Origin of the sequence: Streptomyces sp. ICN903 (genome assembly GCF_022015835.1) — a bacterium.
GTDB lineage: Bacteria > Actinomycetota > Actinomycetes > Streptomycetales > Streptomycetaceae > Streptomyces > Streptomyces fenghuangensis.
Map to the genome: position 1 here is coordinate 1 of NZ_JAKMAY010000008.1, position 41582 is coordinate 41582.

At 74.4% G+C, this 41582-nt stretch carries 35 protein-coding genes; 13 read left to right on the forward strand and 22 right to left on the reverse strand.

Annotated elements, in window-relative coordinates; genetic code table 11:
* Positions 1-40: 40 nt before the first annotated feature.
* The 5 genes from L7D48_RS01735 to L7D48_RS01755 all read right to left on the reverse strand — a co-directional run bounded on the left by L7D48_RS01735 (position 41) and on the right by L7D48_RS01755 (position 5786).
* Positions 41-316, reverse strand: coding sequence for an acyl carrier protein (locus tag L7D48_RS01735; protein WP_206350092.1), 276 nt, complete (start codon positions 314-316; stop codon positions 41-43).
* A gap of 97 nt (positions 317-413) precedes the next feature.
* Positions 414-1688: a ketosynthase chain-length factor gene (locus L7D48_RS01740; RefSeq protein ID WP_237876673.1), complete on the reverse strand. Its 1275-nt coding sequence runs from the start codon at positions 1686-1688 to the stop codon at positions 414-416.
* Complete coding sequence (locus L7D48_RS01745) at positions 1685-2953, reverse strand: beta-ketoacyl synthase (RefSeq protein ID WP_237876675.1); 1269 nt, start codon at positions 2951-2953, stop codon at positions 1685-1687. Before L7D48_RS01745 ends, L7D48_RS01740 begins: the two co-directional genes overlap by 4 nt.
* 295 nt (positions 2954-3248) lie before the next feature.
* Positions 3249-4898: an acyl-CoA carboxylase subunit beta gene (locus L7D48_RS01750; protein WP_237876677.1), complete on the reverse strand. Its 1650-nt coding sequence runs from the start codon at positions 4896-4898 to the stop codon at positions 3249-3251.
* Between the two features lie 93 nt (positions 4899-4991).
* Positions 4992-5786 carry an AfsR/SARP family transcriptional regulator gene (locus L7D48_RS01755; protein ID WP_237876679.1) on the reverse strand — a complete coding sequence of 265 codons (795 nt, stop codon included), beginning with the start codon at positions 5784-5786 and terminating at the stop codon, positions 4992-4994.
* A 239-nt stretch (positions 5787-6025) separates the two neighbouring features.
* On the opposite strand from L7D48_RS01755, the gene L7D48_RS01760 reads away from it, so the two are divergent.
* From L7D48_RS01760 to L7D48_RS01775, 4 genes are all read left to right on the forward strand, one after another.
* A complete protein-coding gene (locus L7D48_RS01760) occupies positions 6026-6394 on the forward strand; it encodes a hypothetical protein (protein ID WP_237876681.1) in 369 nt (122 codons plus the stop codon).
* Entirely contained in the window at positions 6391-8757 is a 2367-nt protein-coding gene (locus L7D48_RS01765) for a TOMM precursor leader peptide-binding protein (protein WP_237876683.1), read from the forward strand. The genes L7D48_RS01760 and L7D48_RS01765 overlap by 4 nt, the downstream gene beginning before the upstream one ends.
* 103 nt (positions 8758-8860) lie before the next feature.
* A complete protein-coding gene (locus L7D48_RS01770; RefSeq protein ID WP_237876685.1) occupies positions 8861-10123 on the forward strand; it encodes a sensor histidine kinase in 1263 nt (420 codons plus the stop codon).
* Between the two features lie 50 nt (positions 10124-10173).
* Positions 10174-10788, forward strand: a complete 615-nt coding sequence (locus tag L7D48_RS01775; protein WP_237876686.1) for a DNA-binding response regulator — start codon at positions 10174-10176, stop codon at positions 10786-10788.
* A 46-nt stretch (positions 10789-10834) separates the two neighbouring features.
* On the opposite strand, the gene L7D48_RS01780 is transcribed toward L7D48_RS01775, so the two are convergent.
* The 9 genes from L7D48_RS01780 to cimA all read right to left on the reverse strand — a co-directional run bounded on the left by L7D48_RS01780 (position 10835) and on the right by cimA (position 21792).
* Positions 10835-11770 (reverse strand): 4'-phosphopantetheinyl transferase superfamily protein, encoded by a 936-nt coding sequence (locus tag L7D48_RS01780; protein ID WP_237876688.1) that lies wholly within the window; start codon positions 11768-11770, stop codon positions 10835-10837.
* Between the two features lies 1 nt (position 11771).
* Positions 11772-13013: an acyltransferase domain-containing protein gene (locus L7D48_RS01785; RefSeq protein ID WP_237876690.1), complete on the reverse strand. Its 1242-nt coding sequence runs from the start codon at positions 13011-13013 to the stop codon at positions 11772-11774.
* A gap of 46 nt (positions 13014-13059) precedes the next feature.
* Positions 13060-14787 (reverse strand): acyl-CoA dehydrogenase family protein, encoded by a 1728-nt coding sequence (locus L7D48_RS01790; protein WP_237876692.1) that lies wholly within the window; start codon positions 14785-14787, stop codon positions 13060-13062.
* Positions 14787-16565, reverse strand: a complete 1779-nt coding sequence (locus tag L7D48_RS01795) for a fatty acyl-AMP ligase (RefSeq protein ID WP_237876694.1) — start codon at positions 16563-16565, stop codon at positions 14787-14789. The genes L7D48_RS01790 and L7D48_RS01795 overlap by 1 nt, the downstream gene beginning before the upstream one ends.
* Before the next feature lie 164 nt (positions 16566-16729).
* The gene (locus tag L7D48_RS01800) at positions 16730-16975 is read right to left on the reverse strand and encodes an acyl-CoA carboxylase subunit epsilon (protein WP_237876696.1); all 246 of its coding nucleotides are present in this window, start codon (positions 16973-16975) and stop codon (positions 16730-16732) included.
* Between the two features lie 99 nt (positions 16976-17074).
* The gene (locus tag L7D48_RS01805; protein WP_237876697.1) at positions 17075-17707 is read right to left on the reverse strand and encodes an antibiotic biosynthesis monooxygenase; all 633 of its coding nucleotides are present in this window, start codon (positions 17705-17707) and stop codon (positions 17075-17077) included.
* The gene (locus L7D48_RS01810) at positions 17694-18764 is read right to left on the reverse strand and encodes an aromatase/cyclase (RefSeq protein ID WP_237876699.1); all 1071 of its coding nucleotides are present in this window, start codon (positions 18762-18764) and stop codon (positions 17694-17696) included. Before L7D48_RS01810 ends, L7D48_RS01805 begins: the two co-directional genes overlap by 14 nt.
* 246 nt (positions 18765-19010) lie before the next feature.
* Entirely contained in the window at positions 19011-20048 is a 1038-nt protein-coding gene (locus tag L7D48_RS01815; protein ID WP_237876701.1) for a ketoacyl-ACP synthase III family protein, read from the reverse strand.
* A 106-nt stretch (positions 20049-20154) separates the two neighbouring features.
* Entirely contained in the window at positions 20155-21792 is a 1638-nt protein-coding gene (gene cimA / locus L7D48_RS01820; protein ID WP_237876731.1) for a citramalate synthase, read from the reverse strand.
* Between the two features lie 159 nt (positions 21793-21951).
* Here cimA and L7D48_RS01825 point away from each other — a divergent pair, with 159 nt between their 5' ends.
* Together L7D48_RS01825 and L7D48_RS01830 are read left to right on the forward strand one after the other, a co-directional pair.
* On the forward strand, positions 21952-23076 hold the full coding sequence (locus L7D48_RS01825) for a winged helix DNA-binding domain-containing protein (protein ID WP_237876703.1): 1125 nt from the start codon (positions 21952-21954) through the stop codon (positions 23074-23076).
* A 213-nt stretch (positions 23077-23289) separates the two neighbouring features.
* Positions 23290-24987, forward strand: a complete 1698-nt coding sequence (locus L7D48_RS01830) for an alpha/beta fold hydrolase (protein ID WP_237876705.1) — start codon at positions 23290-23292, stop codon at positions 24985-24987.
* Between the two features lie 107 nt (positions 24988-25094).
* On the opposite strand, the gene L7D48_RS01835 is transcribed toward L7D48_RS01830, so the two are convergent.
* The 3 genes from L7D48_RS01835 to L7D48_RS01845 all read right to left on the reverse strand — a co-directional run bounded on the left by L7D48_RS01835 (position 25095) and on the right by L7D48_RS01845 (position 28047).
* The gene (locus L7D48_RS01835) at positions 25095-25574 is read right to left on the reverse strand and encodes a hypothetical protein (protein ID WP_237876707.1); all 480 of its coding nucleotides are present in this window, start codon (positions 25572-25574) and stop codon (positions 25095-25097) included.
* Positions 25575-25683: 109 nt separating this feature from the next.
* Positions 25684-26805 (reverse strand): epoxide hydrolase family protein, encoded by a 1122-nt coding sequence (locus L7D48_RS01840; RefSeq protein ID WP_237876709.1) that lies wholly within the window; start codon positions 26803-26805, stop codon positions 25684-25686.
* A gap of 81 nt (positions 26806-26886) precedes the next feature.
* On the reverse strand, positions 26887-28047 hold the full coding sequence (locus L7D48_RS01845) for a CaiB/BaiF CoA-transferase family protein (RefSeq protein ID WP_237876711.1): 1161 nt from the start codon (positions 28045-28047) through the stop codon (positions 26887-26889).
* A gap of 217 nt (positions 28048-28264) precedes the next feature.
* Between L7D48_RS01845 and L7D48_RS01850 the strand changes: the two genes are divergently transcribed.
* The 3 genes from L7D48_RS01850 (at position 28265) to L7D48_RS01860 (ending at position 31163) form a co-directional block, all read left to right on the forward strand.
* Positions 28265-29494: a cytochrome P450 gene (locus tag L7D48_RS01850; protein WP_237876712.1), complete on the forward strand. Its 1230-nt coding sequence runs from the start codon at positions 28265-28267 to the stop codon at positions 29492-29494.
* Between the two features lie 65 nt (positions 29495-29559).
* Positions 29560-29883 (forward strand): 2Fe-2S iron-sulfur cluster-binding protein, encoded by a 324-nt coding sequence (locus L7D48_RS01855; RefSeq protein ID WP_237876714.1) that lies wholly within the window; start codon positions 29560-29562, stop codon positions 29881-29883.
* Positions 29883-31163 carry an NAD(P)/FAD-dependent oxidoreductase gene (locus tag L7D48_RS01860; RefSeq protein WP_237876716.1) on the forward strand — a complete coding sequence of 427 codons (1281 nt, stop codon included), beginning with the start codon at positions 29883-29885 and terminating at the stop codon, positions 31161-31163. Before L7D48_RS01855 ends, L7D48_RS01860 begins: the two co-directional genes overlap by 1 nt.
* A gap of 217 nt (positions 31164-31380) precedes the next feature.
* Here the strand turns inward: L7D48_RS01860 and L7D48_RS01865 are convergent, their stop codons facing one another.
* Positions 31381-32535 carry an acyl-CoA dehydrogenase family protein gene (locus L7D48_RS01865; protein ID WP_237876718.1) on the reverse strand — a complete coding sequence of 385 codons (1155 nt, stop codon included), beginning with the start codon at positions 32533-32535 and terminating at the stop codon, positions 31381-31383.
* Positions 32532-33014, reverse strand: coding sequence for an SRPBCC family protein (locus tag L7D48_RS01870; protein ID WP_237876720.1), 483 nt, complete (start codon positions 33012-33014; stop codon positions 32532-32534). The genes L7D48_RS01865 and L7D48_RS01870 overlap by 4 nt, the downstream gene beginning before the upstream one ends.
* Positions 33015-33246: 232 nt before the next feature.
* Here L7D48_RS01870 and L7D48_RS01875 point away from each other — a divergent pair, with 232 nt between their 5' ends.
* The 4 genes from L7D48_RS01875 to L7D48_RS29060 are packed head-to-tail and all read left to right on the forward strand — an operon-like array spanning position 33247 to position 35757.
* A complete protein-coding gene (locus tag L7D48_RS01875; protein ID WP_237876722.1) occupies positions 33247-34032 on the forward strand; it encodes an SDR family NAD(P)-dependent oxidoreductase in 786 nt (261 codons plus the stop codon).
* 35 nt (positions 34033-34067) lie between these two features.
* A complete protein-coding gene (locus tag L7D48_RS01880) occupies positions 34068-34583 on the forward strand; it encodes a flavin reductase family protein (protein WP_237876724.1) in 516 nt (171 codons plus the stop codon).
* 35 nt (positions 34584-34618) lie between these two features.
* Positions 34619-35599: an MBL fold metallo-hydrolase gene (locus L7D48_RS01885; RefSeq protein WP_237876726.1), complete on the forward strand. Its 981-nt coding sequence runs from the start codon at positions 34619-34621 to the stop codon at positions 35597-35599.
* A 35-nt stretch (positions 35600-35634) separates the two neighbouring features.
* Entirely contained in the window at positions 35635-35757 is a 123-nt protein-coding gene (locus L7D48_RS29060; RefSeq protein ID WP_256462320.1) for a hypothetical protein, read from the forward strand.
* A gap of 137 nt (positions 35758-35894) precedes the next feature.
* Here L7D48_RS29060 and L7D48_RS01890 read toward each other — a convergent pair whose 3' ends face one another.
* From L7D48_RS01890 to L7D48_RS01900, 3 genes are all read right to left on the reverse strand, one after another.
* Positions 35895-36353 carry a nuclear transport factor 2 family protein gene (locus L7D48_RS01890; protein WP_237876728.1) on the reverse strand — a complete coding sequence of 153 codons (459 nt, stop codon included), beginning with the start codon at positions 36351-36353 and terminating at the stop codon, positions 35895-35897.
* Between the two features lie 154 nt (positions 36354-36507).
* On the reverse strand, positions 36508-39294 hold the full coding sequence (locus L7D48_RS01895; protein ID WP_237876730.1) for a LuxR family transcriptional regulator: 2787 nt from the start codon (positions 39292-39294) through the stop codon (positions 36508-36510).
* 397 nt (positions 39295-39691) lie between these two features.
* Positions 39692-41473 (reverse strand): S8 family serine peptidase, encoded by a 1782-nt coding sequence (locus L7D48_RS01900; RefSeq protein WP_237876733.1) that lies wholly within the window; start codon positions 41471-41473, stop codon positions 39692-39694.
* Positions 41474-41582 lie beyond the last annotated feature (109 nt).

Sequence of the window (41582 nt, forward strand, 5' to 3'; positions counted from 1 at the left end):
CCCTGCCGGAGAGCGTTCGGCAGGGCGGCCCGGGGCCGGCTCAGGCGGGGGAGGCCTGGCCGGAGTTGACGAGGTCCAGCAGGGCGCCCGGCGTCTCGGCGTCGACGACCGCGTCGTCCGGTATCGCGATCCCGTACTCGCGCTGGATCTGGCCGATGACCTGGAGCAGGGCGAGGGAGTCGTAGCCGAGGTCGATGAACGGGGTGTCCCGGACATCGCCGTCCAGGTCCACGCCCTCCTCCTCGCCGGCGCTCTCGCGCAGCATCCGGGTCAGGTCCGCCAGGGTCACCTCGGTCTTCGTGGTGGTCGTGGACATGTTGGTTCCTCTCTGTGATGTGCGTGGATGCGCGGTGCTTGTGGGGGGGTCGGGGGCCGGTGGGCCCGGTTCGGTGGGCCGGTCCGGTGGGTCCGGCTCAGTGGGCGCGGCGCAGGACGAGCGCCGCGTTGAAGCCGCCGTGGCCGCGGGCCAGCACCAGCGCGGTGCGCAGGTCCGCCTCGCGGGCACCGGTGACCAGGTCGATCCGGTGGCCGGGGTCGGCCTCGGCGACACCCGCGGTCGGCGGGATGACGCCGTCGCGCAGTGCCAGCAGCGCGGTGGCCGCGTCCAGCGCGGCGCCTCCGGCCAGCAGCCGACCGGTCATGCTCTTGGGCGCGGTGACCGGTACGCCGCGGGCGCCGAAGAGTTCCTCCAGCACCTTCGCCTCGGCCCGGTCCAGTCCGGGGGTGCCCGCCGCGTCGGCGAAGACGACGTCGACGTCCGAGGGGGCCAGGCCGGCGTCGGCCAGGGCGTTCTCGGCGGCCCGGCGCAGCGCGGAGGGCCGTCCGCTGCCGGGTGCGGGGTCGAGGGTGGCGGCGTAGCCGGCGACGGTGCCGTAGACGTGCTCGGCGCCGCGCTCCCGGGCGGACTCGGCGTCCTCCACGATGAGGATCGCCCCGCCCTCGCCCGGCACGTACCCGCTCGCCTCCGCCGAGAAGGGCAGGTAGGCGCGGGAGGGGTCGGACTCGGTGCTCATCAGGCCGGAGGCGATCTGCGGTACCCAGCCCCAGGGGCACAGGGCCGCGTCGACACCGCCGGTGACGACCATGGGCACGCCCTTGCGGACGTGGCGGCGGGCGTGGCCGATGGAGTCGATGCCGCCGGCCTGCTCGGTCAGCAGCACCCCGCTGGGGCCGCGCATCTTGTGGCGGATGGAGATCTGGCCGGTGTTGACGGCGTAGAACCAGGCGAAGGACTGGTACGCGCTGACGTACTCCTTGCCCTGGCTCCACAGGTTCTGCAGCTCGCGCTGGCCGAACTCCACCGCGCCGCCGGAGGCGGCGGTGACCACGCCCATGCCGTACTCGGGCAGGTCGCCGGGGGCGATGCCGGCGTCCGCCACGGCCCAGTCGGCCGCGGTGAGCGCCAGGCGGGTCATGTGGTCGGTCTGCGGCATCAGCCGGCTGGGGATGTGCTCCTCGGCGACGTAGCCGGGGACCTCGCCTCCGACGGTGGAGGGGTACTGGGAGGGGTCGAAGCGGGTGACGCGCCCCAGGCCGCTCTCGCCGGCCAGGGTGGCCCTCCAGTAGTCCTCGGTGCCCAGGCCGTTGGGGGCGGCGATGCCCAGGCCGGTCACGACCGCGGTGGTCCGCACGGCCGGCGCGGTCGCCGCCGCGGGCCGTACCGCCGGCGCCGTCGGTGTCGCTGTCATCGGGCACTCCTCTCCGGCCGGGCGAGCAGCATGGCGCTCTGGAAGCCGCCGAAGCCGCTGCCGACGCTGAGCACCGTGTCGGTCTTCCTCTCCCGGGCGGTCAGCGGGATGTAGTCGAGGTCGAGTTCGGGGTCGGGCTCGTGCAGGTTGGCGGTGGGCGGCAGGACGCCGTGCTCCATCGCCAGGGCGCAGGCCGCGATCTCCAGGGAGCCGATGGCGCCCAGCGAGTGGCCGATCATCGACTTGATGGAGCTGATGGGGGTGGCGTACGCGTGGTCGCCCAGGCTGCGCTTGAAGGCGCCGGTCTCGTGACGGTCGTTCATCTTGGTGCCGGAGCCGTGGGCGTTGATGTAGTCGATCGCCGTCGGGTCGAGGCGGGCCTCGTCCAGGGCTGCGTCGATGGCCTCGGCCATCTCGCGGCCGTCGGGCTTGAGGCCGGTCATGTGGTACGCGTTGCAGCGGGCGGCGAAGCCCGCGATCTCCGCGTAGACGTGGGCCCCGCGCCTGCGGGCGCTCTCCAGCTCCTCCAGGACCAGGATCGCCGCGCCCTCGCCCAGGACCAGGCCGCTGCGGGTCCGGTCGAAGGGGCGGCAGGCGCTCTCGGGCGTGTCGTTGCGGGGCGTGGTGGCGTGGATGGCGTCGAAGCAGGCCGAGGTGATGGGCGAGATCGGCGCCTCCGTCGCGCCGGCGATCATCACGTCGCAGGTGCCCTCGCGGATCAGCTCGACCGCGTGGCCGAGCGAGTCCAGGCCGGAGGTGCAGCCGGTGGAGACCACCGCCGCCGGACCCTCGGCGCCTGCCTCCTGCCCCACCTCGGCGGCCATGGAGCTGGGCACGAAGTGGCGGTACAGCTCGGGCACCGCGTACTCGTGGTCGACGTTCCACTTGCGGCCGCCGTCGCTGACCACCACGTACTCGCGCTCCAGGCTGGTGGTGCAGCCCACCGCGCTGCCGAGCGAGGTGCCGATCCGGGACGGGTCCAGGGCGGAGACGTCCAGGCCGCTGTCGGTCAGCGCCTCGCGGGTGGAGACGACGGCGAACTGGGCGGCCCGGTCGAGCCTGCGGATCTCCTGCGGGCTCAGGCCCGCCGCCGCGGGGTCGAAGTCGCACTCGGCGGCGACCCGCGAGCGGAAGGGGGAGGCGTCGTAGAAGGAGATCGTGCGGGTCGCGGTGCGTCCCGCGGTGAGCAGCTCCCAGTACTCCTTGACGCCGACCCCGCCGGGGGCGACGACGCCCAGACCTGTGATCACGACTCTGCGTACCACCGCTTACCTCCCCTTCGACGGGACCGGATGCCGCTGTCGGCATCCGGCGGTTGGAACTGTGCGGGCCACTGCCGTTCCCTTCGTCCGTGACGCTCTCGTGGCGCTTGCTGAGGGTTTCGGCGGCCGGGGCGGTTCGGGGTTCGGTCCCTCGCCGCCCCGGTGCCGGGCCGGGCGGCCGCCCGCTCGTGACGCGCCGCCGCTTCCGGTGAACTCATGGTTGAAGCCGTCCCTAGACGGGGACTCGCGCCTGCCTGGACGGGCCGGCGGCCACCGCTTCCGAGGGGGCCTTCACGCACTACAGCGGGACGTTGCCGTGCTTGCGTTCGGGCAGGTCGGCCTGCTTGCGGCGGAGCATGGCCAGGGACCGGGCCAGGACCCGCCGGGTGTCGGCGGGGTCGATGACGTCGTCGACCAGGCCGCGTTCGGCCGCGTAGTAGGGGTGCATCAGCTCGGACCTGTACTCCTCGACCAGCCTCGCCCGGGTGGCCTCGGGGTCGTCGGAGGCGGCGATCTGCCGCCGGAAGACGACGCCCGCCGCGCCCTCGGCGCCCATCACCGCGATCTCGTTGGTCGGCCAGGCGTAGGTCAGGTCGGCCCCGATGGACTGGGAGTCCATGACGATGTACGCGCCGCCGTAGGCCTTGCGCAGCACGACGGAGACGCGCGGCACGGTGGCGTTGCAGTACGCGTACAGCAGCTTGGCGCCGTGCCGGATGATCCCGCCGTGCTCCTGGTCCACCCCGGGCAGGAAGCCGGGCACGTCGATCAGGGTCACCAGGGGGATGTTGAACGCGTCGCAGGTTGAGACGAACCGGGCGGCCTTCTCGGAGGCGTGGATGTCCAGCACGCCGGCGAGCTGCTGAGGCTGGTTGGCGACGACACCCACCACCTGCCCGTCGACGCGCGCCAGCGCGCACACCACGTTGCGCGCCCAGGCCTCGTGCACCTCGAAGTACTCGCCGTCGTCGACGATCTCCTCGATCACCGCGCGCACGTCGTAGGCGCGGTTGCCGTCGGCGGGGACGAGGTCGGCCAGGGCCTCGCAGCGCCGGTCGGCCGGGTCTCCGCCGCGTACGACGGGCGGCAGTTCCCGGTTGTTGGACGGCAGCAGGGACAGCAGGTAGCGCACGTCCTCCAGGCACTCGGCCTCGTCGTCGTGGGCGAAGCCGGCCACGCCGGAGGCCGCGGCGTGCGCGTCGGCGCCGCCCAGTCCGTTGTGGGTGATCTCCTCGCCGGTGACCGCCTTGACCACGTCGGGGCCGGTGATGAACATCTGCGAGGTGTCGCGGACCATGAACACGAAGTCGGTCAGCGCCGGGGAGTAGGCCGCCCCGCCCGCGCACGGGCCCAGCATCACCGAGATCTGCGGGATGACGCCGGAGGCGGCGGTGTTGCGGCGGAAGATGCCGCCGTAGCCGGCCAGGGCGGTCACGCCCTCCTGGATGCGCGCGCCGGCCCCGTCGTTGAGGGAGACCAGCGGCGCTCCCGCGGCCCGCGCCAGGTCCATGACCTTGTGGACCTTGGCGGCGTGGGCCTCGCCCAGGGCTCCGGCGAAGACGCGGAAGTCGTGGGCGTAGGCGAAGACGGTGCGGCCGTGGACGGTGCCCCAGCCGGTGACCACGCCGTCGCCGTGCGGTTTGCGGTCCTCCAGGCCGAAGCCGGTGGCGCGGTGCCGGCGCAGGGGCTCGATCTCGGTGAAGGTGCCCTCGTCGAAGAGGACCTCCAGCCGCTCGCGGACGGTGAGCTTGCCCTTGGCGTGCTGCCGGCGGGTGGCGTCCGGATCGGGGCCCCGGCCCACCTCCTCCTTGAGCCGGAGCAGTTCCGCGGTGGCCCGGCGCAGGTCGGGGCCGGGTTCCGGCGCATGGTCCGGCGCCTGGTCCAGGTCCTGGTCCGGGGCGGTCCGCGATGCCGGTGCACTCGTCGTGATGTCGTCGAGGATCGTCATCGGGCGAACGTAGGAACGCCGCCTAGAGGTCGGCTGGAGCAGCCGCCGGACCGTTCCCGCGTCCGTACCGCGCCGGTCTGCCGGCCGGGCCGGTCAGCGCACCGCGTGCGCCGTGGCGTCCAGTTGCGGGTCGCCGGAGAGCACCGCGTGGTGCAGGCGCTGGAGCTTCGGCGAGGGCTCCATGCCCAGCTCCTCGATGAGCGTGTTGCGCAGCCGCTGGTAGGCCTCCAGGGCCCGCCAGGAGTTGCCGGAGCGGTGCAGGGCCACCATCAGCTGGGCACAGAAGTTCTCGTGCATGGGGTGACGGGCCGCCAGCACCCTGAGCTCGGGGACGAGTTCGGTGTGCCGGCCCAGCCGCAGGTCGGCGTCGACACGGCGTTCCAGGGCCGCCATCCGGTCCTCGTCCATGCGCAGGACCTCCAGCTCCAGGACACCGCCGACCCGCACGTCCACCAGTGCGGGACCGTGCCACATCTTCAGTGCGCGGCCCAGCATCTCGGAGGCCGTACGGTCGTCGCCGGCGTCGTAGGCCGCCCGGCCGGACGCGGCGAGCTGCTCGAACTCCTGGACGTCCACCTGGCCGGGCTGCACCTGGAGCAGGTAGCCGCCGTGCTGGGTGATCAGCACGTCCTTGGCCTCCCGCCCGGGATCGCCCTCCAGCGCCACCGCGATCCTGCGGCGCAGCTGGAGTATGTAGGTCTGCAGGGTGGTGGCGGCGCTGCGCGGGACGTTCTCGCCCCAGATCTCCTCCATCAGGGTCGGCACGGTCACCACGTGATCGGCCTGGAGGGCGAGCAGTGCGAGGATCTGCCTCGGCTTGGCGGCGCTCGGAACCACAGACACTCCCCGCTCCACCGCCGTGAGCGGGCCCAGAACCTTGATCTCCATGGTGTGCTCTCCCCTTGTCGAGCCCAATCCGCCGGCGGTCCGCCTGACGGTTCATCTCGGAGCATTGAGTGAGGCTCGCACGGTGCGGGAGCGGCGCACAGTGAGGCGCTCATGAGCGCGGTCGTGAAAATCTCATGGGTCGGTGGTGAACGCCGCACTGGGCTCCCGGGTGGCGTGGCTCACACAATCATCACGATTGATTCGAACGCTCGGTCGTCCGACTCACAGGGGGTCTTCACATGCGAACCAACACGTCCGCCACCGCCTCGACGGGGAACACCGGCGCGGAGGAGCGGCGCTTCGCCGAGCTGGCCGTCCGCACCGGGCTGGAGCCCGGCCTGGAGGCCCGGTACACCGCCGACCCGGTCGCGGTGCTGTCCGGGTTCGGCCTGCCCGCCGCCGAGGCGCCCCACGGCGGCGTGCCGGACTCCGTGGCGATCCTCGCGGAGCTCGGCCTGTACGCGTCCGAGCCGGTCTACGCCGGCGACCCGCTGCTCATCGAGGACCTGGAGCAGCTCGACACCCGCGACGCCGAGCAGCTGGCCTGCTTCGGCTGCACCCGCGCGGACGACTTCAGCCTGGAGGTTCCGGGGCCGGTGGGGGCGTGAGACAACGCGAAGAGGCTGCCGACGGCGGCCCCTTCGTGGGCTTCCGTCGCCATCTGCGGGCCGAGGTGGTGCCCGGCGAGGCGGTCTACCTGCTCTCGCCGCGCGGGGTCAGGGCGCTGTACGGCCGGCCCGCCGAGGCGCTCGCCCCGCTGCTGGACGGCACCCGCACGGTGGCCGGGGTGCTGCGCGAGGCGGGCGCCCTGGTCCCTCCGGCGGAGGCCGGCCGGATCATCGGGGAACTGGCGCGGGCCAATCTCGTCGGCTACCGGTCCGCTCCCGGTGAGGGCACCGACGTATCGGCGGCCGCCTACTGGGAGCTGGCCGGTCTGGACGGCGGCGCCGCGGACGCGGCGCTGGCCCGTACCGCCGTACGGCTGGTCACCGTCGGCGGGGTGGACGGCGACCGGGCCCGCGCCGCCTGCGAGGAGTCCGGCCTGAGGGTGCTGGGGCCGCTCCCCTCCCCGGAGGGGGAACGGGCCGGGCGGGGCGGTGCCGGTGACCGCACCGGCGGCGAGGGCGGTGACGGCGGGCCCGGCAGTAACGTTTTCTCGCTGGTGCTCTGCGACGACTACCTGGCCCCCGGCCTGCGGTCCGTGGACGTCTGGCACCGCGAGCGCGGGCTGCCCTGGCTGCTGGCCGGCCCCTGCGGCCCCGAGCCCTGGGTGGGACCGGTGTTCCGGCCCGGTTCGGGGCCCTGCTGGTCCTGCCTGGCTCACCGGATCCGCATCCACCGCCGTTCGGAGGTGCCGCTCCAGCGGGCCATCGGAAGCGACGCGCCCCTGCCCCGCCCGTCCGCCTCCCTGGCGGCCGGGCGGGGGATGGGCCTGCGAATGGCGGTGCTGGAGGCGGCCAAGTGGCTGGCGGGGGTGCGCAACGAGGGCCAGGGCGCCGTCCGTGTCCTGGACACCCTCACCCTGCGCACCGGCCACCACACGGTGCACCGGCGCCCCCAGTGCCCGGAGTGCGGCGACCCGTCGCTGGTCTCCGGGCAGGTGCGGCGGCCGCTCTCCCTGGCACCCCGGCCGAAGGCGGCGCGGGGCGGGAGCAACGACCGCTCCCTCACCCCCGAGCAGGTCCTGGAGCGGTACGGGCACCTGGTCGACCCGGTCACCGGGATAGTGCGCGAGGTGCGGCGGGACGCCCGGCTGCCCGACGGCCTCAACTCCTACGTCTCGGGCCACAACCTGGCGCTGGACGCCCACACGCTCGCCGATCTCCGCGGCGGGCTGCGCAGTCTCAGCGGCGGCAAGGGCGTCACCGCGCTGGAGGCCGAGGTCGGCGCGCTGTGCGAGGCGGTGGAGCGCTACAGCGCCACCCGCCAGGGCGACGAACCCGTGGTGTACGACAGCCTGCGGGGTCTGGGGGAGCGGGCGATCCACCCCAACGCGTGCCAGCTCTTCGACGAGCGGCAGTTCCGGGACCGGGAGCGCTGGAACGCCACCGCCTCCCCCTTCCACCAGGTGTGCGCGCCCTTCGACGCCGACCGCCCGGTGGAGTGGACGCCCGTGTGGTCCCTGACGGCCCGGGCCCACCGGCTGCTGCCGACCTCCATGCTGTATTTCGGCCACCGCGCCTCCCCGGGGTCGGGCGAGCCCCGCGCCGACTCCAACGGGAACGCGGCCGGCAGCAGCCTGGAGGACGCCGTCGTCCAGGGCTTCCTGGAACTGGTCGAGCGCGACGCGGTGGCCCTGTGGTGGTACAACCGCACCCGCCAGCCGGCCGTGGACCTGGACGCCTTCGACGAACCCTGGCTCGCCGGGCTGCGGGAGGTCTACGCGCGGATGAGGCGGGAACTGTGGGTCCTGGACCTCACCGCCGACCTGGGCATCCCCGTGATGGCGGCGCTGTCGCGGCGCACGGACAAGCCCGCGCAGGACATCGTCCTGGGGTTCGGCGCCCACTTCGACCCCCGGCTGGCGCTGCGCCGCGCGCTGACGGAGATGGGGCAGCTGGCCGCCTCGGTGGCCCGTGTCGGCGGGAGCGGGGCCGGATATGGTGCCGCGCCCCCCGAGCTGGTGGAGTGGTGGACCCGCTCGACCGTAAGGAATCAGCCATATTTGGCTCCGGACCAGTCAACGACCCCTCTGGCCCCGCATGACTATCCGTACACCCCGCGTAACGACCTGTACGACGACGTGGAGACGGCCCGCTCCCTTCTGGAAGCCCGCGGAACGGAGCTGCTGGTACTCGATCAGACGCGCCCTGACGTGGGTGTTCCGGTGGTCAGGGTGATCGCTCCCGGTCTGCGCCACTTCTGGGCGCGTTTCGCGCCGGGCCGCCTGTTCGACATACCGGTGACACTCGGCCGACTCGAGCGGCCGACACCCTACGGGAACCTGAATCCGATCCCGCTGTTCGTCTGATTTCGGACGCCGCTCCTCACCGGTGGCCAGAGCCAACCGATGGCCAATACGATGCGGTCAACTCATGGTTCAACTTCATGACTTCTGACCGAGGAGCAGCCAGGTGCACGACACCCCGGACAGCGCCTCCTCCCTCCGGGCTCCCGCTCAAGCGGGGGCCCGGAGCACGTCTTCCCCGCGGTCGCAGGCGCGCCACCGCGAACTGCCCGCGCCGAAGCTGGCCAGGACGATCGCGGTGGCCACCCTGGTGTACTACTCGGGGATCTCGCTGCTCAACGTCCTGCGCAGCGGCGCCGAGCGGAACCAGGTGCTGCTGTGCCTGGGGTGTGTGGCCGCGGTCTTCGTCTTCCAGTTCCTCCACATATCGCCCCGTTCGCAGCGCTGGTCCTTACGCCGCCGCTGCGCCACCCTGCTCGCGCAGGCCGTGCTGACCTATCTGCCGTTCCTCTTCTTCGGCCTCAACTGGGGGAGCATGGCGGGCCCGCTGGCCGGTTCGCTGCTGCTCCTGCTGCCCGGCAGGGTGGCCTGGCCCTCCTACGGCGTGATCACGGGCACCATGCTGGCCATGACCGTCTCGGCCGGTCTGGACTGGGTGACGGTCGCCTATCTGACGACCTCGACCATGATGGCGGGGCTGATCCTCTACGGGACGGCGAGGCTGAGCGATCTGGTGGCCGAGGTCCAGGCCTCGCGGGCGGAGATGGCCCGGATGGCGGTCACCGAGGAGCGCCTGAGGTTCGCCCGCGACCTGCACGACCTGCTGGGGTACAGCCTGTCGGCCATCACGCTCAAGAGCGAGCTGATCTACCGCCTGGTGCACTCCCGGCCCGACCGGGCGCGCGAGGAGATCGCCTCCGTCCTGGAGGTGTCCCGGCAGGCGCTGTCGGACGTACGGCTGGTGGCCAGCGGCTACCGCGACATGTCGCTGGAGGCGGAGGCGGAGTCGGCCACCGCCATCCTGGCGACGGCCGACATCCGGGCGCAGGCGGACGTCTCCTGCGGCCGGCTGCACCCGGTCACCGACACCGTGCTGGCGACCACGCTGCGGGAGGGCGTCACCAACATCCTCCGCCACAGCAAGGCCCAGACCTGCGTGATATCGGTCGAGTCGGACGGGGAGACGGTCGTGCTGCGCCTGGTGAACGACGGGGTGGCCGGGCAGCGTCCGGACCGCTCCGCGCACAGCGGCAGCGGCCTGGGCAACCTGCGCGGCCGGCTCGCGGCGATCGGCGGCCGGGTCGAGGCGGGCGTACGCGAGGACGGCCGGTTCCACCTCGTCGCGCAGGCCCCCGCGCATCCCGCGGCGGCGCATCCGCCTGAGGCCGGGAGACTGGGAACGGCGAACGCCGCGAGATCCGCGGCCTGACACAAGCGTCCGGTCCGGGGGGCCGGGCGCCATTCTGGTCTGGGGGGCCAATGCTGTCAGTGAAGATCCTGCTCGCCGAGGACGTGCACATGATCAGAGGGGCGCTGGTCGCCCTGCTGGAACTGGAGCCCGACTTCAGCGTCGTGGCCGCCGTCGACCGGGGGGACCTCGTCGTGGAGCGCGCACTGGAGACCAGGCCCGACGTGGCCGTCCTGGACGTCGACCTTCCCGGTGTCGACGGCCTCACGGCGGCGGCCGACCTGCACGAGCGGCTCCCCGGCTGCCGGACCCTGATCCTCACCAGCCTGGGCCGGCCGGGCACCCTGCGCCGGGCTCTCGCCGCGCACGTCACCGGGTTCCTGCTCAAGGACGCGCCCTCCGACCGGCTCGCCCACGCCGTGCGCTCCGTGGCCCAGGGCCAGCGCGTCATCGACCCCCAGCTGGCCCTGTCCGCCTGGGACTGCCCCGACAACCCCCTCTCCCCCAGGGAGCTGGAGGTGCTGCGGCTCGCCGCGCAGGGCGCCGACGCCGCCGAGATCGCCGGCACCCTCTACCTGTCCAAGGGGACCGTCCGCAACTATCTGACGACCATCGTCGCCAAGCTCAACGCCCGCAACCGGATCGACGCCGTGCGGATCGCCGAGGAGGCCGGCTGGATCCCCTGAGCCGTGCGCCTCGCGGGACACCGCTCGCGGTCCGCTCGCGGTCCGCTCACGGGGCCGCCCCGAAGGCGGCCGGCGGGGACGCCGCGCCGAGCAGCGCGTCGAGGAGGCCGGTGTCCAGTGCGGTGCGCACCGACAGGTCGGAGGTCTCGCCGAAGCCGGAGTCGTGCACGGCTGTGCCGACGACGTACCCCCCGTCCTGCCCGCGGTCCGGGTCACCGCCCGGATCACCGCCCGGATCACCGCCCGGGTCGCCGCCCAGTACGCCGGTGCCGAACGTCCACTCGTCACCGCCCGCCGGGGTTCCGTCGGGCCGCACCAGCCGGATCCGGTCCGCGCCCAGGTCGAAGCCGAACTCGGTGAACCGGAAGCGCAGCCCCTGGCCGAGCGCCTTGCTGTACGCCTCCTTCAGCGTCCACAACCGCACCAGCGTGGCGTTGCGGTCGCCCGCCTCCCCCTCGTCCAGCCGGGCCAGCTCGTACGGGGTGCAGCCCTGGGACTCCGAGCCGGTGCCGGCCATCCGGCGGTCCGCCGACTCGACGTCCACCCCGATCCGGCCCCTGCGGGTGATACCGGCGACCAGCGTCCGGCGGGTGTGGCTCAGGCTGATGTCGATCTGGTCGCAGCCGCGCACATACGGCCGCCCGCCGGGCTGGTACGCCAGGTCCACCTGCTCCGGGGCCGTGTCGATCGCCGCGGCGATCACGTGCCGCAGCAGCAGCCGGGAGGCGGAGAAACGTTCCTTCATCAGGGGTTGCGCCATGGCCTCGTAGCGGTGCCAGTCCCGGCCCAGCATCCGGCGCAGCGCCGGCTCCCCGCCCGGCAGGCGCCAGTCGGGCAGGCGCCCGGCCACCACCGCGGTCCCCCGGTGCGCCAGCTCCTGCCGGACCGGATCCCAGGGACCGTGGGGGCCCGCGACCTCCAGGAGACCGGGCGCCCCTCCCCCGTGCTCCCCGCTGCCCGCGGCCTGCGCGGAGGGCGCCACCTCAGCCCTCCGCCAGGGACGCGGAGAGCGGGCCGGCGTCCAGCTCGGACAGCACTCCGGCGAGGTCCACCGCGTTGCTCTCCGGCCCCCGGCACATGGACAGGCAGACCGGCCCCCGGCTGCCGCCCATGCGGCGCACGAAGGGGGTGAGGACCGCCTTGGGGCCGATCTCGACGACATGGGTCGGGGTCTGCTGGGCGAGCAGCTGCCGGGCCGCGTCGGCGAACCGCACCGTGGAGGTGATCTGGAGGGACCAGTAGGGGGCGTAGAGCGGCTCGCCCGTGTAGCCGCCCCGCACCGTGGAGTAGAACGGCACCCGCGGCGCGCCGCCGGGCAGCCTCCGGGCCACCTGCTCGAAGCGCGGCAGGACCGGCGCCATCAGCGGGGAGTGGAAGGCGTGCGTGACGTTCAGCGGGGTGGCGGCGATGCCTCGTGCGGCCAGCTTCTCCTGGACGCGCTCCAGAGCGGCGATCTCCCCCGACAGCACGGTGGCCCTCGCCGCGTTGACCGCGCCGATGCTCACCCCGGGCTCGCCGGACAGCAGCTCGGCGGCCTCGTAGGCGGGGGCGCAGGTGGCCGTCATCCCGCCCCCGGAGGGCAGGTACTGCATGAACGCGCCCCGCAACGCCACCATTTGGGCCGCCGATTCCAGTGTCAGCGCCCCGGCGACGGTGGCGGCGGCGAACTCGCCGATGCCGTGGCCCAGCACCGCCACCGGGCACACCCCCGACTCCTCCAGCGTGCGGGCCAGGGCGTACTCGACGGCGAACAGGGCGGGCTGGGTGAACGCCGTCTGGTGGATCCGCGCGTCCCCGCTGAGGATCAGGTCGACGACCGACAGCCCGGTGTAGGGCAGCAGCGCGTCCGCCGCCTCGTCCAGATGCGCGCGGTATCCCGTGGAGTGCAGGTACAGGCCGGCGGTCATGCCGGGGTGCTGGGATCCCTGCCCGGTGAAGACGAACGCCGCGCGCACCCGGCCGTCCCCGCCGGGACGGGGGTCCCGCAGCGCCAGGTACCGCGCCAGGGCGCGCACGGTCGGGTACGCCCAGACGTCGGTGGGGTCGATCAGCGGGCCGTACTTCTCCTCGATGTCGCCGTAGAGGCTGAGCGCGGCCACGGAGTCCAGCCCGTGCTCGGCGAACGACACGGCCTCCTCCACCGGCCGGCCGAGGTAGTGGGCCAGGCGCTCGGTCAGCCAGTCGGCGTACGCCTGTTCGCGCACCCGGCGGGGGGGTACGGACATCTCGCGCTCCTTTTCTGCGGTTCGGAGGGGGGTGGCGCGGGGGCGGTCAGGCCAGGTGCGTGCCGTAGAGGTCGTAGCTGCGCCGTCCGTGCAGTCGTGCCAGGACCTCGGCGAGCACCCGGCTCTCGCACGCGGCGGGCCGCTCCGGGAGCGGCAGCCCCAGCCGCCGGCACAGGCGGTAGAGGGCCGCGGTGGGCCAGGCGGGGTCGGCGAGGAAGGGTCCGGCGGCACCGCCGGACCGCTGCTCCCGCCACACGCCGAGGCAGGCGGCGGCGGCCAGCACCAGGGCGTACCGGTCGGCCAGCGCGAAGCTGCGCGGATCGATCAGGGCCGCACGGTCGTCCGCGCCGATCCCGGCGAACGCCGTGCGCAGCTCGCCCAGTTCGGCGACCAGGGCGCGGGTGAGCGTGCCGAGCGCGCCCCGGTCTCCCGGGGCGTCCCCGGGCAGGTCGTCGGAGCCCAGCAGGCCGTCGGTGGCCACCAGGGTCGCGGCGAGCGGATCGCTGTCGCCCAGCAGGGCGGGCCCGGCCGGGTCCAGCGGCGGCAGGTCCCCGTGGAGCCGGAACAGCCCGGCGGGCGCCTCGGCGTCGTTGAACCACACGTGCCTTGCGAAGAAGGGCAGTTGGGGCAGGAGGCTGACCTGGCGGCCCGCGCTGCCGGCATGGCCCAGCGAGGTGACGGGCAGATCGCGCAGCTGCTTGGCGAACATCGCGTACGCGCCGTCCCGGGCCAGGCTCTCCTCGCCCAGTACGGCGGACATCCCGTCCATCGACTCCGCGACGATCTTCGGGGCCAGATAGGCGGCCGCGGCGGCGTACGCGCTGGTCTGCCGCGGCATCAGGTGCAGCCCCCGGGTGGCCACCAGGGCCAGGCAGTCGCTCAGCAGCAGGTCGAGGAAGGCGCCGGTGAGGACGTCGCGCACATGCTGGACGTCCAGCGGGGAGCGCCCCCCGGCCCGGCGGCGGGCCGCGAACCGGGCCACCGTGCGCAGCGCGGTGTCCGCCCCGGCCAGCACGATGGACGGGATCAGGCCCCGGATGAGCAGCGAGGAGCGCAGGGACAGCTCGTAGCCGCCGCCGGGCTCGCCGACCAGCGCCCCGCCCGGCACCGGGCAGTCGGTGGCCCGCAGCCCGCCGAACTCGGCGCTGCGCATCCCGTTGGTGGGACGCCTGGCGAGGTCGGTCAGCCGGCCCTCGGGCAGCCCGGCCCGGTCCAACAGCAGCACCGAGTGGCTGCGCCCGCCGCCGCCCTCGCCGGTGCGGGCGAAGACGACGAGTCCGGTGGCCCGCGAGGCGTTGGCGATCACCGACTTGCTGCCGTTCAGCAGGTAGCCGTCGCCGGTGGGCCTGGCGGTGAACTCCTCGCGGACGAAGTCGTTGCCGTGCGCCACCTCGTGCCGCGCCACGGCGACGCGGCGGCCCCGGAGCAGATGCCCGGCCACCTCGGCCCGCTGCCCGGCACTGCCCCCGATCCAGACGGGGGCGGCGGCGAAGAAGCAGTTGAGCCCGTAGCCGAAGCCGAGCGAGGCGTCCCGGCGGAAGACCGGCCGCAGCACCCGGCCCAGGCCGTCCATCCGCGACAGCCCGCCGCCCAGCTCCGCGGGCACGAACTCGGCGTTGAAGCGGTGGGCGTCGAGGACCTCCTCCGCGCCGGCGGGCATCCGGCCCGCCGCGTCGGCGGCCAGGATCGCGTCCTGGCCCAGCGGGTTGGCCGGGTCCTCCAGCGGGCCGAAGGCGCGCTCCAGCGCGTCGGCGCGGTCCTCGTACGCCCCCATCACCGTGCCCCGGCCGTCATCAGTTCCCTGACCTCGGGGAGGATCTCCTCGTGCAGCGGCCGCAGTTCGCCGCGGAGGAACAGGCCGCGCATCGCGGCGCGCTCCACCTTGCCGCTGGTGGTGCGGCGCACCGTGCCGGGGCGCACCAGCAGCACCCCGCCGGGCCGCACCTCGAACTCCTCGGTCAGGCGGTTGCCCACCGCCGCGGTCAGCGCGGCCAGGTCGATGTCGTACCGGCCGCGGGCGCGCAGCTCCTGGACGACGACGATCCGGTCCCGCTCGCCGGGCACGGCGAACGCGGTGGCGGCCCCGAACAGCGAGCTGACCCGCTGCACGGTGCGCTCCAGGTCCTGCGGGTAGATGTTGCGGCCGGCGACCACGATCATGTCCTTGAGGCGGCCGGTGACGTACAGCCGGCCGTCCACGACGGCGCCCAGGTCCCCGGTGCGCAGGTGACCGCCGTCCCCGTCGGCGGTGCGTCCGTCGAAGGCCAGGGCGGTCTCCGCCGGGCGGCCCCAGTAGCCGCGGGCCACGCCGGGGCCGCGCAGCCAGATCTCCCCGATGCGGCCGTCGGGCAGCACCTCGCCGCCGACGGGCTCCACGACGCGCAGTTCGCCGTCGGCGACGGGACCGCAGGAGACCAGGGTGCGGTGCGCGGCACCGGCCGCGGCCGCCGGTTCCGGGTCCGGAGCGGGGGCGCGCAGTTCGTGGCGCTCCAGCGCGGCGGCGTCGACCACCAGCCGTGCGGGCTCCTCACCGGGTCCGCGCACGGCGCCGGTCACCAGCAGGGTGGCCTCGGCCAGCCCGTAGCAGGGGGTGAGCGCCCCGGGCCGCAGCCCGGCCGGGGCGAACCGCTCGGCGAAGGCGCGCAGGGTCCTGTCGCACACCGGCTCGCCGCCGCTGACGGCGGTCTCCCAGCCGGACAGGTCCAGATCCGCGAGCTGCTCGTCGGTGATCCGGCGCAGGCACAGCTCGTACGCGAAGTCCGGGGCGCCGCTGACGCGCACGCCGTACCGGGAGATCGCCTCCAGCCAGCGGACCGGCCGCTTGACGAAGGCGGTGGGGGACAGCAGCACGGCGGTGCCGCCCAGCCACAGGGGGTGCAGGAGTTGGCCCACGAGTCCCATGTCGTGGTGGAAGGGCAGCCAGCCGCCCAGCCGGTCGCCGGGCCGGGTGCCCAGGGCACGGCCGATCGCCGCCTGGTTGGCCATGATGTTGCCGTGGGTGACCACCACGCCGCGGGGGTCGCGGGTGGAGCCGGAGGTGTACTGGAGGAAGGCCACGGAGTCGGGGCCGAGGTCGGGCCGGTGCCACGGGCCCGCCGCGGGGGCGGTGTCCACCGGCAGGCAGGCGACGTCCCCGTACCCGGCGCCGGCCAGCAGCCGCGAGACCTCGGGGGCTTCGGCGGAGTCGGTCAGGGCGATCCGCACGGCGGCGTCCTTGACGATGCCGGTCACCCGTTCCTCGTGGTGGCGGCGGCCGCCCGCGGGCGGCACGGGGACGGCGACGGCCCCCGCGTACAGGCAGGCCACCAGGCTGACGGCGAACAGCCGCCGGCAGGACTGCAGGACCAGCACCCGCTCGCCTCGCGCGCCGTGCTCCTGGAGCCAGCCGGCCAGCGCCCTGGCCTCGCGGTCCAGTTCCCCGTAGGAGACGGTCTCGGCGGTCTGCTCGCCGCCGGGACCGCCGGACTCGCCCAGCAGGACGAGCGCCGCCCGTCCGGGCGCCTCCCCGGCCCTGGTCAGAATGAGATCGGTGAAGCTCCGGTAACCGTTCATCGCCTCCCCCTCGCGTGCCTTCGTGGCCGCCGCGCCTGTGGCACCGGCCCGTGTGACTCCTCCGGGAAGGTACGAACACCCTCTCGAACCGGGCTCGACATCCCCCGGACCGGCGGACGCCCCCCGCGGTCCGGGCGCGCCCGGACCGGCGGGCCGGCCCCCCGTCATGCCCGCGACCATGCCGTGGGCGGGCGGTAGCCGGTGCGCCCGGCGGACCAGTCGGCCCGCTCCGCGGACGCCTCCGGGTCGCCGGCCTCCGCGGCGGCCTCCGGTCCCCGCGGGCCGGACGCGTCCGCGGGGGTCCGGTGGGCCGACAGCGCCAGCAGTACGGCGGTGACGGCGGCCAGCTCTCCCGCGTCGGGGTTCCCCCGTACGACGGTCAGCAGGGCCTGTGGTGTGTCGTTGGCCATGCGGGCAGGGTGCGCCCCGCGGCTAGAGGGGCGCTCGCGGGCCGGACGCGGGCGGGCCGGACCCCTTGGGGCCCGGCCCGTCGTGCCCGGCGGCCGTGCTCAGCCCGTGATTCCCCGCTCGTAGGCGATGTGCCGGGTGCGCTCGACGCGTAATCGCGCCACCCGGGCCAGCCCGTCGTACGCCCCGTCGCGCTCGGCGCCGGCCAGGGCCCGGTCGCAGGCTCCGGTGTCGGTCCACCACACCATGCCCAGGTACCGCTGCGGCCGGAAGGTCGAGCGCAGCAGGTCGAAGCCGCCGAAGCCGTCGGTACCGGCCAGGAGGCGGGACAGCTCGCGGGCCTCCTTCTCGAACTCCAGGGCCCCGCCCAGCACGGTGCACGGCAGCAGCACCACGTTGTCGTGCCCGGGCCGCGCGTTGCGCACCAGCAGGCGGTCGACGCTGACCGCCTGGTCGGCCTCGGTGTCCACCATGGGCTCCAGGCACCGCACGTGTTCGAGGAACGTCTCGGTGTGCACGGTCTCGATGAAGCCCTCCAGACTCCGCCAGTGCCCCACGTGGACGTAGGAGCCCGGGGAGTCCAGCAGCCGCACGGTCACCAGGTAGGAGAAGTCCCGCCGGCGGCGCAGGTACTGGGAGTGCTCCCGGAACTCCTGCTCGAACCGGCGCGGGTTCCCCTTGACGGTGAACCGGTGGACTGTGGTCAGCGGACTGCTGAGGTCACGATCGGTCATGAAGGTTCTCCGCGAACCGCTTGGCGTGCCGGAGGGTGGTGGTGCTGTTGGTTCCCAGGGCCTGCCGGACCTTGGCACGGGCCTCGGCGAGCGTGGCCTGGGGGCCCAGCAGCTGCCGCACTCCCTCGGGGTCGAGGGTGACGGTGTGCCAGGAGGTGGCGCGCACGCCCTTTCCGTGGGGCTCGATCTCCCAGCGGCCGGTGTGCCCGCTCATCACCACCGGTACCCGCAGCTGCTTGTAGACGATGACGGACCGGTCGGGGAAGCACACCCGCACGGACATGGTGTTGTGCAGGGAGCCGTCCGGGCTGCGGGTGTCCATGTCCATGCGCTGGACGGTGGAGCCGCCGCCGTCGGAGGGGGACTCCTCCAGGCCGATGCGGGCGACGTGGGGCAGGCGCTCGGGCCACAGGTCGGCGCGGTCGAGGAAGGCGAAGACGTCCTCGGCCGAGCCCTCGATGTCCACCGAGTCGCTGAAGGTGAAGCGCAGTGCGCCGTCCTCCGCACCCGTCCGCCCGCCGCTCTGCTCGGCGCCGCTCCGCTCGGCGCCGCTCTGCTCCGCGGCGTTCTTCAGGGCCGTCAGTTCGGCGCGGCTGTTGCGGTCCACGGCCCGCTCGATCAGCTCGACCGCCGCCGGGTCGTCGTCCACGGCGGTGTAGTCGTGCAGCAGGACGACCCGGCTGCCGCCGTCGTCGTTGGGCTCCACCAGCCACTTCCCGCCCATCGACGCCACCGGGTGCGCGGAGGCCACCTGGCGGAAGGAGACGGTACGGGCGCGGCTGTCGAGGATGCGGTGCGAGGTCCACGAGCGGACCTGGTCGTTGGCCGTGGCCCAGATCCGCAGGAGCTGCTCGTCGGCGTGCTCCTCCAGGACCTCGACGTGGATGGTGGGGCCGAAGACCTGCGGCCACGCCGAGACGTCGGCGACCAGGCCGTAGACGGTGTCCGCGGGCGCGTCGACGACGACGGTGTGCTCCGTGACATGGGTCCGGGCGGTCCCGGCGGCTTCGGCGACGGCGGTGGCGGTGGCGGTGGCGGTGGCGGTGTTCGGCACCATGGCGGGTCTTCCCTTCGGGTCGCGCCGCTCGCACGGCGCCTGGGTCAGGTTGGCAGAGGGCGCTCGAGCAGGGCTGGAGCGCCGGAGGAGGGAGGTTCGAGCCCGCCCGGCGGACCGCCGGGCGGGGTGCGCGGGCCGGGCGGTGCCGGCCGGCTGCGTTCAGAGGTCCGCGCCGCCGTGTTCGGGCGGTGTGTCCGCACGGTGCGCTCGGGCGGCCTGCTCGGGCGGTGTGTTCAGGCGGTGTGTTCAGGCGGTGTGCGCCCATTCGGGCCGGTCCAGGATCTCCACGACCGCCGAGCCCCAGCTGTAGCCGGCGCCGACGCCGACGAGCAGGCAGTTGTCACCGGGCCGCGCCCGGCCGGAGACGACCAGGTGGTCCAGGCTCGCGAACTGGTCGCCCGCGCCCAGATGCCCGACCGTGCGGCTCCACTCCCAGGCCGTGCGGGACGGGTCGATGCCGAACGGCTGGTAGTAGATGGACTGCAGCCGGCGCCGCCCGAAGTGCGGCAGCACCACCCAGTCCACCTCGCCCAGCTCCAGGTCGGCGTCGGCCAGCGCCTGCTTGAGCACGGTCTGCTGCCCGGCGTGGGCGCGGGTGACGGCGTACGACATGCCCACCCGGGCCACGAAGGAGCGCTTGGCCTCCTCGAAGTCCACCGGGATGCGGTGCGAGAAGGGCGCCCGCCCGAACGGCTCGTCGCCGCGGTGCAGGGGCTCCAGCTCGGGGTCGGCGAGCATCGCCAGGGAGCGCAGCCGGGCGTACCCGCCGCGCCGGGAGAGCACCAGCGCGGTGGCGCCGTCGGCGTACGGGGTGCCCGGGTCGGTGTGCCAGCGGTCGATGCCGGGCTCGCAGAACCGGTCGGCGGTGGTCAGCAGCGCGTCGCGGCGCCCGGGGACGGCCGTGAGGTAGGAGTGGGCGAGGTCCAGGGCGGCCATGCCGCCGTTGGACATCTGCCGGATCTCGATGGCCGGGCAGCTGTTGCCGAGCGCCTCGCGCTGCACGTAGGAGGCGACGGGCCACAGGTCCTGGCCCTGGTGGTAGGTGTCGGCGTGCAGGATCAGGTCGGTGTCGCCGCCGCTGCCGCCCGCCCTCTCCAGGGCGGTGCGGGCGGCGTGCACGGCCATCTCGGCGGCGGACTCGTCCGGCGAGTACGCCACCGAGACCATGCCCGTGGCCGCCGCCACCCGTTCCGGGCAGGCGCCCGACGCCACCGCGTCGGCCACCGGCAGGGACGAGGGGAGCCGCACTCCGGTCCCCCGTATGTAGATGTCTTCCACTCGCACAGCCACTCCAGGGTCGTCGGCGGTGTCGCGTCCGGTGCCGCCGGCGGCACCGGACGGACGTCGGACGGGTACGGGACGGGCGTCGGGCAGGCGTCGGGCGGACGCTTCAGCCCACCGCCGCCACCGCGGGGACAACGGCACGGTGGGGGGCCCGGTGGTCGGCCCCGCACTCGGTCAGCAGGACGTAGCGGACCGCGTCCAGCAGGGCCCGCCAGGAGGCGGCGACGGTGTTCCCGTCCACGCCGACGGTGCCCCAGCGGCGGCGCCCGTCGGTGAAGGTGATCAGGACGCGCGCGGCGGCGGCGCTGCCCGAGCCGTTCCCCAGCACCCGGACCTGGTAGTCGGCCAGTTCCAGCCGGGCCAGTTCGGGGAAGAACGGGTCGAGCGCCTGGTGCAGCGCCCGGTCCAGGGCGTTGACGGGCCCGTTGCCCGTGCCGGTCGCGGCCAGCGGCGTGCCGTCGATCCGCAGCCGCACCGACCCCTCGGTGCGCACCTCGCCGCCGGCCAGCTCCTCGACACCGACCTTCCAGGCGTCCACCTCGAAGGGCTGCTCCAGCCCGCCGCCGGTCAGCTCCTCCAGCAGCAGCAGTTCGAAGGAGGCGTCGGCGGACTCGAAGCTGTAGCCGCGCCCCTCCAGCTCCTTGACCCGGGCCGCGGCCCGCGCCACCGGCTCGGAGCCGGCCGACACCTCGTAGCCCAGTTCCCGGGCCTTGAGCTCGATGGAGGAGCGCCCGCCCATGTCGGAGACCAGGGTGCGCATGGCGTTGCCCACCAGGCCGGGGTCGATGTGCTGGTAGAGGTCGGGGTCCACGCGCAGGGCGGAGGCGTGCAGCCCGGCCTTGTGCGCGAAGGCGGAGGCGCCGACGTACGGGGCCGCCGGGTGGGCGTGCACCCCGGTCAGCTCGCCGATGGCGCGGCCCGTCTCGGCCATCTCCCGCAGCCGCTCGGCGGGGACGACGTCGGTGCGGCCCCGCTTGAGGACCAGGTTGGCGGCGACGGTGAACAGGTTGGCGTTGCCGCACCGCTCCCCGTATCCGTGGGCGGTGCCCTGCACGTGGTCGGCGCCGGCGTCCACGGCGGCCAGGGTGTTGGCCACCGCGCAGCCGGTGTCGTCGTGGCAGTGGATGCCCAGGCGCGCGCCGGTGGCGGTGAGGGTGTCGGCCACCACGGCGCCGATGCCGTCCGGCAGGGAGCCGCCGTTGGTGTCGCACAGCACGACGGCCTCGGCGCCGGCCTCGGCGGCGGCGCGGACGACCTCCAGGGCGTACTCGCGGTTGGCGAGGTGTCCGTCGAAGTAGTGCTCGGCGTCGACGAAGACCCGGCGGCCGGCCCGCACCAGGTGCCGTACGGTGCTGCCGATCATCGCCAGGTTCTCGGCGAGCGTGGTGCGCAGGGCGAGTTCGACGTGCCGGGTGTGGCTCTTGGCCACCAGGGTCACCACCGGGGTCTCGGCCTCCAGCAGCGCCCGCACCTGCGGGTCGGTGGTGACCAGGGTGCCGGGCCTGCGGGTGGCCCCGAAGGCCGCCAGTTCCGCGTTGCGCAGGTTCAGTTCGGTGCGCGCCCGGCGGAAGAACTCGGTGTCCCGGGGGATGGCTCCGGGCCAGCCGCCCTCGATGAAGCCCGCCCCGAAGGCGTCCAGGTGGCGTGCGACGGCGAGCTTGTCCCCGACCGTCGGCGCCAGGCCCTCCTGCTGTGTTCCGTCGCGCAGGGTCGTGTCGTAGAGCTGGAAGCGCCGATCGGCCATCGTCCCTCCCTCGTCGTGCCCCGGCAGCCGGACGGCGCCGCGGGAGGTGCCACCGTCCGGCTGCCGGCTGGAGGAACGCTCGAGCACGGGTCGTCCCCGCGGGCCGGCCCGGCCCGGACCGCGGGCGGGACCGGCGCGGTGCGCATACGCTGGTCCGCCATGCCCACTCATGCGTCATCGGTTCCGGTGCTCGGCCGGCGCGCCCTCAACCGCGCCCTGCTGGCACGCCAACTGCTGCTCCAGAAGTCCGGCATGACCGCTCTGGAGGCGATGGAGCACCTGGTCGGTCTGCAGGCGCAGTCGCCCAAGGCCCCCTACGTCGGCCTGTGGACGCGGCTGGAGGACTTCCGCCACGACGAGGTCTCCGAACTTCTGACCTCCCGCAGGGCGGTCCGCATCGCCCTGTTGCGCGGGACGGTCCACCTGGTCAGCGCGCGCGACTGCCTGGCCCTGCGCCCCCTGCTCCAGCCGCTGTTCGACCGCGGCGTTCTCCCGACGTACGGCAAGGACCTCGCCGGTCTGGACCCCCGCGAGGTCGCCGACGCGGGCATGGCCCTGCTCGCGGACGGCCCGCGCAGCGCGGCGGAGCTGGGGAAGCTGCTGCGGGAGCGGTGGCCCGACCGGCCGGCGTCCGTGCTGGCCAACGTCTTCCGCTTCATGGAGGCCCTGGTGCAGACCCCGCCCCGCGGGGTCTGGGGGGCGTCCGGCCAGCCGGTCTACGCCCACGCCGAGGAGTGGCTGGGCGGCCCCCTGGACGACGGGGCCTCGCCGCACTCCATGGTCCTGCGCTATCTGGCCGCCTTCGGCCCGGCCACCGTGCAGGACATCCAGACCTGGTCGGGGCTCACCCAGCTGCGTGAGATCACCGAGGAGCTCCGCCCCCGGCTGCGGACCGCCCGCACCGAGGACGGCGCCGAGCTCCTGGACGTCCCCGGCGCCCCGCTCCCCGATCCCGACACCCCCGTACCGCCGTGCTTCGTCGCCGAGTTCGACAACCTGATCCTGTCCCACGCGGACCGCTCCCGGGTCATCAGCGACAGGGCCCGCAAGGCGATATACACCAAGAACGCCCAGATCCCGGGGACGTTCCTGGTGGACGGCTTCGTGCACGGCAAGTGGAAGATCACGCAGCAGCGGCGCGCGGCGACCCTCACCCTCACCCCCTTCTCGCCCCTGCGGGCCGCGGACGCGCAGGCCCTGACCGCCGCGGGTGCCGAGCTGCTCGCCTTCGCGGCCGACCGGGCCGAGACCTTCGACGTCCGCATCGAGCAGCCGCTGGACTGATCCTCCGGCCGGGGTCCGCCCACGCGTCCGTCGAGTGCCGCTCAAGCGGCGCACGGAAGGCTCGCGACGGTATCGACGTCCTCTCCGGCGTCGTGGGCGGCGAGCAGTCCGAGGCGGCCGTCCAGGCGGCGGTGGGACGCTCGGTCCGCACTCCGCGGCGCGCTCTTCGGCCGGGCCGGCGACGGCCTCGGCGGCTTCCCGCGCCTGGACGTCATGGCCTCCGTCGTGCGGCAGGCCTCCGTCCGCCCGTTCGCCACCCACCACACCCCCGAGCAGACCCGGGCATGGAACCAGCACTTCAGCACCTGGCTGCACGAGGGGAAGTCCGTCCTCCCGCACACGATCGTCGAAGGCGGTCTCACCGAGGCCCCGGGCGCGCTGATGCCGATGCCGGCCGGCAGGTACGCCGGCGGCGTCGTGGTCAGGGCCGCCCGAGACCGGAAGGGTCACACCATGCCGACGCCACAGCCCACCGAAGAACTGGGCGCGCTCCTCTCACAGCCTCTTCGGTGGTCGCCGAGCGACACCGAGGAGGGGCTCGAACTCGCCTCCGTCGAGGTCCCCCTGGACTACGCCGATCCCGGCGGCCGGCGCATCTCGATCGCGGTCAGCAGGCGCCGGGCGGCGGACCCCGCCCGGCGGCGGGGTGTCCTGCTGTCGGTCCACGGCGGGCCGGGCGGTGACAACGGCCACGGCCGGATGATGCCGGTCGAGCTCCACCGGACCACCCCGCTGAACGAGGTCTACGACCTGATCGGCTTCGACCCTCGCGGCACCGGCGCCTCGACCCGGCTGGACGGCGAGGACACCCCCGCGCGGGCCGTCTTCGACTCGCGTCCCCCGGACTCGGCGTTCGCCCTCCTCACCGAGGACATGCGGGCCCGCGAGGAGGGGTGCCGGCGCGCCGGGGGCGAGCTGCGCCGGCACGTCAGCACCCGCAACACCGCCCGCGACATGGACCTGCTCCGCGCCGTCCTCGGCGAGGAGCGGATCAACTTCGTCGGTTACGCCTACGGCACGCTCGTCGGCGCGGTCTACGGCACCATGTTCCCCGCGCGTCTGGACCGCAGCGTGCTGGACTCCTCCGTCCACCCCGGCTGGGACTGGCGGCGGCAGTTCATGGCACAGGCCCTGGCCGTCCGGGAGAACGTGGACGCGTGGGCGGCGTGGGCCGGCGAGCGCAACGGCCGCTACGGCCTGGGCACCGACGCCGCGCAGGTGCTGGCCTCCGTCGAGGAGACCGCGTCCCTGCTGGCCGCCCGCACCCCGGACGCGTCGCTGCGCACCTCCTTCGACGGGATCATGGGCACCCTCGCCCCGCTGCGCCCGCGCTGGGACGTGCTGGCCCTGCTCGTCGGCGACCTCCACAAGGCCGCCGCGTCGGGGAGCACCGAGCAGGCCCGGGAGCTGCTCGCCGGGCAGTCGGCATGGCGCCCCGGCTCGGCCGCCGGCCAGGTGCGGGAGGCCGTGCTGGAGGCGGTGACCTGCGAGACCGACTGGCCCGCGGACCTGGAGGTCTACTACCGGGACATGCGGCGCTTCCGGGACGAGTGCCCCTACGGCTACGGCGTGCTGCGCGCCCAGCCGTGGGTGGGGACGTTCCGCTCGTTCACCCCGGCCGAGGAGGCCACCCGGGTGCGGCGCGAGGGGTATCCGGCCGGTCTGGTGGTCCAGGCCGACGGCGACCCGCTGGACCACCACGAGGGCGCGACGGCCATGGCCGAGCGGCTGGGGCACCGGCTGGTCCTGGTGACCGACTCCGGCGCCCACGAGATCTACGGGTTCGGCGGCAACGCCCTCGTGGACGAGCACGTCAACCGCTATCTGCTGGAGGGCGTCCTGCCCGGCGGCACGGTCCGCTGCCCGGGTGATCCCCGGCCGGACGTCCCGCCGGACGCGGAAGCGGTGTAGTCCGTGCGGGCCGCCGGGAGGCGGCGGCCCGCACGGGCACGGCACGTGCGAGGGGCCGGCCCGGGAGTGCGGAACTCCCGGGCCGGCCCCTCGCGGGCGCGGCCCGTTCAGCAGCTGGGGGTGGTGCTCACCCGCTGGACCGAGACCTTGGCCTCCACGCTGGTGAGGTAGGTGCCCACCGCGTCGTACACCCGGGAGGTGCCGGAGCTGTCGAACGTCCCGCTCTGCTGGACGGCCTTCTGGTTGACGTCCACGTAGCCCACGGTGGTGCCGTCGGCCTGGAACATCCTCTCCACGAGGCGGTAGGTGAAGGTGCCGTCACCGGTCTGGTTCCATATGCCCAGGCCCTGGCCGCCGCCGTCCGAGCCGTCGCCGGCGGTCAGGCAGACCAGACCGCCCCTGTGGAAGGAGACGGTGATCTGGCCGGACCCGTCGCCGTGGTCGACGGTGCCCCGCCAGGTGCCGACCGGGGTGGTGGCGGTGGTGGTACCGGCGGTGGTACCGGCGGTGGCGGCCCCCGGGGCCATGACCCCGACGGCCGCGGCCAGTCCGAGGACCGACAGTACGTTTCTGATCTTCCTGTTCACGGTGTTCCCCGTTCTCTCTGTTCGGCGGCGCCGGTTCCCGGCGCCTTTGCATGGGGGGGTTGGACGCGGCCGGGGCCGCGCCGTGGGGAGTTCGGTGCTCCGCCGCGCGTCAGCGCAGGGTGCGGCGGAAGGCGCGGAGTTCGGCGGCCAGGACCTCGGGCCGCTCCAGGGCCGGGAAGTGGCCGCCGTCCTCCAGGTCGCGCCAGTGGCGCAGGTCGGTGAAGCGCTCGCGGGCCCACGCCCGGGGCAGCCAGGCGTCCTTGGGGAAGACCGAGCATCCGGTGGGCACGTCGGTCGGGCGCATCGGCTCCTTGTCGAAGCTCTCCCAGAACAGCCGCGCCGAGGAGGTTCCGGTGTTGGTGAGCCAGTACGTCGTGACGATGTCCAGCAGCCGGTCGCGCGGCACGGCCTTCTCCAGGTCGCCGTCGTGGTCGGCCCACTCCCAGAACCTGTCGATGATCCAGGCGAGTTGGGCCGCCGGTGAGTCGGCCAGTCCGTAGCCGAGGGTCTGGGGACGCGTGCCCTGGATGGCCGCGTAGCCGGAGCGGTTCTTCCCGAACCCGGCCATGCGCGCCATGGCGGCCCGGTCCCGCTCGTCCAGCTCGACCTCCCGCTCCGGCGGCCTGGCCAGGGGCATGGTGAGGTGGATGCCGGCCAGGTGCGCGGCGTCGGTGCTGCCCAGCGCGGCCGAGACCCACGAGCCCCAGTCGCCGCCGTGGGCGATGTACCGGTCGTGGCCGAGCCGGGCCATCAGCTCCGCCCACGCCTCGGCGGTGCGCTGGACCGTCCAGCCGGTCTCCCGCGGCCGGTCGCTGAACCCGTGGCCGGGCAGGGAGGGGCAGACGACGTCGAAGGCGTCCGCCGGGTCCTCCGGATCGGTGAGCGCGGCGATGAGGTCGAGGAACTCCACCACCGAGCTGGGCCAGCCGTGGGTCAGCAGCAGCGGCGTGCTCCCCGGGTGGGGGGAGCGCACATGCAGGAAGTGGATGCCCACACCGCCGATCTCGGTGCGGAACTGGGGCAGGGCGTTCAGCCGGGCCTCGGTGGCCCGCCAGTCGTACTCCTCGGCCCAGTACCGGCACAGCTCCCGGACCTGCTCCAGCGGTGCGCCCTGGGACCAGTCGTCCACGGTCTCCGCGTCCGGCCAGCGGGTTCCGGCCAGTCTTCGCCGCAGGTCGTCCAGAGCCGCCTGCGGAATCTCCACCCGGTAGGGCTCGATCGCTGCGTTCACCCTTCCGCCTCCTTCCTGCCGCTGTCCTCGCGGTGCGGCCCTCGTCACGGCGTCTCGTCACGGGGAAGCTAGAAGCAGCGGCTACAGCCCCGGTCGAGTCGGCCGGGACGGCAGCAGCCGCCCGATCTCCGCCTCGGACAGTCCGTTTTCGGCCAGGACCTCCCGGCTGTGCTCACCGCAGCGCGGCGCCGGGCCCGGCAGCCGTGCCGCCGTCCGGCCGAACCGCGGCGCGGGCGCGGGCTGGAGCAGCCCGCCGGCCTCGCGGTAGGTGCCCCGGTCCCGGTTGTGGGGGTGCTCGGCCGCCTCCGCCAGGGTCAGCACGGGGGTCACGCACGCCTCGGTGCCGTCGAACGCCTCCGTCCACTGCGCACGGGTCCGGGAGGCGAACCTGCGCTCGAACTCCCCTCGCAGGGCCGGCCAGTTGCCCTGGTCGCCGCGGTCGGGCAGGCCCTGCGGGTCCAGGCCGAGAACGGCCAGGAACTCCAGGTAGAACCGCTCCTCCAGGGCTCCGACCGCCATGTGGCCGCCGTCGGCGCACTCGTACACGTCGTAGAAGGGGGCGCCCGTGTCGAGGAGGTTGCCGCCCCGCTCCGGCCGCCACCGGCCGGCGTCGGCCATCGCCGTCAGCATGCCCAGCAGCGACGCGGTGCCGTCCACGATCGCGGCGTCCACGACCTGCCCGAGCCCGGAGTGCCGCCGCTCGTACAGCGCGGCCAGGATGCCCACGACCAGCGGCAGCCCGCCGCCGGCGAAGTCGCCCAGGAGGTTCAGGGGCGGTACGGGCGGGCCGCCGGCCCGCCCGACGGCGTCCAGCGCGCCGGTCAGCGCGATGTAGTTGATGTCGTGCCCGGGGGCGGCGGCCAGCGGGCCGGTCTGGCCCCAGCCGGTCATCCGGGCGTACACCAGGCGCGGATTGCGGGCGCGGCACTCCCGCGGTCCGACACCCAGCCGCTCGGCGACGCCCGGGCGGAACCCCTCGACCAGGACGTCGGAACGCTCCACGAGCCGCAGCAGCGCCCCGACGGCCTCGGGGTCCTTCAGGTCCAGGGCGACCGAGCGGCGGCCCCGGTCCAGCACCCGGTGCCAGCTTCCGAACGGCCGGTCGCCCCCGGGCCGGTCGACCCGGATCACCTCGGCCCCCAGGTCGGCCAGCACCATGCAGGCGAAGGGCGCCGGTCCGATGGCGGCCAGTTCCAGGATCCGCAGGCCGCTGAGCGGTCCGCCGCCGGTGTCTGTCTCCATGGCCGCGAAGCTAGGAAGCCGCTCTGCAGCGGCCCTTGAGCCGGCCTCGTACCGCCCGCGCGGGCGGGGGCGGTACGCGCGGCCCCGTCCGCCGGGATTCGACCTGTGCCCTAGCCGCCGTTCCTAGCCTCGGCCCACCCGTCTTCACGCCGCCGCCCGTCACCGCGACGGGACAGCGAGAAGGCCGTCAGTCAGCTGATCAGCAGGAGGAACCCGGATGACCACCAGCGCGATCGAAACCGGCGGCGAAGCCGAGACCGAGGCCAAGACCTTCCCCTACCAGCGCGCCTGCCCCTTCAGCCCGCCGCCCGAGTACACGGAGATGGTCCAGGAGGACGTCTCCCAGGTGACCCTGACGGGTTCCGGTCTGCGCATCTGGACGGTCACCGGCTACCACACCATCCGCCAGCTGCTGACCGACCCCAGGGTCAGCGCCTCGCGCAAGCACGCGAACTTCCCCTTCTACTTCATCGCCCCGCCCGAGTTCCGCACCGAGACCTCGTTCATCGGCTACGACGGCCAGGAGCACGTCAACACCCGGCGCAAGGCCGCCCTCACCTTCACCAGCCGGCAGGTGCGGAAGCTGCGTCCGCGGATCGAGGAGATCGTCGACGAGCACATCGACAAGATGCTGTCGATGTCCCCTCCCGTCGACATGCACCGGGTGTTCTCCCTCTCCGTGCCGATGACCGTCATCTGCGAGCTGCTGGGCATCCCCCAGGACAAGCACGACTTCTTCATCAAGCACGGCACCGCCCTGCTGGGCGGCCACAGCTCGGCCGAGGAGCGCCAGGCGGCCATCGTCGAGGTGAACGCCTACGTCGACGACCTCATCCAGCTCAAGAAGCGCGAGCCGGGCGACGACCTGCTCAGCAGGGCGATGGCCGACTACGCCTCCTCCGGCGAGGAGTACACCGACCGCGACCTGTTCAACATGGTCCGGCTGCTGATGAACGGCGGCCACGAGACCACCGCGAGCCAGATCTCCCTGGGCACCGCCTGCCTGCTGGAGAACCCCGACCAGCTCGAACAGCTCAAGGCCGACCCGGATCTGGTCAAGCCCGCGGTCGACGAGCTGATCCGGATCGCCACCATCGGCGACACCGCCGTTCCCCGTGTCGCCCTGGACGACATCGAGATCGGCGGCAAGGTCATCCGCAAGGGCGACGGAATCCTCTGCCTGGGGATGGCGGCCAACCGCGACCCGGAGGTCTTCCCGGAGCCCGACAAGGTCATCCTCAGCCGCGGCAGCCGCAAGCACCTGGGCTTCGGCCACGGCGTGCACCACTGCATCGGCGCGGACCTGGCCCGCCTGGAGCTGGAGATCGTGTGGAGCAGGCTGTTCCACCGCATCCCGACCCTCCGGCTGGCCAAGCCCTTCCTGGAGATCCCCCGCAAGGAGGGCGCGGTCATCTACGGCCTGTGGGAGCTTCCGGTCGCCTGGTGACCCACCGCGGTCCCCGCGCACGCCAGCGACAGTCCGACGAGCCCTACGAGCCCGAGGAGAGCTCCATGGCCAAGATCACCTACAAACACCCCGACGGCACCGACACCGTGGTGGACGTCCCGTCCCCGAACACCGTGATGCGCGGAGCCAAGATCAACGGCATCGACGGCATCGAGGCCCAGTGCGGCGGGTCGGCGCAGTGCGGCACCTGCCACGTCTACGTCGACGAGGCCAACACCCTGCCGCTGCCGCCGATGCACGAGTCGGAGGACGACGTGCTGTACGGGACGGCGTGCCCCCGCCGCCCCAACAGCCGGCTGAGCTGCCAGATTCCCGTCAGCGACGAGATCGACGGCCTGGTGGTGCACCTGCCGGAGGCCCAGTCCTGATGGCGGCCTTCCCGGCGTCTCCGGCGTCGTCCGTCGTCATCGTCGGGGCGGGCCAGGCCGGTGCGGACACGGCGGCGGCCCTGCGCGGCCGCGGCTTCCCCGGCCGCATCGCCCTGGTGGGGGAGGAGGAGGCGCTCCCCTACCGCCGCCCGCCCCTGTCCAAGGGATACCTCGGCGGCACGGCGGACGCCGGGGACCTGGAGCTGCTGCCCGCCTCCTCCTACGCGGACCAGGGCATCGACCTGGTGCTCGGCGACCGTGCCGTGCGCGTCGACCCCGAGGAGCGGTCCGTCGTACTGGACTCGGGCACGCGGCTGTCCTACGACCGGCTCGTCCTGGCCACCGGCGCCCGCCCCCGGCGGCTGCCCGTGCCCGGCGCCGGGCTGGAGGGGGTCATGACCCTGCGCGGCCTGTCCGACGCCGCCGCCCTGCGGGAGGCCCTGCACGGGGCCCTGCGCGAGGGCGGGCACCTGCTGGTCGTCGGCGGCGGTTTCGTCGGCCTCGAACTGGCCGCCACCGCACGGCGGATGGGGCTGGAGGCCACCGTGGTGGAGGTGGGGCCGCGGCTGATGGCCCGCTCCCTGAGCCCCGGCATGTCGGAGCACCTGCGCACGGAGCACCTGCGGCAGGGCGTCCGGGTCCTCCTGCACCGCGAGGTGACGGCCCTGCGCGGCGACGCCCGCGGACACGTACGGGTGGCGGAGCTGGACGGCGGGGAGCGTGTCCCGGCCGATGTGGTGGTGTTCGGCGTCGGGGTGCGCCCCGGCGCCGAACTCGCCGCCGCCGCGGGCCTGGAGGTCGGTGACGGCGTCCTCGTCGACCGGTGGCTGCGCACCAGCGACCCGGCGGTCCACGCGATCGGCGACTGCGCCCGCTTCCCCAGCGCGCGCTACGGCCGGCAGCTGCGTCTGGAATCGGTGCAGAACGCGTCCGACCAGGCCCGCTGCGCGGCCGCGGCGATCTGCGGGGACCCGGTGCCGTACGAGGCCGTCCCGTGGTTCTGGACGGAGCAGTACGCGATCAGGCTGCAGATCGCGGGGATCACCGACGGGCACGACCGCGCCGTGACCGTCGGGGACCCCTCCGGCGGCCGCTTCTCGGTGCTGTGCTTCCGCCAGGGGCGGCTGCTGGGGGCGGAGTCGGTCGGCCGGCCCGCCGACCACATGATCGTCCGCCGGCTCCTCGCGGCGGAGGGCGGCCCCGTCCTCTCCCCCGAGGAGGCCGCGCGTCCCGGCTTCGACCTGAAGGAGTACCAGGGCAGGCAGCGGCAGCCCGCCTGACCGCGTCCGTTCCGCCGGTTCCGCGCCGTCCGCCCCTTCCCGGGCCGGGCGGCGCGGAACCGGTTGTGCGCGACGGCCGGGCGACGGCCGGGCACAGCGGTTGGACAGCCGGAGGACAGCCGGGACCCACCCGGTACGGCCGGAGGGGGCCGGGGTCCGATCGGACCCCGGCCCCCTCCGGCCGTACCGGCGGACACCCGCCGCCCTCTCCTCGCCGCTACCCCTGCCGCACCGGGCCGAGCAGCGCCGTCGCGTAGCTGCCGCGCGCCGAGGTGTCGTACTGCAGCGCCACATGGCTGGCCGCCACGGTGACGTCCCGCCAGAAGCGCTGGAGGGGCTGCGCCGGCGCCAGGCCGCTGGTCCCGGCCCCGTGGACCAGCAGGTCCACGGCCTCGGTGAGCAGTTCGGCGGCGGTGGCGGCGTTCCGCTCGCTGTGCGCCAGGAGCTCCCGGGTGAACGCGCCGCCGTCGGCGGTGGCGGCGTTCCGCTCGATCAGGAGCCGGGCGGCGTCGATCCGGCCCGAGGCGCGCACCAGCCTCGTCTCGGCCGTCTGCGTGCGCCGCCGCCCCGTCAGCGTGGCGGCGAAGGCGTCCAGCGCCCCTGCCGCGGCGCCCGCCGCCGGGACGGCGAAGGCCAGCCCCGCGGCGGCCGGCAGCGGGACGTTGTGGACCGCCGCGGTGGAGTGCGCGTTGCGCCCGGAGAGCATCTCCATGCGGTCGAAGGACAGGTGCCCGGGCACCAGGACGTCCTCGACCACCACGGTGTGGCTGCCGGTGGCGCGCATGCCGATGCTGTCCCAGGTGGGGTGGACGGCGCAGTCCCGGGCGCGCACCGCGAAGAAGCGCATCGCGGGCGGGCCCCCGGCGGGCGGGCTCCCGGCGGGCGCCCCGGGCGCGGGCGCGGCCGCGCACAGCAGGACCCAGTCGGCGTGCTCGACGCCGCTGACGTAACCCCAGCTGCCGCTCAGCCGCCAGCCGCCGTCCACGGCGACGGCCCGGCCCGTCGGGGGCAGGCCGGCGGCGACGACGGTGTCGGGGCCGCCGCCCCAGATCTCGCGCTGGCCCTCCTGCGGGAGGTGGGCCGCGAACCGCGCCGAGTGGGCGGTGAGCGAGGCGATCCAGGCGGTGGACGGGCAGCTCCGGGCGATCGTGAGGACGGCTCCGGCCAGCTCGCCGAACGTCCCCTCGGTCCCGCCCCAGGCGGCGGGTACGAAGTGCCGGGCGAACCCGTGCGAGCGCACCGCGCCGACGACCTCGGGGGCGAGTGCGCCGCTGCCGTCGGCCTCGGCCGCGTGGCCGGCCGCGAGTTCGCGCAGTTCCTCCGCTCCCGCCGCCACACCGGCGGCGGGACGGGCATCGGTCCCGGCGGTCACCGCTGGACGGCCTTCTCGAACAGCTCAAGCGTCTCGCCCGGGCTGGGACCGTCCAGCGCGCGGTGGATCGCCTGCGCGTCGGGGCCGTGCTTGTGCAGCTTCACATGGGCCAGCTCGACCCTGGTCGTGGTCGCGTCGACGGGGGTGATCGTCAGCTCGATCTCGCTGGCGCGCTCGTCGTCGGGGATGGACTGCCAGCGGCCGTCGATCCGCCAGGTCATCGAGAGCCGGTGAGGGGGCTCCCAGGTGAGGATCCGTCCCCAGTCGATCTCGTTGCCCTCCGCGTCCCACTCGTAGTAGCGCCCGCCCACGCCCGGCTCGAAGGCGAGTCCGACGCGCTCGTTCTTCAGCAGGACGTGCGTGGGCGGCCACCAGTCCTCGGGCCGCTCGGTGAAGACCTTGAAGCAGTGCTCGGGCGTGGCCGCCACCGTCACCGACTTCCGTACGTCCGGGACCGACTGCTCGGGCTGACCGGCCATGTGGAGCCTCCTCGCTGCGTGTCTTGCGCACATCGGACGCGCACCACCGTCGCGGTCCGGGCTCGACGGGGTGTCGAGCCCGGCTCGAAACGCCGTGCGGCGCACGCCGGGCCGGTGCCGGTTCGGTGCCGTTTCGGCGCACGGCGGTTCGAGGGGGAATCGAGATCCGCGCAAGGCCCAGGGGTCACGGTCGTCGTCACCCAAGCCACCTCACGGAAAACGGGAGAGCACGATGACAGACGCAGGACGGCGGGTCGCCTTCGTCACCGGCGCCACCAGCGGTATCGGCCTCGCCGTGACCGAGCTGCTGGCCCGGCAGGGCATGGCGGTGTTCGGTGTGGCGCGCTCCGAGGAGAGCGTGAAGGCCATGGTCAAGCGGCTCCGCGCGGAGGGGGCGGAGGTGTCGGGCACGGTGTGCGACGTCTCCTCGACCGAGCAGGTGCGCGAGGCCGTCGCCGCGGCGGTGGGCGAGTACGGCCGGGTCGACGTCCTGGTCAACAACGCCGGCCGGGGCGGCGGCGGGGTCACGGCCGAGATCGAGGACGCCCTCTGGCTGGACGTGATCGACACCAACCTCAACGGCACCTTCCGCGTCACCCGCGAGGTGCTGGCGAACGGCCGCATGCGGGAGGGCGGCTGGGGGCGGATCGTCAACATCGCCTCCACCGGCGGCAAGCAGGGCGTGGAGCTCGCCGCCCCGTACTCCGCCTCCAAGCACGGGGTCGTCGGCTTCACCAAGGCCGTCGGCAAGGAGCTGGCCAAGAGCGGCATCACCGTGAACGCCGTCTGCCCCGGCTACGTCGAGACCCCCATGGCCCAGCGGGTGCGCCAGGGGTACGCGGGCCACTGGGGCGTGACGGAGGAGGAGGTCCTGGAGAAGTTCCAGGCGAAGATCCCGCTGGGCCGCTACTCCACTCCGGAGGAGGTCGCCGGCCTGGTCGGCTACCTGGTCTCCGACACCGCCGCGTCCATCACCGCCCAGGCGCTCAACGTCTGCGGCGGCCTCGGCAACTACTGATCCGGCCGGCGCACCGAGACCTTGGAGCCGCAACCATGAGGCGTGACAGCACCACACTGACCCCCGAGTCGGACATCGCGGCCTTCCGGTCGGCCATGGGGTGCTTCCCGACCGGGGTGGCGCTGCTCTCCCGGGGAAGCGGGGCCGCGGCGTCCGTCGTCACCGTCAACAGCCTGACCTCCGTGTCCCTCGACCCCCTGCTCCTGCTGGTCTGCCTGAAGTCGGACAGCCGGATGGTCCGGCGGGTCTCGGAGGCCGGGAGCTTCGCGGTGAACGTGCTGGACGAGACCCAGCGGGACCTGTCGGCCCTGTTCGCCCGCCCCGACCGCCCGTCGGGGGAGCCTGCCATGCGGCTGCTGGACGCCGTGGAGGGCGTCACCGGGAACGCGGTGCTGCCCTCCGCCGCCGCCTTCTTCGAGTGCCGGCTGCACGCGGAGTACGCGGGCGGCGACCACATGGTGTTCCTGGGCCGGGTCGTCGCCCTGCACCGCTCGACGCCGGACCGCCGCCCACTGCTGTTCCACCACGGCCGGTACGCGGCGCTCGCCTGAGGCGTCCGCCGGCCCACGACCGCACGGGAGTCCCCATGACCCTGTCCCTCGGCACCACCGCCTCCGGTCCCGCCGCCCCCGGTCCCGCGGCCTCCCCGGCCGCCGGCGCCCCCTTCCTGGAGGAGGTCGCCGACGGCGTCCACGCCTTCGTCCAGCCGCCGGGCGGCTGGTGCCTGAACAACGCGGGCCTGGTGACGGGCCGGCCCGGCGGCGAGGGCCCGCCCGTCCTGATCGACACCGCGGCCACCGAGGCCCGCGCCCGGCTGCTGCGCCGGGAGGTGGAGCGGGTCGCCCCGGACGGGCCGGGCATCGTCGTCAACACCCACTTCCACGGCGACCACACCTTCGGCAACAGCCAGTTCACACCTCGGGCGGTGGTCGTCGCGCACGAGGGCACCCGCGCCGACAGCGCCGAGGCGGGGCTGGGGCTGTGCGGGCTGTGGCCGGACGTGGAGTGGGGCGACGTCCCGCTGACCCTGCCGACGCTGACCTTCCGCGACGGGCTCACCCTCCACGCCGGGGGCCTGCGTGTGGAGCTGCTGCACCTGGGCCCCGCGCACACCGCCGACGACACGGTGGCGTGGGTGCCCGAGCGCGGCGTGCTGTTCACCGGCGACCTGGTCTGGTCGGGGGTGACGCCGTTCGTGCTGATGGGCTCGGTGACCGGTTCGCTGCGGGCGCTGGAGCGGATGCGGGCCCTCGCCCCGCGCGTGGTGGTCCCCGGTCACGGGCCGGTGGGCGGGCCGGAGCTGCTGGACGCCACCGAGGCGTATCTGCGGTGGCTGCTGCGCGTCGCGGAGGATTCCGCGCGCGACGGGCTGCCACCGCTGGAGGCGGCGCGCCGCGCGGACCTGGGCGGCTTCGCCGGGCTGCTCGACCCCGAGCGCCTGGTCGGGAACCTGCACCGCGCCCGCGCGGAGCTGGAGGGGCTGCCGCCGGGGGCGCGGATGGACGTGGCCGGCCCCTTCGGGGAGATGGTCGCGTACCACGGAGGACTGCCGGACTGCCACGCCTGAGGCGGCGTGCCGGATCCGGCGGGGAGGAGATGACGATGATCACCGATGCGCCGGAGCGTGAGCCCCTGGAACACGACTTCGGGGACACCCCCGTTCCCCTGCTGGCCGGAGAGGAGGACGACGCGTCCGAGCCGCACATCTGGCGGGGCATCGACTGACGGGCCGTCCGGAGGCCCCGGACGGAAGCGGTGCGTGCGGCATCACGGCGGTGGCCCCCCGAATCCCATCGGGGGGCCACCGCCGTGATGCCGTTCGCCGTACCGCGCGCCGCTCGGGCCGGGCCCGGAAGGCGCCTTCAGGAGGCGGGGAGCTCCACGGGGGTGTCGCGGTGGATGACCCGCGACCTCGTGAGCAGTTCGCCGTCGCGCCGCACCAGCACGTCGTCGACGGTGAAGGTCGGCTGGAAGGAGACCTTCCCCTCGCGGTCGGTCTGGGTGACGAGCGTGTAGTACGACACCCGCAGGGTGTCCTCGTCCTCGGGGTCGGTCTCGATCAGCAGGTGGTCGAACCAGTGCCGGACGGCGATGTCCCGGTAGCGCGGCAGGTTCGCCCGCATGCCCGCGACCATCCGCTCCCGGCCCTGCGCCCGCTCGCCGTTGGCGTGCACCACCACGCCGTCGTCGGTGAAGGTGTCCGCGAAACCCTCGATGTCCAGGGCGTCCACGCGGCGCATCTGCCGCGCGTAGAACGTCTGCACCTCCGCGTAGAGGTCCCCGGTGACCTTGCTCCTGGTTGCCTGGACCGCCTGAGACACGGCGACTCCCTTCGATGACGGCCTGCGCCGCCGAAGGCCGGCGGCGCGATCGCCACCACGCTGCCGCGTCCGGCTTCAGCACCGCTGGAGACCGGCTCGCACGGCCGCCCGGCTCGTACGTTCCGGCTCGCACGGGCCGCGCGGGCCGGGCGGGTCATTCGTCGCGCACCACCACGGCGAGCTGCGCCCGGCCGCGGACGCCGAGCTTGCGGTAGATGCGGGTCAGCCGGGCCTCGACGGTCTTGACGCTGAGGAAGAGCCTGGCCGCCGCCTCCTGGTTGCTCGCCCCCTGCCCGACGAGCAGGGCCAGGCGCCGCTCCGCCTCGGTGAGTCCCTCGGTGAACCCGGCCGGCCCGCCGGGGAACGGATCGGCCCCGCCGCGTGGCGGGGCGCCGCCGGCCAGCCGCGCCCAGGGCCGGGCCCCGACACGGTCGAACACCCCGGCCGCCTCGCGCAGTACGGCCTGCGCGGCCGCCCGGCGCCTGCGGCGGCGCTCGGTGCGCGCCAGCGCCAGCAGGGTGCGTCCGGCCTCGATGGGCAGCCCGTGCCCGGTGAAGCGGCCGGCGGTCTCCCGCAGCAGTTCCGCCCCCGCGTCCGGATCGCCGGTGGCCGCCAGGTACTGGCCGCGGACCCGGTCCAGCGCCGTCAGCACGGTGGTGCGGCCCAGCCGCCGTGCCACCGGGGTGACCTCCGCCAGCAGGTCGGCGGCCCTCTCCGGCTCCCCGCCGGCCACGTACGCCTCGGCCAGCTCCTCGTGCCAGCGCAGGACGGACGGGTCGGTGGCCAGGGCGGCGATCGGCAGGTCGCGGATGCCGCCGAGCGTCTCCAGGGCCAGGGCGGTCTCGCCCATGGCGAGCTGTACGCGCCCGAGCGCGTACAGGGAGCAGTGCACGAAGACCTGGTCGCCCTCCTCCTGGGAGGCGCGCAGGCTGCGGCGGGCGTAGTCGGCCGCGCGCCGGAAGCTGCCGCCGGCGGTCTCGGCCAGCGCCGCGCTGTACCACAGCGGCCCCGGGGAGAACCCGGCCTCCAGCGCGATGGACACCGCGCGGCGGGCGTGGGCGAGGGCCGCGGCGCACTGCCCCTGGCGGGCCTCGACCTCGGCCAGCGAGCGCAGCGCCACCACCAGGTCCTCGGTGGTTCCCAGCCGTTCGAGCTCGGGCAGCAGGGCGAGCAGTCCTTCGCGCGCCTCGGTGAGCCGGTCGTCGAACAGGGCGTGGCGGTAGGCGAGCAGCCGCGGCCCGTTGCGCAGCGCGGGCGGGAGCCCCTCCCGCCACACGGTCAGGGCCTCCTCGGTGTGCGCCTCGGCCTCAAGCTCCCCCAGGGCGCGGCTGATGCGGGCGCGGGCGGTGGCCGCCAGTACGGCGGTCTCCCGGTCCCCGGCGGCCAGGGCCAGGCGGTACGCCTCCTCGGCGGTGGCGCGGGCCGCGACGCTGTCGCCGTCGGCCAGTTGCTGCTTCCACACCAGCCGGACCAGCACGGCCGCGCGCATCGACGGGTCGTCGCCGGCGTCGGCCAGGGCGTGGGAGAAGGTCTCGTCCAGGTCGCCCAGGCTCTGGAAGGCGGTGTCCAGGATGGCGAGCCGGGCGCTCAGCCGGGCGGCGGGCGGCACATCGCGGGCGAGGATGGCGTCGGCGGCCCGTTTGGACAGGTCGGGCCGGGCGGCGCGGGCCGCGTCGGCGGCGGCCCCCAGCAGCCGTGCCACCTCCTCCTCCGGCCGGCCGGCGGGGGTGCGTTCGGCGGCGAGCAGGCCGAGTTCGGCCGCCAGGGCGCGGTCCCCGCGGCGGCGGCAGGCTTCCAGGGCCCGGTCGAGCTCCCCGGCCATCTCCGCGTCGGCGTCGCGGGGGTCGGATGCCAGGGCCCGGTGGCGTACGGCCTGCACGGGGTCGCCCACGGCGTCGGCCAGGGCGGTGTGGCAGGCGGCCCGCTGCGTCCAGTCCGCCTCGGCGGCCAGGGTCGCGGGCACCACCTCGGCGGTGAAGGCGACCGCGCCGTCCTCGCCGACGGTGACCAGCCCGGCCCGTTCGGCGGCCGCGAGGTCCGCCTCGGCCGAGGCCCGGCCCGCCCTGCGCAGCACGGTCGTGGTCGGCCCGGTGGTCAGCGCGGCGAGCAGCAGGGTGGGGTGCGCCTCGGCGGGCACCTCGGCCAGCATGTGGCGGGCGGCGGCTCGGGCCTCGCCGCCCGGCGGCAGTTCGTCGGCGTGGTGGACGAAGGTGCGGGCGCCCGCCAGGGAGCGGCCGATGGCCAGGGCGAGCCTGGGGTTGCCGCCGCTGGCCCGGTGGATGCGGCCGGCCAGACGGGCGGGGAGTTCGTGGTCGGCCAGCAGCGCGGCGATGTGGTCGGCGCCGAGCGGCGGGACGGGGACGACGCGGGGGCCGGTGTGGCCGAAGAGGTTCTCCGCGTGCAGCGGGCTGGTGTGCTGCCGTTCGGCCACCAGGGCCCGCACCGCGGGCGGGGCCTTGTGCAGGGCGAAGCGGAGCAGGGCGGAGCTGTCGGGGTCCAGCCACTGGGCGTTGTCCACCACCAGCAGCACCGGCCCCTCGGCGGCGAGCAGGCGCAGCACCTGGGCCACGGCCAGCCGCAGGGCGACGCGGTCCTGTCCGGCGGCGGGCGCCTCCGTCTCGCGGCGGGCCACGGCGACGGCCGCGCGCTGGGGCCGGGGCAGCTCCCTCAGGATCTCCTCGGGCACGTCGTCCAGCAGTCCGGCCGCGCCGGCGCCGGGGATGCCCCGGTCCTCCTCCTCCGGGGCCAGCCACAGGACGGTCTCTCCGCGTGCCCGGCGTTCCTGAGGCCTGACCACGGCGGCGACCAGGGCCGTCTTGCCGATGCCCGGCGGGCCGGTGAGGGCGGCCCTGCCGTGGTCGCGCAGGGTCCGCTCCAGGTGGTCCAGCAGATCGCCGCGCCCGACCAGTGCCGGACGGGGGGTCTCCCGTTCCAGACCCATAAACCGCCTCCGGTCGTGTTCATGCCCGTGCTCCGCGAGGATACGGAGGACACGGGCTACCGGTCGATGGTCTTCGGCGTGGACGTTCGACGGTTTTTCGACGGAGGTTCCGGCGGCCTCCCGTGCGGTTGCGGTGGGCCGGCCGCCGGGAAGCCGTCAGGGCCTGCCGGCGGGTGCAGCGCCGGCAGGCCCTGGTTCGCCGGCCGTGCGGACCGTCTCGGTGGAGGTCCGGATCAGCGGCCGGAGGTCCCCGGTGGGGGCGGGGACCGTCGGTGGGGACCGTGCGGGGCCCGCCCCGTCAGGTGGACGGGCCCCGGTCCGGTGGCCGTCCGGGCCGGCCGGTCCCGGCCCGTTCGGGCCGGTTCCGGTCGCTCCCGTCCGGTGGCGGGCGGTTCGCTCAGAAGGTCAGGCTCCAGGAGTCGATGTAGCCGGTGTCTCCGGCGTAGACGTCCTTGACCCGCAGCTTCCAGGTGCCGTTGGCGAGCACCGAGGAGGCGTCGACGGTGTACGTGGCGATCACGTTGTCGGCGCTGTCGTAGGCGGCCTCCTTGAGGGTGGCGTAGCGGCCGTCGGGGGCGACCAGCTCGATGACCAGGTCACCGCGGTAGGTGTGCTTGATGTCGACGTCCACCCGCAGGTCGGCCGGCGCGTAGCCGCTGCGGCCGCTCACCGCGATCGAGGAGGTGACACCGGTGGCGTTGCTGTCCGGGATGGAGACGTTGGCGCTGTTGGTGTAGGTGTCGCCGGCCGGGGGCTCCTCGTCCCCGCCGCCGCTGTCGCCGCCCGCGGCCGCGACGGTCGCGGCGGCGTCGGCCAGACCGGCGCCGCAGCCGCCGCCGCAGGTGCCGGGCAGGGTGCGGGCATTGGACTTGATCAGCTGCTCGATCTGGGCCGGGCTCAGCGAGGAGTTGGCCGACTTCATCAGCGCGGCCAGGCCGGCGATGTGCGGGGCGGCCATGCTGGTGCCCTGGTAGTAGGCGTAGGTCTCGCCGGCGGGCCGGGTGGAGCCGGAGTCCACCGTGGAGAGGATGCCGTTGGTCCGGGTCGCGGTCTCGCCGCCGGGGGCGGTGATGTCGATGATCGAACCGTAGTTGGAGTAGGAGGCCCGGTTGCCCTGGCGGTCGCCGGCGGCGACGGTGACGACGTTGGAGCAGTTCGCCGGGACGAAGCCGGAGGCGTTGGTGTTGCTGTTGCCCGCCGCGACGACGACCGTGGTGCCGCGGCCCACCGCTCCGTTGATCGCGTTCTGGTAGGTGCTGGAGCAGGTGCCGCCGCCGCCCAGGCTCATGTTGATCACGTCGGCCGGGGTGGGGTTGGCCGGGACGCCTGAGACGGTACCGCCGGAGGCCCAGATGATGGCGTCGGCGATGTCGGCGGTGGTGCCGCCGCACTTGGCGAGCACGCGGACGGGCTGGATCTTCGCGCCGTAGGCGATGCCCGCGATGCCCTTGCCGTTGTTCGTCGCCGCGGCGATGGTGCCCGCGACGTGGGTGCCGTGCCAGGAGGAGGGGCTGTCGTAGGTGGCGCCGCACTCGCCGGCGTAGAACCAGTCGCCCTCGTCGGCGGGGTTGCCGTCGCGGCCGTTGCCGTCCCGCGCGTTGGTGGCGTTGGAGACGAAGTCGTAGCCGGAGACGATGTTGGCGGCGAGGTCGGAGTGGGCGACGTAGCCGGTGTCCAGGACGGCGACGACCGTGCCCTGGCCGGTGGACCTGTCCCAGGCGCCGGGCACGCGCATGCCGGCGGTGGACTCGAAGAGGTCCCACTGGCTGCTGTACCGCGGGTCGTTGGGGGTCGCCATCGCGTACACACGCGTGTTGGGCTCGGCGTAGGCGACGTCCGGGTCGCTCTCGAAGGCCTTGACGATCTTGTTGATCTCGGCCTGCGAGGTCTTGCCCTCCACCTCGTACAGGGCCGCTCCCGTGGCCAGGCGGCGCTCGAACTTCAGCTTCTGCCCGGTCTTCCTGCCCTTGGCCCTGGCCTCGGCCCTCGCCTCGGAATCGGACTCGGCCGCGCTCGGGGACGCGCCTGCTGCCTTGGTCTCGGTGCGGTTGTGGTAGGCGACGATGACGCCGTCCGCGGGTGCCTCGGGGAGTTCGGTGCGCTGCTCGCCGGCCTTGGGTGCGGTCTCCCCCGCCTGCGGGGCCGCGGTCGCGACGGACGCGGTGGCGGCTCCGGTCATGAGGGTGGCGGTCGCCGCCAGCACTGATATCAGTCTTCGCCTTGGGGCCTTCACGGGGGGTCCTTTCGAAGCTGCCCGGGCGGGCCGGGCAGTGGGGGTGCCTGGTGCG

Coding starts and splice junctions, on each gene's coding strand:
- L7D48_RS01855 (WP_237876714.1), top strand. CDS start 29,560: ATGGCCAAGATCACCTACAAACACCCCGACGGCACCGACACCGTGGTG.
- L7D48_RS01750 (WP_237876677.1), bottom strand. CDS start 4,898: ATGACGATCCTCGACGACATCACGACGAGTGCACCGGCATCGCGGACC.
- L7D48_RS01800 (WP_237876696.1), bottom strand. CDS start 16,975: ATGGCCAACGACACACCACAGGCCCTGCTGACCGTCGTACGGGGGAAC.
- L7D48_RS01740 (WP_237876673.1), bottom strand. CDS start 1,688: ATGACAGCGACACCGACGGCGCCGGCGGTACGGCCCGCGGCGGCGACC.
- L7D48_RS01810 (WP_237876699.1), bottom strand. CDS start 18,764: ATGGTGCCGAACACCGCCACCGCCACCGCCACCGCCACCGCCGTCGCC.
- L7D48_RS01775 (WP_237876686.1), top strand. CDS start 10,174: ATGCTGTCAGTGAAGATCCTGCTCGCCGAGGACGTGCACATGATCAGA.
- L7D48_RS01790 (WP_237876692.1), bottom strand. CDS start 14,787: ATGGGGGCGTACGAGGACCGCGCCGACGCGCTGGAGCGCGCCTTCGGC.
- L7D48_RS01845 (WP_237876711.1), bottom strand. CDS start 28,047: ATGGAGACAGACACCGGCGGCGGACCGCTCAGCGGCCTGCGGATCCTG.
- L7D48_RS01850 (WP_237876712.1), top strand. CDS start 28,265: ATGACCACCAGCGCGATCGAAACCGGCGGCGAAGCCGAGACCGAGGCC.
- cimA (WP_237876731.1), bottom strand. CDS start 21,792: ATGGCCGATCGGCGCTTCCAGCTCTACGACACGACCCTGCGCGACGGA.
- L7D48_RS01860 (WP_237876716.1), top strand. CDS start 29,883: ATGGCGGCCTTCCCGGCGTCTCCGGCGTCGTCCGTCGTCATCGTCGGG.
- L7D48_RS01825 (WP_237876703.1), top strand. CDS start 21,952: ATGCCCACTCATGCGTCATCGGTTCCGGTGCTCGGCCGGCGCGCCCTC.
- L7D48_RS01900 (WP_237876733.1), bottom strand. CDS start 41,473: ATGACCGGAGCCGCCACCGCGTCCGTCGCGACCGCGGCCCCGCAGGCG.
- L7D48_RS01870 (WP_237876720.1), bottom strand. CDS start 33,014: ATGGCCGGTCAGCCCGAGCAGTCGGTCCCGGACGTACGGAAGTCGGTG.
- L7D48_RS01885 (WP_237876726.1), top strand. CDS start 34,619: ATGACCCTGTCCCTCGGCACCACCGCCTCCGGTCCCGCCGCCCCCGGT.
- L7D48_RS29060 (WP_256462320.1), top strand. CDS start 35,635: ATGATCACCGATGCGCCGGAGCGTGAGCCCCTGGAACACGACTTCGGG.
- L7D48_RS01830 (WP_237876705.1), top strand. CDS start 23,290: ATGGCCTCCGTCGTGCGGCAGGCCTCCGTCCGCCCGTTCGCCACCCAC.
- L7D48_RS01875 (WP_237876722.1), top strand. CDS start 33,247: ATGACAGACGCAGGACGGCGGGTCGCCTTCGTCACCGGCGCCACCAGC.
- L7D48_RS01880 (WP_237876724.1), top strand. CDS start 34,068: ATGAGGCGTGACAGCACCACACTGACCCCCGAGTCGGACATCGCGGCC.
- L7D48_RS01795 (WP_237876694.1), bottom strand. CDS start 16,565: ATGAACGGTTACCGGAGCTTCACCGATCTCATTCTGACCAGGGCCGGG.
- L7D48_RS01785 (WP_237876690.1), bottom strand. CDS start 13,013: ATGTCCGTACCCCCCCGCCGGGTGCGCGAACAGGCGTACGCCGACTGG.
- L7D48_RS01755 (WP_237876679.1), bottom strand. CDS start 5,786: ATGGAGATCAAGGTTCTGGGCCCGCTCACGGCGGTGGAGCGGGGAGTG.
- L7D48_RS01895 (WP_237876730.1), bottom strand. CDS start 39,294: ATGGGTCTGGAACGGGAGACCCCCCGTCCGGCACTGGTCGGGCGCGGC.
- L7D48_RS01805 (WP_237876697.1), bottom strand. CDS start 17,707: ATGACCGATCGTGACCTCAGCAGTCCGCTGACCACAGTCCACCGGTTC.
- L7D48_RS01735 (WP_206350092.1), bottom strand. CDS start 316: ATGTCCACGACCACCACGAAGACCGAGGTGACCCTGGCGGACCTGACC.
- L7D48_RS01760 (WP_237876681.1), top strand. CDS start 6,026: ATGCGAACCAACACGTCCGCCACCGCCTCGACGGGGAACACCGGCGCG.